This window comes from Pseudomonas amygdali (genome assembly GCF_002699855.1).
GTDB lineage: Bacteria > Pseudomonadota > Gammaproteobacteria > Pseudomonadales > Pseudomonadaceae > Aquipseudomonas > Aquipseudomonas amygdali.
The window spans coordinates 1-43,527 of the sequence record NZ_LKBW01000261.1; the positions used below are offsets into that span (position 1 = coordinate 1).

The following is a 43,527-nucleotide window of genomic DNA, read 5'->3' on the forward strand; positions in this document are numbered from 1 at the left end:
TTTGGTCGGCATACATGCACCTCTAGCTACATGTTATGCCCGAACACAAAATTTCTGACAGTCTCTTGGCAGCCGCGCGAATGTCGTAGCATTTGCCACCCACTTCTATTTGACCGTGTGCTTTGAGTTCCTGTACATCCACCTCTGAATGTCTAAGCGCTTCGACGTTAGAGAAACGTGTTTGTATCGGGTTCATGACTCATCCTCTTTCAATGCGCGTCGCGCCACGTTTTTATCCACTCTACAAGTTCAGCGATCGCCTGCTTCAGCGTCACCACACTCACCTTCTCTCTGGGAATTGCCTTAAAGCCGATATACAGCTCGCTGCCTGCATGCCACCCCAGCCCGGGTCCATCATTGAACAGAGGGTTAAGTGCGCCACTCAACAAACGCTTCAAGGGAAGATCAGGGGAAATGTCCATCAGCCCGATCAGCAGCAGGCGCTGGAATACGTGGTCCACGACCACTTTCAGCGCAATCTCTTCATCGACCACCAGATCACAAGCGCCTGTGTCGTCGAATACCAAGGGTTGCATCGTCAATGACGTTGATAAGTCGGCAAGAACAGTTTTGTATAATCGGTCAGTCATTAATACACCTCGGCGTGCTGAAAAATGTACGAATTGACGAGGTCGATAAATCACTTCCCCAGGCAGGGTATTAATCATCGAAGCCTGCAAAACAATGCATTCACGGACCAGGACGGAAGATAAGGCCGCCGCCCTGCTCCATTGCATCAATGCGCCCGGTCAATCCCGAACTGATCCAGCACCGGGTCAACGTTATGATCGAACGCCTTCTGCGCCTTGTGCTTCTTGACCGCATCAATGATCGCCGAGATACCAAAGCCCAAGGCCATGGCACCGTCGATGGCCCAGCCGATAACCGGGATTGCAGCACCCAGTGCCGCGCCTGCGGCAAGCCCTGTGGCTTCGCCGGCGACCAGGCCGACAGCGCGGCCGATCATCTGCCCGCCCAGACGCCCGAGACCGGCGGAGGCCTCGCGGCCCATCATCTTCGCCCCGGCGTCGACCCCTCCCTTGATCGCCTCGGCGCCCAGCTTCGTGCTGTCGTAAATGGCCTGCGTCGCGCCAAGCTTGTCGCCGTTGGCGAGCATGGTGGATACCGATGCAAAGCCCATGACTGAGTTCAGCACCTTGCCGCCCGCCCCGGCATCAGCAAGCTGAGCCAACAGCGAGGGGCCGCCCTCTTCATCACTTTTGCCTTCCAGCAACTTGCGGCCTTTTTTGGAGTTCTGCAGCTCATTCAATGTGCTGGTCGTGTAGTTTTCATGCTCGCCTTCAACGAAATCAGCGGGCAGCACACTTTCATAGGCCGCTTTCTGGTTGTCTGCGGTTTGCAGGGCTTCGCTGGCATCGGCCTTTTTCTGGCCAAGCAATTGCTTCAGTGCGCCACCTTCGCTGAAGTTGCGAACGTAGGAATCGGCAATCTTCGTTTGCACTTCATCAGGCTGGTTGTTGAATACTTGCTGGGCAGTGGGCACTTGGGCATCGGGAAACAGGTCTTTTTGCAGTTGCAGTTGAGCCGACAGGCCGGTGATGGCGCAGCTGTAATCGGGGTCGGGGTTGTGTTTGCCGACGGCCTTGTCTGCGGTTGCCAGGTCGGTTTGCAAGGCCTTTCCGCTGTTGACGTTTTGAACCTGCTCAGTCACGGCCTTTTGCAGCGCCGAATCGCTGCTGACCAGGCTGCGCTCCTGTTCGGGAATGCTTTTGTTGAGGTACTCCTGAACATCGGGATCGGCTTGCAACTGAGCGATTCGCTCATTAAGGCCCGCCTCGGTCTTCTCGGTATTGCGCAAATCCCGCCCGGCTATCACGCTCTGCTGAGTCTGCTGCAACTTGATCATCACAGCGGCCTTCTGCGCGCCGGTGTAAGCCTTGGGCTTCTCGAAAACCTGAGCGTTGAGTTTGCTGATATCGATACCGGCTACCGAATTCAACGTCGCGGCGTCGCTGAGCATGCTGGCGAACTGGCCACCATTTTTGGGGGCGCTCTTCCTGATCCACTCGCTCATATTGGACGCATCGAACACCTGGTCGGGGCTATGCGCAGCCTTCTTGCGCCCGGTCAGACCGGCTTCATCCACCTGGCTGAGGAAGCCCGCCTGCGACCACATGTTGGACGACTGTTTGAGCGTACCTGACAACCCGGGGTTACTTTTAATCAGCGCTTTCAGACCCTCGGCGCTGACATTACCATCGACATCGGTTTTGTCAGGCGCCCCATCGGCATGATGAGGGTCGGCTGCCGTCGCCAACGGCATATTGGCGCGCATCACCGCTGCGCTGCGCACCATTTCAAGGGATTGAGGATCAGCGCCGGGGTTATCTTCCATGTACTTGGCCAAGTCCTTGTCGGCATTGTCGGCCGCCTTCTCCGAATTTTTGGCGAACGCCTTGAGGTCTTTGTTGGTGATTTTCCCATCCGCATTACCGCCATCCTTGCCGACGTCCACAGCCGTCTTCAACGCAGGGTTGGCGTTGATGAACGCCATCGCCTTGTCAGCATTGGGGCCGTGCTCTCTGGCCATCCAGGCGGCCGCAATCGGCCGGTTGAGTTCTTTTGCCGCCTGCTCGCGTTCTTCGGGCGGCAGATGGGCGACCATCGGATCCCAGCGCTTGAGGGCCTCGGGCGAAGAGTATTCGGAGTTATCGAGAAACGCGGCATCGGTAGCGCTGGGAGCATTTGCCGGGTCGGAGGCAGCCGCCGCAGGTGACGCGCTGGCTGTTGAGACCGATGTCATTGGGGACACCTGAACACTGTCCTGATCAACGCTGGAGGTGCTCTCGCTACTACTGCTGCGAGTCAGCAGACTCATCAGCGATGAGCCGCTTTGCTCGGCATCAGAAAAGAAAGATGTATTGTCGTTGGCCTGGCCGAACTGCACAAAGGCCTGATCACCACCTGCGCTGCTCTGCGTGAGCGAGTCTTTGGCTAATGGCGTCTCAGCAGCCAGTTCGCCAGAGGTGGGTTGATTCACGATGCCGCCGAGGGCAGGACTGGGAGAACTGGATATACGCATGGTTGCCATCCAAGTGGTGAAGGATGGCAACTGTGTGGTTTTGCGTGCGAGTTGGTTCCAGACAGATATCCACTCAGGCGAACGGGTCAATCTGCTGCTTCAATTGCACCCGTGCCCGGGACAGTCGCGAGCGCACAGTGCCAATCGGAACGCCGAGCGTGTTCGCCGTATCCTGATAATTGCCATCCATCTCCAGCGACACTTCCAGGACCTTTTGCATGTTCGACGGCAAGCAATCAATGGCTGCGATGACGCGTGCCAATTGCCTGTGCCCGTCTACCTGATGAGTGATATCGCCATTCCATTCCAGCTCTGAATGAACGTCGTCTTCCCAGCTTTCCTGATAGGGCTGGCGATACATTTTGCGGAAGTGATTACGGATCAGGTTCAACGCAATACCACACAACCAGGTCTGCGGCTTGCTGGCATGTTGAAACTTGTGCTCGTTGCGCAGGGCCTCCAGAAATACGCATTGCAAGATGTCATCGACATCATCCGGGTTCATTACGCGCTTCTGAATGAACGCTCTGAGCATCTGTATCTGATCAGCCGTCAGTTGACGGATACCGGCAGACGAAGAGTCCTGGCGTGGCTGGGTTGCATCAAGGATCACTAGGTTCGGAAACATGGGCTTACCTTAATTTAATGGTGTGCAAGCCCTATAGCGATAACCGTGCCAGCCAAAATAATTATTTAAGTTACTGATTTATATAATTATTTTAAAATTTGTAATTCTTTGTAATACATTTTTTTGCGCAACGCCGTTTTTATCACTACAGCTTTTGGCACAAACGCGTCAGCCCCTTTTACAAGGGAACCGAATCCTGGCCAGGCCCCACTCAGCGGTCATGACCAGGCTCAGAACCGTCCTATGAAAATCGTCGCCCCGCCTATATTGCCAACCCACACGGTCACGCCGATTCGCGCCGTCACGCCCGCTGCGCGAGCGATTCCCGGGACCCTGTCGTCGGAAAAAGGCACGTCATCGCAACAGGTCTCGCGCTTCGCCGCAGCACTGGTGCAAAACAGCCGGATACTGCGCCAGCGCGAACTGATCGCAAGCAGAAATGCACTGCAATCACGGGCCGTCAAACTGGGTGAGCTCTATCAGTTGTTGATGAGCGCCAACGATACCGGTCTGGATAACGCCGCGAGGCTGCTGCGCAAAAAACTGCTGCAAGAGAACGACACAGAACTGGAACAGGTTCTGGAATTTGCCGATGGCGATGCGGCCAAGGCCCACGTGGTGCTGCAAGCGGCACGCAAACAGGCTGAGGAAGATGGCGCTGAAGGCGAGTACGTGGCGCTCACCCAAACGCTGAAACAGTTGCGACGCAAGTTCGGACCACACGCCCGGGCAGGCATTAATACTGCCAGGGCGTTCGGGCGGCAGAACGTCGACAACAAACGCCGTGCCGCGTTGCGCAACCTTTATGGCGTAGCGGTTTCCGGACAGCCAAACGTGACCGGCCTGATCGAAGCCTTGATCAACGAGCAGGAAGAGACCGGAGACTTCGACCTCAATCTGCGCGACATGCGCAGAGCCATTGCCGACGATCTCTCGGCGATTACCCCTTCGGCATCTCATGAACAGCTGCGCACATTGATGCACGGGCTGACCACGGCACGCCACGTGACGACGTTGTTGCGCGGTTGTGAACACCTGCTTGGGCGCATGCGCAACAAGAACCCTGACCTGAAGGTGGATCCGCCAGCCTTTCTCAAACACTTGCTGACCCTGACGGCCAATGGAATGAACGTGAACCAGACCCTGCAACTGACTCAACACATCGGCGGTACCAGGCTCAAGAACCAGCTGGCATTTCTCAATGGCTTGCGGCCGATGCTGATGCAATTGCCCATCCTGCTCTGGAAGGACATGAAAAGCCGCCAGGCTGCGCTGAATAACCTGCTCACCCTGATGGCAGAACTGACTCAACAGGAACAGAAGCAGCTTTTTGAGGGGCTTGCCGGATGAATCAAGTCATCAACTTTCTGAACATGATTGCCCTGTCGGCCATGCGCCGGTCAGAGCTGGTCGGCGCATTCTTCGTCATCGCCATTGTCTTCATGATGATCACCCCCCTGCCCACCGGGCTGGTTGATGTGTTGATCGCGGTGAACATCTGTATATCGTGCCTGCTGATCATGCTGGCGATGCATTTGCCAAGACCGCTGGCATTCTCGACCTTTCCGGCCGTGCTGTTGCTGACCACCATGTTTCGTCTGGCGCTGTCGATTTCCACAACACGATTGATCCTGCTCAATCAAGACGCCGGGCACATTGTCGAAGCCTTCGGCCAATTCGTGGTGGGTGGCAACCTGGCGGTGGGCCTGGTGATCTTTCTGATCCTGACAGTGGTCAACTTTCTGGTTATCACCAAAGGTTCGGAACGGGTCGCCGAGGTCGGCGCGCGGTTTACGCTGGACGCTATGCCCGGCAAGCAGATGTCCATCGACAGTGACCTGCGTGCCAACCTGATAACCGTTCAGGAGGCGCGCAATCGCCGCGCTGAGCTGAACAAGGAAAGTCAGTTGTTCGGTGCTATGGACGGCGCGATGAAGTTCGTCAACGGTGATGCCATTGCCAGCCTGATCATCGTTGCCATCAACATGATCGGCGGTATTTCCATCGGCGTGTTGCAGCACAATATGAGCGCGGGCGATGCGTTGCAGCTGTACACCGTGCTGACCATCGGTGACGGCCTGATTGCACAGATCCCGGCGCTACTGATCTCCGTAACCTGCGGCATGATCATCACCCGCGTACCCAATACCGAGGCTGGCGCGGAGGCCAACATTGGCCGTGAAATCGCCGAACAGATTACCAGCCAGCCCAAGGCATGGATCATCGCCGCAGTGGCCATGCTCGGCTTCGCGGCTCTGCCGGGTATGCCCACGGGAGTATTCATCACCATCGCGATCATCTGCGGTGCCGGTGGCATGCTGCAGTTGCAACGGGCAAGACCCAAGCCCGACGAACAACGCGCCACTGCCGTCGCCCCGGAAATGAACGGCAAGGAAGACCTGCGTACCTTCTCACCCAGCCGGCAGTTCGTCCTGCAATTTCACCCAGGCCAGGACAGCGCACAGATCGAGGCACTGATCAGCGAAATACGTCGGCGACGCAATAGACTGGTGGTGCAATACGGTCTGACCCTGCCGTCGTTCATCATTGAACATGCCGATCATCTTCCTCCGGACGAGTTTCGCTTCACCGTCTACGACGTACCCATGCTCAAGGCGACATTTACCCAGTCCCATGTCGCCGTGGACGCCCGCCAACTGGGTGGTGAAAACCTCCCGGCGGCGATTCCGGGCAATACCGACCGCCAGGAAGATCAATGGGTGTGGTTGCCCGCCGAGCAGTGCGGTGAGCTGAACCCGGTCAGCGCCATGACCCTGATCGTCGAACGCATGGAACGCGCATTGCAGTCCTGCGCGCCTCAGTTCATCGGCTTGCAGGAGACCAAAGCCATCCTCAGCTGGCTGGAATCCGAGCAGCCGGAGCTTTCACAAGAGATACAGCGAGTGCTCACGCTGACGCGCTTCTCGGCGGTTCTGCAACGTCTCGCGTCGGAGCGCGTACCGCTCAGAGCCATACGGCTGATCGCCGAGACCCTGATCGAGCATTGCCAGCATGAACGCGATACCAACGTGCTGACCGACTACGTGCGCATCGCGCTCAAATCGCAGATCTACCACCAGTATTGCGGTGCCGAAGGCCTGCAGGTGTGGCTGCTCACGCCGGAAAGCGAGGGCTTGCTGCGCGACGGTCTGCGCCAGACACAGACCGAAACGTTCTTCGCACTGAGTAACGAGATCAGCCAGATGCTCGTGCAACAAATGAATATCGCATTTCCGGTGCGCGCGCCCGAACAGGCGGTACTGCTGGTCGCGCAGGACCTGCGCAGCCCACTGCGGACCTTGTTGAGGGAGGAGTTCTATCACGTTCCCGTACTGTCTTTCGCAGAAATCAGCAACGCGGCCAAGGTCAAGGTAATGGGTCGCTTCGACCTTGAAGACGATCTTGAGCCAATGGACAACGAGCACGCAGCTTGAGCCTTTCAGGCTTGAGCAAAGGGAGACTTTCAGATGTTTGAATTACGCGTACTGAACGGTCAGCACCAAGGCGCAGCCTTGCCACTGGTGGGCGAGCAATGGTCGATTGGCTCTGCCGCGCAACACGATCTGGCACTGGACGAAGCAGGAGTGGAAAGCCTGCATTGCCGCCTGCAACGCCTGGACGACAGCTGGACACTGAACGCTGAAGAAGGCGCGGTGTGCGACGAAGAGGGTAACGCCCGGCCCGGTATTGATCTGACACTCAACACTGCATTCTTGTTGGGCTCAGTGTGGCTGTGCGTTTCGCCCGCAGGCGATGAGTGGCCTTCAGTGCCAGCGGTCATCCCGAAACAGCCACAGGCCGACCCCGAGCCTGTGCGCAATGATGTGCCGCTGAAAAAGGTCAAGTCGCGCTCGCAATTGCTCATCCGTACCACAGGGATCATCGCCGGCTTGCTGGTGGGCGTCATCGGCAGCGCCTGGAGCCTGACCCGCCCGCCCGCCATTGCAATGGACCAAAGCCCCGGCCACATGTCCTCGGTCACAGCAGAGGCACCGGTAGAGACATCTCCTACACCGGCAAAGATCATCAAACCCGCAGCCGATAAACGCATACGCCTGACCAGCGCGGATGCGGTACGCCATCAGTTGGGCACTATGCTCAGCGACCGGCTGCTGACCGATGTCAGCGTGGAAGAAACAGCCGAAGGGCTGGTGCTCAACGGCGATCTCAAAGAGGAATCCCTGCTGGTCTATCAACGCATGCTGCAGCGTTTCAAGGACCGCTATGAGTCGCCGGTGACGGTGTTCGACAACGTCGCCAGCACACGCAGCGCCCTGCCCTTCGTGGTGGTTCAAATCATGACCGGCCCGCATGCGCATCTGGTGACTGCAGACGGCCGCCGTATTTATGTGGGTGACGAGGTGGATGGCTTGCGCCTGACGCGAATCGACAATCAGCGCCTGCAATTCGACGGCAATCGGCACATTGAGGTGAACTGGTGAATGCTGCACTGAGCCAGTGGAAAGACGCCCACGCAGCACGCTTGCGTGACTACAGCGCCGTGCGCGTCAGTGGCCGGGTCAGTGCAGTGCGCGGGATTCTGCTGGAATGCAAGATTCCTGCGGCCAAGGTGGGCGATCTTTGCGAGGTGAGCAAAGCCGACGGCAGTTTTCTGCTGGCTGAAATCGTCGGTTTCACTCAGGAATGTACGCTGCTCAGCGCCTTGGGCGCACCCGACGGAATCCAGGTCGGTGCTCCGATCCGCCCGCTGGGCATCGCCCACAGGATTGGCGTTGACGACAGTTTGCTGGGCTGCGTCCTGGATGGCTTCGGACGTCCACTGCTCGGTGATTGCCTCGGTGCTTTTGCCGGGTCGGATGATCGTCGCGAAACACTGCCGGTGATCGCCGACGCCTTGCCGCCCACCCAGCGCCCGCGCATTACCAACGCCCTGCCCACCGGGGTACGCGCCATCGACAGCGCCATTCTTCTGGGCGAGGGTCAACGTGTGGGGCTGTTCGCCGGTGCTGGCTGTGGCAAGACCACACTGATGGCCGAACTGGCCCGCAACATGGGCTGCGATGTCATCGTCTTCGGGCTGATCGGCGAACGGGGCCGCGAGCTGCGCGAGTTTCTCGACCATGAACTGGACGAAACCCTACGCGCCCGCTCGGTGCTGGTCTGTGCCACCTCTGATCGCTCAAGCATGGAGCGCGCACGCGCAGCGTTCACCGCGACCGCTATCGCCGAAGCATTCCGCGCACGAGGCCAGAAAGTGCTGTTGCTGCTCGACTCCCTGACCCGGTTTGCCCGTGCGCAGCGGGAGATAGGGATTGCCTCGGGCGAACCGTTGGGGCGTGGCGGCCTGCCACCCTCGGTTTACACCTTGCTGCCACGCCTGGTCGAGCGCGCCGGCATGAGCGAGAACGGCTCGATCACCGCACTCTACACCGTGCTGATCGAGCAGGACTCGATGAACGATCCGGTGGCGGATGAAGTGCGTTCACTGCTCGACGGGCACATCGTGCTGTCCCGCAAGCTGGCCGAGCGCGGGCATTACCCCGCCATTGACGTATCCGCCAGCATCAGCCGGATCCTCAGCAATGTCACCGGCCGCGAACACCAGCGAGCGAACAATCGTCTGCGCCAGCTACTGGCTGCCTACAAACAAGTGGAAATGCTCCTGCGGCTGGGCGAATACCAGGCCGGTGCAGACCCGGTGACCGATTGCGCGGTGCAACTGAATGACGACATCAACGAATTTCTGCGCCAGGACCTGCGTGAGCCGGTGCCCTTGCAGGAAACCCTGGACGGGTTGCTGCGGCTCACTTCCAGACTGCCGGAGTAACGATGGAAGACACACTGGAAGACGATCCGCAGCGAGCAGCACTGGAACAGGTGATCAGCTTGCTGACCCCGCTGCGCCAGCATCGTCAGGCGAGCGCTGAACGGGCTCATCGCCACGCGCAGGTGGAACTGAAATCGATGCTCGACCACTTATCAAAAACACGGGCATCGCTGGATCAGGAACGTGACAACCACAAGCGGCGTCGCGAGGGCCTGTCTCAGGAACACCTGGAAAAGACCATCAGCCCGAACGATATCGACCGATGGCATGAGAAAGAAAAACACATGCTCGACCGCCTGGCCTGTATTCGGCAGGACGTGCAGCAACAGCAATTGCGGGTAGCCGAACAGCAGGCGTTGCTTGAGCAGAAGCGCCTGCAAGCCAAAGCGTCTCAGCGCGCGGTCGAGAAACTCGCCTGCATGGAGGAGACGCTCAACGAAGAAGGTTAAGTGACGATGACCGCACCGATCAAACACCCGGCCAAAGCGCCAACGGCACCACCCGTAGTGCATGCCACACCGCCTTCTGCGCCCGCGCAGCGCGCACCGGACAAGGCTGATGACAAGCCACCGGCTTTTGGCAGCAAAACGCGTACCGACATGCCGAAGGTCCGCTTCGCACAAAACCGTTCGGCGACAGAGACACCGGAGAGCGCCGACGGCCTGTTCTTTTCCCAACTACTGATACCTCAGGTCGGTGAAGAGCCTGATCATCAAGGTTTCGGCGGCAGCAGCATCGCCCTCCCCGCACACGCCGAAAATGTACCGACCCAATTGATCGACGAGCTGGCGCAGCGCTTGCCCGAACAGCCGGCCGGCCCGCTGGCGTTTACCCTGCTGATGCCCAGCCTGGGGACAGTACGCGTCAATGCCGAAAAAACCGAACACCGTTGGAGCATCCAGCTGGGCTTCGCCCGTCGCGACGTTCTGAAACGTTTGCAGGGTCATACCGGCGCATGCCGTGACTCACTGTCGCGGGCACTCGGTCATGACGTTGAGCTGGACCTGCATGAAGATCTTGCAGCATGAGCGCGCTGCGTCTGCGCAAGGTCGATGCCCTGCTGGCTCAGGCCACGCGTGAGCTGGGTGCCGGTCAGAGCCTGGGCTTCAGCGCCGCAGGTCAGGACGCCGAACTGACCCTGTTGCCACTGCTTGCCGACACAGGCGAACCGGCAGGTGCTGTCTGGCTGAGCACAGCCATCGGGCCCCTGTTGCTGAGCGACGCCGAAGCGCTGCTCAGCCTGCTGGGCGATATCCCCTTTACGCTCGGGGGCGAGCAACAAGCCTGGTACTGGCAGCTGTTCAATCAACGTCTGAGCCCGACCATTGCCCGACTGCTGGCACCGGTCGAACCCCGGCACAACAAACCGCAAGCACCCACCCTGGGCTGCCGGGTTCAGATACGGCGTGGTGGTGAGCAGCTTCACGCGCACTTGCATGCAACGCCCGACACACTGCTCAGGCTGCTGCGATCAGCGTCCTGGCAAGCCCGCACGCGCACTGTGGACGAGTCCTGGTCAGTGGCCAGCCCCCTGATCATCGGTGAAATGTCGCTGACCCGGGAACAAATCGCCTCGCTGCGCCCCGGTGACGTGGTACTGCCCGCCCACTGCCAGTTCGACAGCGCCGGTCAAGGGTTCCTGAGCCTGGCAGGACGGCAATGGGCGGCGCAGACCGACCAGCACGCGCAGCGTCTTTTTTTGCGGCTCAGTCATGAGGAGCACCGCCACCATGAGTACTGAAGATCTGTATCAGGAAGATGTCGAGATGCTCGACGACTATGAAGACCCATCGACTGAACAGCACTGGTCCGAAGAAGAAGACGGCGAGCCATCCGGGTATGCGACGGCCGAACCGGACGATCACGCAGCGCAGGAAGAACAGGACGAGCCCCCGGCACTCGATTCGCTGGCACTGGACCTGACCCTGCGTTGCGGCGAGCTCAGGCTGACGCTCGCCGAACTGCGCCGGCTGGATGCCGGGACTATCCTTGAAGTCACCGGCATTTCGCCGGGGCACGCGACGTTGTGCCATGGCGAACAGGTGGTGGCCGAGGGTGAGCTGGTGGATGTCGAGGGTCGCCTGGGTCTGCAGATTACCCGCCTGGTGACCCGCTCATGATCATGGAGGGCGTAAACCCGATCATGCTGGCGCTGTTTCTTGGCTCGCTGTCACTGATCCCCTTTCTGTTGATTGTCTGCACCGCCTTTCTGAAAATCGCCATGACCCTGCTGATCACCCGCAACGCAATTGGCGTTCAGCAGGTGCCGCCGAACATGGCCCTGTACGGCATCGCCCTGGCCGCAACCATGTTCGTCATGGCCCCGGTGGCGCATGAGATCCAGCAGCGGGTCCATGAACACCCGCTGGAACTGGGCAGCGCCGACAAGCTGCAGAGCAGTCTGAAAACAGTGATCGAGCCACTGCAACGCTTCATGACGCGCAATACCGACCCGGATGTGGTCGCCCATCTGCTGGAAAATACCCAGCGTATGTGGCCAAAGGAAATGGCCGATCAGGCCAACAAAAACGACCTGTTGCTGGCGATTCCGGCCTTTGTGCTGTCGGAACTGCAGGCCGGTTTCGAGATCGGTTTTCTGATCTATATCCCTTTCATCGTCATCGACCTGATTGTCTCCAACCTGCTACTGGCCCTGGGCATGCAGATGGTCTCGCCGATGACCCTGTCGTTGCCGCTCAAGCTGCTGCTGTTCGTGCTGGTGTCGGGCTGGTCCCGCCTGCTCGACAGCCTCTTCTATTCGTATATGTGAGGCGGCCATGGAAGCGTTGGCGTTGTTCAAGCAAGGCATGTTTCTGGTCGTCATCCTGACCGCTCCGCCGCTGGGTGTCGCTGTGCTGGTCGGGGTGCTCACCTCGCTGCTGCAGGCACTCATGCAGATTCAGGATCAGACGCTGCCCTTCGGCATCAAGCTCGGGGCGGTCGGGCTGACCCTGGCCATGACCGGCCGCTGGATCGGCGTCGAGCTGATTCAGTTCATCAATATGGCTTTCGACCTGATTGCACGGTCCGGGGTCAATCACTAAATGCCCTTCGACGCCCACGAAGCGTTTCAATTCATGCTGGGCATGGGTCTGGCGATGGCGCGCCTGCTGCCGTGCATGCTTCTGGTGCCAGCCTTCTGTTTCAAATACCTGAAAGGCCCGCTGCGCTATGCGGTAGTGGCCGTGCTGGCGATGGTCCCGGCCCCCGCAATCAGCCGCGCGCTGGGTTCTCTTGACGATAACTGGTTTGCCATCGGCGGCCTGATGATCAAAGAGGCGGTACTGGGCACGCTATTGGGGCTGTTGCTGTATGCGCCGTTCTGGATGTTTGCCTCGGTCGGCGCCCTGCTCGACAGTCAGCGCGGGGCGCTCAGCGGTGGCCAGTTGAACCCGGCCCTCGGTCCGGACGCCACACCGCTGGGCGATTTGTTTCAGGAAACCCTGATCATGCTGGTGATTCTCACTGGCGGTCTTTCACTCATCACTCAGGTCATCTGGGACAGCTACAGCGTCTGGCCACCGACTGCCTGGCTGCCGGGCATGACCGCAGGCGGTCTGGATGTCTTTCTGGAACAGCTCAACCAGACCATGCAACACATGCTGTTGTATGCCGCGCCCTTCATTGCCCTGCTACTGTTGATCGAAGCCGCGTTTGCGATCATCGGCCTGTATGCACAGCAACTGAACGTATCGATTCTGGCCATGCCAGCCAAAAGCATGGCCGGCCTGGCCTTTCTGTTGATCTACCTGCCAACGCTGCTGGAGCTGGGCACCGGTCAACTGTTGAAGCTGGTTGATCTGAAGTCGCTGCTGGCGCTTCTGGTGCAAGTGCCGTGAGTGAAAAAACCGAAAAGGCTACCCCCAAACAGATACGTGACGCTCGCGAAAAAGGTCAGGTGGGGCAGAGTCAGGACCTTGGCAAACTGCTGGTACTGATGGTCGTCAGTGAAATCACCCTGGGCCTGGCCGATGACAGCGTCGACCGGTTGCAGGCCTTGCTCGCACTGTCTTTCAAAGGTATTGACCGGAGCTTCGCTGCATCCGTCGAGCTGATCGCCAGCGAAGGCCTTTCCGTGTTGCTCAGCTTCACGTTGTGCAGCGTCGGCATGGCCATGTTGATGCGCCTGGTCAGCAGCTGGATGCAGATCGGCTTTCTGTTCGCGCCCAAGGCCTTGAAGCTGGACATCAACAAGATCAACCCCTTCTCGCATGCCAAGCAGATGTTTTCCGGGCAGAACATCCTCAACCTGCTGCTCAGTATCCTCAAGGCTGTTGCCATTGGCGCGACCTTGTACATGCAGGTCAAGCCCGCGCTGGGCGCTCTTATCCTGCTGGCCAACAGCGATCTGACGACGTACTGGCACGCATTGGTCGAACTCTTTCGTCATATTTTGCGCGTGATTCTGGGGTTGCTGCTGGTCGTCGCCATGGTCGACTTCGCCATGCAGAAATACTTTCACGCCAAGAAGCTGCGCATGAGCCACGAGGACATCAAAAAAGAATACAAACAGTCCGAAGGCGATCCTCATGTCAAAGGCCATCGTCGACAACTGTCCCATGAAATCCTCAACCAGGAGCCCAGCGCCGCCCCCAATCCGGTGGAGGAAGCAGACATGCTGCTGGTCAACCCGACGCACTACGCGGTGGCGCTGTATTACCGGCCAGGCGAGACGCCTCTGCCGCTGATTCATTGCAAGGGTGAGGACGAGGAAGCGCTGGCGCTGATTGCTCGTGCCAAAAAGGCCGGTATCCCGGTGCTGCAGAGCATCTGGCTGACAAGAACGCTGTACCGCGCCAAGGTGGGCAAATACATCCCTCGCCCCACGCTGCAAGCTGTCGGGCACATCTACAAAGTGGTTCGCCAGCTGGATGAAATCACCGATGAAGTGATTCAGGTTGAGGTGGAGCTTTAAGCTGGGAGCTGCAAGCCGGAGCCTCCATCGCCAGCGCTGCACTCAACGTAGCTCAATCGGCATGATCCGTACACTTATCTGAAGGATGTCCTCACATACCTACCGACGCCGCAGCCGAGTGAAGTTGATCAACTGCTGCCGCATAAGCGGATGCCGTTTCAGTCATGCAAGACGGAGTTGCTGAACGCTTGCGGTTCAGGGAATGGCGTGAGGCGAAGAACGAGCGACGGCTCCCATTATCGGCTTCACCCTGGGCAGCTCAACTGTTCAGGGTGAAGTTCAATGGAAAAGAGCGTGCTGTCCCTGGCCAGGTAGCTATGCTCCTGGTGAAACTTGAACCTGCGCATCATAGCCAGCAACTGCGGTTCCTTGCAGGCCAGTTGGTCCAGACCAAGACGTATTCTCGCCTCCATGCTGGCCTTGCGTTCCTCGGAGAGGCTGCTAGCTGGCAAGTCGATCCTGTAGCGGTAGAAGATCGTGTCACCGTACCTCAAACCCACGTACTCAAGGGTGGTAATTGCATCCAGTTGCTTTGGCAGGGTCGCGTCCAACTGGGCGAGGCGCTCGACAAGCAGAGCCTGTTGGGCCACCTTCTCCTGCTCTGCCTTGAGCGAGAAATAGCGCCCAATCCCGGCAACCAGGAGCACCGCAGCGATACCTAGGTAGAAATTACGCGGGTTGCGCCGCTTCTTCGGCGCCAGCTTCATCAACATCTTGAATGACTCGTCCTGAGCATGAAAAAGCCCCTAACGAAACAAGGAGCTACGGGTAAAAACGACATAGTTTGACACAGTACCTCAGGGGGAGCACTCGGCTAATCCCCGGGCGGGGGGGTTATCAGGCGAGCACTGCGTGAGCTATCTGCCCAAGCCTGAACTGACTTTGACGCGCTGCGGCTCCGAATCGAGAAACCAGGAAAAACCTCTAAGTGCCAACCGGTTTCATCACGCAAGGTGTGATGCCCGGACGCTTAACGCTTACCTTGTAGCTTGCCTCTTTCAATTGCCCCAAAAAAAGACCGCCTCCTCTGCAGGGGCGGTCTTCTTTCATGCTGGCAGAATTGCCTAAGCCAGGTGTTCCAGGCCTGCCAGCATCAACTCATGTCGCCGTATGTCATCCAGGTTGGTGACGGCATCCGGCGCGTCGCTTACGGCATGCCACACTACAAAATCACGCTGTACATCCAGAAACAGAAAGTAGTTACGGAACCGCTCGGCCTCTGAGAACCTCATTTGCAGCGCCTCTCTCAGTTGCTCGGGACGCAGCGCACGCCCTTCGATGTGCAGCGCGATGCCCCAGTCATGATGCTCGCGCCGACTGACGAAGGACACTCCGTTTGCCACCGGCCAGACAGCAGGACTCTGGGCAGCGACGTTGTAGTAGAACGCCGCTTTTTCCTTTACCTCAATCATTTCTAATCCTTTAACTTCACGACTGTGTAATCCCGCTCGTGGTCCTGGTCGTCCAGACCGTCGCGCATGTCCGGCGGCCACCAGATGACCAGTTCGCGGTTTGTGGAGTCCGGACGTTTGCAGGCAACTCCCGTACATCCATGGGTGGCACACCCCGACAGGGTAGCGAACAGCACCAGCACAACTGCAATGCTACTGATCTTCATGGTTTCGCTCCCTTGAGCAGTGATGGCCGACTCTCTTTCGCCATTTTCGATATCTGTGGCTGGCGCACAGCGATATACACCTCGCTCTCTTCACCCGGTTGCAGCCAGGCGTGAGGCCAGGCGGCAACACCGATGACCCAGCGACCGCCGCAGCGGCTCTCGTCGATACGTACCGGTTTGTCGGTATTGTTGTGCGCCACGACAACCGCAACACCCCAATCCTTTCTGGCGTACCACTGCGAACGTTGAGCGTCGAGCGTCAGCCCCGCGCCCGGATCACAAAGGCTATCAGTTTCAAATGGCAGTGTTTCGCCGGTGCGCATACCCACGGGGGCAGTTCCATCGACCATCTGGGTGAAGACCTTCTGGACATCGCCGCGGGTCGGCAACTCTCCACCGTCGCGTCGCTCCTTGATCCTTTTCATCTGATCATCGACGTCATGCGGGTTACCGTTTTGCACATAGCGAGCCGGGTTGACCTGATCACCAATCAGCCGCGGCGTCAGAATGAACAGACGTTCGCGCTGGCTCAGTTCACGGCTGCGGGACTGGAACAACAGCTTGCCGATGTAGGGAATGTCGCCCAGCAAGGGAATCTTGTGGACCTTGTCATTGGCTTCCAGCCCGTGGAAACCGCCGATCACCAGCGAACCATGTTCGGCGATGACGGCCTGGGTGCTGACGTTGCCTTTGCGCACACTGGGTTGCGTATCGTTGATATCGGAGATATCGATCTGGCCGTCTTCAATGTCGACAATCAGTTGCACCTGAGGCTTGCCATCGTGGTCCAGTGAACGCGGGATCACCTGCAGACTGGTCCCGGCGGTGATGGGCTCGATATTGGCGACGCGTTCTGACGTCGCCGTGATGTATTCAGTCCGGCTGAAGTCAATGACAGCCGGCTGATTTTCCAGGGTAAGAATGGATGGGTTGCCGATCACGGACGCTGAACCGTTGCCTTCCAGCGCATGCAACTCTGCAGAAAACTTGCCCGCGTTCTGAATGAACATCGTCGAACTGGTGCCCGCGTCGAACAGGTTGACGCCTCCGCCGACGCTGCCTGCGTTGAAATTCCAGCGACTGGAGAGCTCCGCCAGCTCGTTGCGATCAATGTCGAGGATCACCGCATCGATTTCGATCAGGTTGCGTGAGACGTCCAGTTCCTTGATGAGTTTCTCGTACATCGGCTTGCGCGACGGCAAGTCATAAATCAGTACCGCGTTGTTGCGCACATCGGCTGTTACACGAATGTTCGCGCGGCCACCGGAACGGCTTTTCCCGGATTTCTTGCTGCCGCTGCCATAGCTCAACACCCGATCAAGGCCCTGTTGCAAGGCGCCGGTATCGATGCCGCTGGAATCCAGAGGCAGGCTTTGAGTGTCCGCGTCGCCACCCGCGAGTCCGGCATTTGCGCCACCGTGCCCCAACAGGTTGATGCCATTGATGGCTTCGCCGCGAGAACGCGTGTCGAGCAAATCCTGAAGAATGCTGGCGACACCCGCTACCGTCAGTTGTTGATCACGATAACGAATGGTCCGGTCCGACGCGTTGGCGTATTTGAGCGGAAACACAACAATGTCTTGCTTGTCGCCCTTTTCCGGCGTCTCGACTTTTTTGCTGTAGTCACGAACCAGTTCCACGTATTTTGCCGGGCCGCGAACCAGCACCACACCCTCGTTAGGCAGGACGCCCCAGCCAAAGCGTTTATCCAGCAGGCCTACATCGGTCAACGCCGTCTGCAAGTCATCTACCGCATCGGATGAGACTTCTACGCGCGCCGAGGTGTGTTCGCTGGACGGGCTGACGTAGAGCGTGTCGTTATAGACAAACCACTGGAAGTGGTATTCCTGACCAAGCCGGTCGAGAAACTCTTCCGGGCTCTGGGCACGAATCCGGCCATCGAGCGTTCCTGGAATGGACGGCATGTCCAGCGCCATGCCGAACTCTTTGGCAAAGTCAGCCAGCGCCGTGGTCAGTTCAGTCTGCCGGGCGTCGTAGGCGTAAGCCGTGTGTTTCCAGGCTTCGGGGGTGACCGCCCATGTAACAGGGGTCAACCCGATCAACAATAAAGGCAACCACATCAAGGCCTTGCGCATTTCAAACTCCCGGTTGCCGGTGATTGAGGGTCGTGCGCCCGGATATCGCGGGCGTCATGTCGCCAATGGTGGTCTGCATCAGGCTGAGCAAGGCCGCACGCTGATTGGCCAGGCTTTCAAGGCGATCGAGTAGATCGGCGAGGTTGCAGGGGTTGGGTATCCAGGTGACCAGGACTATGCAGCGGGTCTGCGGATCAATGGCGAAGGCGCCATCACAGGCACACGCAAGGCTGGCACCCCCGTGGCTGAGCAACGCCTCGATGCGTTGGGAGTCATTGGCATCGTAGGGATCGAGCAGCTCAATGCTGCAACGTATTCCATGACCAACCACTTCCAGGCGGACGTTGGCGTCGTCGACCCAGCAGTCCAGCGCAGTCGCTGGACGCTGATCACACCACTGGCCGACGACCTCAGCGAACTCACTGAAATCCATCGATGACATTTTTGGTCATTTTGTAGCCGGCTTGCTGGCACTGATCAGCGATGTTGGAACTGACAGCGGCTTGCTGACTTGCCTCACCGAAGGCATCAATGTCATCGGCAGTGAAATGTCCGTTGCCACCCTCAAGCACGTCATCCACGTCGGACAAGGCGCGATTCAGCGTGCTGTCGAGGTTATTTTGCAGAGATTTGAAACTTATCATGTCCTTTTACTCCAGCAGGAAGGTTCAAACCTTGAGTGGAGCAAACGGCTGGAGCGGTTCCATTTTCGGCGCAAGAGCCTGTTTCAGGCAGACGAGTCACGGCCTGCCAGCCCGTTGCGCAGCGTCGCCCAATCGATGTCGAACGCGCCATTGGCATCGCTCAGACGCAGGCGTTCGGTGGTCAGCGATGCGTCGCGCTTAAGCTGCCAGTATTGGGCAAACCGGCTGTCAGCCAGCCACTCGGCGACCGGCTCGGCCATGTCGGGATGAACGCTGAGGGTCGCCACCGCTTCGTTGAGCTGACTGGCCGCGAGATTTTTCACCAGTGCCCTGGCGCGCTCGGCCAGCGTCGTGTCGTCAAGCAGGTGCCGAAGCGACTCGCTGAGCAATTCCTCTACGGCAGCCATTGCTTGCTGCTGTAACACTTCACGCTGCACCTGCAGTTCAGCGAGGAACGCATTGGCGTTTTCCCAGAAGCTGGCCAGCGCCTGCTGATGCACAAGGTCGGCCTTCTGTTGTTCGAGAACCAGCATTTGCTCTGCCTGGCGCTGCGCGTCGGCTAGAACATCACGAGCCAGCAGGCTGTTGGCAATGTCTTCACGACGCAGCACAGGTTCAGGCAGAAGCGCAGTGGCAGTCAGCGTAATACTGCGTTTGGCGAGCATGGGGAATTCCTGATACAGAGCGAACCGGATCGAATTCAAACCGCCGTGACACGCCATAAAATGGCCTGCCACATCGTCTGAAGTTTATTCTCGGGTGCCTCGCACGGGGTGTCGGGAAGCTCATCTGGCGCCCAGGCCAGACGCAATCGCGACCAATACTCAGGCCCCAGCCAGGCCCCCAACAGCAAGCGAGGGTCTTCGTTGGCAAGTTCCAGCCAGACGCCGGGACGCAGCGCTTTGGTCAGCGCCCAGCACCATTGCCCGTCAGCGCCATCGCTTTCATTTCGGCAAAAGCAGATGCGCCGGGCCAGATCCAGCGCCTGCTCACGCTGTAAAGGTGTCAGCGCCAGCCAGCGCAACACCGGCTCAGCAGGCATCGGCGGTTGATCGGGTTCAATGCCGACACTCTGCAAAAATAAGCTGTGACGACTGGCTATCAGCCCATCACAGTCACTGAGTGTCAGGCCGCAGTTCAAGGCAAAACGGCTTTGCCAGTCCGGATGCGCAAACTGCCAGGGGTTGCACCACCATTGAACCCAGTGGTCCTCGGCAATCAGCTCCATCAGGCACGCGCCGGTACGGTTGAGCGACTCCGCGCGCCGAACCCGATCCGACGAAGCAGCGCGGCACGCCAGTCACTGCGCAGCAGCAGCGCAATAATCAGCAGCAATACGACAACACCGGCCGGTACCAGCCAAAGCATCAGGTGCCAGAACGGCAACTCTTCGCTGTCGAGCTTGAACGGTCCGAAGCTGGCCCATTGCGTCGTTTCCTGAAACTCGGTGGCCGGTACAAAAACGATGGAAAATTTCTTCGATTCTGCCGATTGCGCAGACATGCCGGGGATGCTGCTGGCGACCATCTGCTGAATACGCCCACGCACACTGTCCGGGTCCAGCGCAGCCGAGTGCTTGATGAATACGGCCGCGGAAGCAGGTTGCACCGGCTCGCCCGGAGCGATGCGCTCCGGCAGCACCACATGCACTCTGGCCACGATGACACCGTCTATCTGCGACAACGTGGCTTCAAGCTCCTGAGACAGGGCATAGATGTAGCGGGCACGCTCTTCGAGAGGAGTCGAGATGACCCCTTCTTTCTTGAAGATGTCGCCCAGACTGGCTCGCGACTGGCGTGGCAGGCCGGCAGCGTTAAGCACACGTACGGCGCGGTTCATGTCGCTGGTTGCGACCGTAACCACGACACCGGTCTTTTCAAGGCGCTTGCGCGCATCGATGTGCTTATCCGCAAGGCGTGCAACCACCTCGTTGGAGTCCTGCTCGGACAAGCCAGTGAAAAGATCGGTTTCATCACTGCACCCGCCAAGCAACAACATGCAAAACAACAGCAGCCCTGCGCTCAGAAATTTCACGAGAACCTCTACTGCAGGTTGGTCAGCTTGTCGATTGCCTGCGCAGTCTTGCTGACGACTTTGGTCGTGAGCGCTGTCTGCAGCGAGCATTGCGACAATGTGCGAGTCATCGCCGCGATATCCAGTGCCTCTCCGCTGCCCGAGGCCTTTTTCATGGAGCGCATGGCTTGCTGGGACATTTTTTCGGTTTCGCCCAGACCGCCGGAAATCGCGCTGGCGATATGCTCGGAAAGCGGTGCACCGCTTGAAACATTATCCGGGCGCGTTGCGGCGGTGAAGATATCGACATCCGCCTGGGGAGGTTCTGAAACGAGCCCTTGTGGCACATCCTGCCCAAGTTCCGGCGAGATGTTTTTAACATTACCAAGGTGGGAAACGGTCACTTGAGTTCTCCGTCAGGCGGGTATCAGTCAGGCAGCAGCCTGGTTTTTAGTGCTTTGCAGCAGCATGTTGACCAGCAGCAAGGCAACTTGAGCAGCGCTGGACTGCACGCCGGTCCCGGTCTGGCCAGCATCCTGAAGCGTCGCTTCCAGACCTTTCTGCAACAAGCCACCGAGTAACTGACCCAGGTCCTGATTCGGCTGTTCGCCGCCAGGCACAAGGGCAGTATTGGCGGTGCTCACAGGTGTTCCCAAGCCGCCACCGGCCAATACCGATTGCAGTCCCCGGTCTATCAGCTCACCGATCAACTGGCCAACATCACCATTGGAATTGCTGTTGCTGGCGGGGCCGGTGTTAGCGTCGATAAGCGGATCACCCAGTGAACCAGGCGAATTTTCCGTATTGCTCACAGGGCTGCCCAGGCCACCACCGCTGCTATCGCCATCGCCCGCCAGACCGCCGGCTGCATTCTGTTGACTGCCCAATTGCTGGCCGATGATGTCGAGTGCCGAGCGGAACTGCGCTGTTTCGTCGCCGTCGAGGAAGTTATCTTCCTTGAGTTCGTTCACCCACGAACCCGAGTCCGGTTTGGGAAACTGTGCGGGGTTGTCGTCCATGAACTCCGCGATCTTTTTCAGCATCGGCATGTCGTCCTCGGAAAAACGAGTTCCGTCATCCTGCTTGGTCAGAAGATCATTCAGCATCGACTTGGCCAGGCCATTGAGCACCTGTGTCATCAAGTCGGGTTGTCCGGTATCCGAGGCGTTGTCGGCAGAAGCGCCAAAATTGTCGCCCAGCTTTTCGTGGATAAGCGCGTCAAGCGCAGCCTTGATGTCCTCGAGGCCGCCGCCAGCCTTGCCACTTGCGGCCATCGCTTTGCCGAGCAACTTGCCCAATGGCGAACTCTCGTCCAGTTGACCATTGTGAGTCAGCTCCTGGGCAAGCTGCGCAATCACTTCCTGAAGCGCCCGGCTGGATGTACTCGGCCCGGTTGTCTCGGTTTCAGGACGGATCACAACGAGCGCCATCGCCGGGCTTTGCAGCGTGCTGCTGTTAAGACTGAGACTCTGCATCACAACCTCCTCAAAGTAGCAGCCCCCTCTGTGTGAAGGGGGCATTCAAGAAATCAGAACTGGACGACCGAGTTCCGGATCTTGCTCGCAACGATTTGGTTGGAAAGGGCTTCTTTCTTGTCTTCGAAGCCCGCCAGCATGCTCGTCTCACGCAGCAGGCCGTTCTCTTCGTTCGCAGTGCCGTCAAGCTCGGAGCTTTTTGCATCACCTTTACTGATGCTCGAGCGGGTAGCGTCGATACTGTCAGTGCTGCCCGTGTTTTTGGTCAGTGCAATGTTGCGGTCGGCGCTGCTCTTGACGCTGTTGATACCCTGCGCAGCGCCACCCACTGTGTTAACGACACCGCGACCCGCGTTAGTCAGAGAACTTATGATGCTCATAACGTGATACCCCTTGGTCTGTACCAGCGTAATTGCTTGGTACAGATAGGTGGTAACGACCCTTAAATCGGTTCCAGCGCTCTGCAAAAAATCAGATCTGCAACTCCTTGATACGTCGATAGAGCGTGCGGCGTGGCATGTCCAGCTCCAGGCCTGCCGCATCAATGCAGTTACGGTGGCGCTTGAGTGACTGTTGAATCAGGGCCTTTTCAATCGCCCTCAGCTGGGATTTGAGCCCACAGGCCAAGTGTTCTTCACTCTGCGGGGCGACACCCAACACCGGGAAACCCAATGCATGGCGCTTTGCAGCAGCCTTGAGTTCACGGATATTGCCGGGCCACTCATGCCCCAACAGCACCTGCTGAAGCAGCGGACAGACATCGGCAAAGGCGACGTCCAGTTCTTTGGCAGCCGCGGCCATAAAGCGCTTGAACAAGGGCAGAATGCGCTCAGGCTGTGTGCGCAAGGGTGGCAGCTGGAGTGTCAACACGTTAAGGCGAAAGTACAGATCCCGACGAAATTTCCCCTCCTCGACGGCATCATCCAGAGACGACTGGGCCGAAGCGATCACGCAGACATCCAGCTTGATCGTCGATGTCGAACCCAGTCGTTCCAGTGCTCGGGTTTCCAGCACCCTCAGCAGCTTGGCCTGCAGGCTGAGCGGCATGCTGTCGATCTCATCCAGATACAGCGTTCCGCCTTGTGCCGCTTCGATGTAGCCGACTCTGGAGCGGTCAGCACCGGTGTACGCACCGCTGACCACTCCAAACAGCTCACTCTCTGCCAGCGACTCCGGAATCGCAGCGCAATTCATCGCAACCAGGCGACCTTTACGGCCAGACATTGTGTGAATGCGCTGGGCAATAGTGTCTTTGCCAGTCCCGGTCTCGCCTGACAGCAACACATCGATACCGAGTTGCGAAATGCTTTCAGCGACGATCCCCAGATTTGGAACACGCTCCTCGTCCAGGTCGTCATCAAACCCCTCATCAAGATCCATCACATGCCCCCCGAGACATCAGCTTTTTGGACTCCAGCCGTTGCTGCGATCTATGCAGCAACTCCCAACTCCTTCATGCGGTGGTAAAGCGTACGTCTCGGCAGTTCGAGCTCCTGAAGCACGGCGTCGACATTGTGTCGATGCCGTTTCAACGCATCCTGAATAAGCATCTTTTCGATCACGCGCATCTGCATGCGCAGACCTGTCACCGGATCGCGCGCATCCATTGGCTCGGCCCCCAGCAGCGGGAACCCCAATACAAACCGCTTGGCTGCGGATTTCAGTTCGCGCACGTTGCCCGGCCAGTCATGGGTGAGCAGGATCTGCACACGACCGTTGTCCATTACAGGAACGGGACGTTGGAACTCAGCGGCAATCTCCTGGGTGAACAGGTCGAACAATGGCAGGATCTGTTCGCGACGTTTGCGCAAGGCTGGCAAGTGAAGCGTCAGCACGTTGAGCCGAAAAAACAGGTCGCGACGAAAAAGTCCTTGTTCCACCAGTTCATCCAGAGGGCGCTGGGCGGAAGCAATCACGCGCAGATCCAGTGGAATGAATTCGGTTGAGCCCAGCCGCTCGACCCCCCGGCTCTCCAGAACGCGAAGTAACTTGGCCTGGAGGCTAAGCGGCATACTGTCGATTTCATCGAGGTAAAGCGTACCGCCGCTGGACGCTTCGATGTAGCCCTCGCGAGCGCGGCAGACACCGGTAAATGCGCCATTGACGACACCGAATAACTGGCTTTCTGCCAACGATTCGGGGATGGCGGCGCAGTTCATGCCGACAAAGGGCCCGGACCTGCTGGACAGCTCATGAATGCGATTGGCCAGGGTGTCTTTACCCGTCCCGGTTTCCCCGCACAGCAGTAAGTCCATATCAAGAAACGCGCTGTTCATTACAATTTGATGACCAGCGGATAATGCAGTTACGTCCCAATACTCTCGGACGCCCTTATCAATGTCTGTGCTCATCGATCACTCTCACTGTGGGTGGCAAGCGGACTATTAATACCACCTCTTACAAGGCACACATATAGTAATTTAGTTCCCCATGAAATGAGAAAAAGCTCACAAAGTTGAGAATTATTATCATAGTAATATCGTCATATGACGAGCAGCACCCGCATAGAGCCAGACTGTTGGGATGATTAGTTTAATCTATCGATACTCTATTCCGATCAAGCGCTTACCGCTCAAAAAACGCTAAAACCCCCGGCTTCCGGGGAGTTAACCGCACTGCCCCGTCCTGGACCCTGGCAAAAAACTATATAACCACACGGTTTATTATTAAAAAAACTTCACAGAAAAGTCACTCGACTCATAAAAATAAATTTAACGTTATAGGCCGTTTTACAAGGGCTCACTTAATAACGGGCTGAAAGAAATTAAAACGGGAAACCCATACTCAAGCAGTCCCCTTTCAAGGAAAATAAACTTAACAAACTACCCGACCAAAACGAAAAGTTCGACATTGAAACTTAACTTACTGATGGGGAACGGAAGACGTTACACGTAACGCTCGACAGGGTGACTCATGGGTTTTTATACATTCGGTTTTCCGAACGCCGCTCACCCTTGGCATGGAGGGTTACAAAATCCTCCCGGTTTTTGGGCTCGAAACTAGATAGCTTTTTGCCACCCACCCATTCGGCTATCCGAACGGGTGGGTTTCAAGGCATGCGGGCTCAAAATTTGATCGAAGAGATAGTTAACTGAAAGGATTCAGTGTAGGACAATCCGTCAATCGCAAGCTGTCACCACGCCAAAGGCGGTGACCATAACGAACGGTGATACCTCGTCATCACGGAAGAATGTTTCTAAATGTGTGTAAGCACTAGCTTACAAAACTTTAAAAAAGTTCAGCAAAAATAGTCTGCGAGCGTAAAAAGTTCATGGCTACCTGCCACGAACGAGAACAAAAACAAGGACGTATCAGCGTTGAAATATAGCGTCTTAACGGCGAGTCACACCGAAACGCCAACAAGAAAAAGCACCAAAAAAGGGCATTTTTCAGGTGATTTTGCTATACATCCGGCTTTAAAACCGCAGGTTATTAGCGTGACCCGCTGGCATAGACCACGATACGCGGGCCGCTTGGCAGCTCGCGCGGGCCCGTACGATCCTCGATATCATCACGCCTGCGAGGCGACGAGCGGTCATCCACGTAGCGCCCGACTTGTACCACGCTAGGCACCGATAATGCCTCCCTTGCCGGTGTCCGCGGGGTCATCGGCGGCTCTTTATGCTCGACAGCCGGTACCAAGGGTGGTGTTTGCGGCGCAGAAGACTGCTCTGCTACCCGCATGGGTTCCACTGGGTTGGGCACAGGTGCCCGTTCAGCTACCTCAACCGGCTGCGCTGGCCTGGGCACCGGCGTTCGCTCGACCACCCTCACCGGCTGTGCCGTCTGGGGTAATGCCAAGTGTTCGACCACAGGCTTATCAATGCGCTGAGGGGTGCCCGTAGTCACAGGAGATTCCCCGGTTATTCGCGCGATACCGGCTGTCAGCACTTGCTTCTGAGTCTTGGGCAACAGCAACCGCCCTGGTCCATCTGGCGTTTTTTTGCGCAGAAACGCCGAGTTGAGTCTCAGCAACTGGCCCTCATCCACACCCGCAGTGGCCGCAAGCTGGGTCAGGTCTACCGCATGGTTGAGTTCGACCACATCAAAATATGGCGTATTGGCGACCGGGGTGAGTTTTACACCATAGGTAGCGGCGTTGCGCACGATCAGCGAGAGCGCCAGCAGCCTGGGCACGTAATCCAGGGTTTCCCTGGGCAAATTCAGGTGCCAGTAATCAACAGGTAGTCCGCGCCGCCGATTGGCCTCAATCGCCCGGCCGACTGTGCCTTCGCCCGAGTTGTAGGCCGCCAGTGCCAGCAGCCAGTCATTATTGAACTGATCATGCAGGCGGGTCAGGTAATCCATCGCTGCCTTGCTTGAGGCCACCACGTCACGGCGAGCGTCGTACGTAGCGCTTTGATAAAGATTGAAGCTGCGCCCGGTAGAAGGCATGAATTGCCACAGGCCAGCCGCCGCAGCCGGTGAATTGGCCATCGGGTTGTAGGAGCTTTCGATCATTGGCAACAGCGCCAGCTCCAACGGCATGTTGCGCTCGTCCAGGCGCTCGACAATAAAATGCAGATAGGGGCTGGCCCGGACACTTGCCCCACTGATAAACCCACGATTGCTCAGCAGCCAATCGCGCTGGCGAGCGATACGCTCATTCATACCCTGGCCATCGGCCAGCCTGCTGCGTTGCGCAACTCGCTGCCACACGTCCTCGCCGTTATAGACGGGCAAATCGGAAATTTTCTCTGCCGCCCGCGCACCTTCCTGATCATCTCCTCCCCAGTAGACCAGGCCCGTAACCAGCCGCGGATTGCGTTCCTGCCGGGGTGCTGAGTAGTCCACAGACTGACAACCCACACACAGCGAGCCCAGGGCGAGGACAGCGATTTGAATAGCGCGAGCCAGCAAGCGGGGGCTCGATACGATGGAGGCAACGGCGGGCATGGGAGGAATGTCCTGAACGTGTCCATCCTACGTGGCACGTTCACTGTTACGGTTCCCTTTGAAACCGATATCAGCCGCGCCAGGCATCTTGCTGAATCATTTCAGCCATAAGTATTTGCGATGGAACCCTCCATTATCAGGTGCCACTCAGCCAATGAATGAATTTCCAAGCTTTGCATCAGGCTGTCATCAGTGGCACATGGAGAGGGAGATTCACCGTGCATTCATCATCGATCCACCGCAACACCGGGAGCATCATTCAGCCGCCAGTCCCGGCAAACACGAACGCTGCAACGGATCTACAGCAAAAAATCGAACAACCCAAACAACGCTCCTCGCACTCACTGAGCAGTGTCGGCAAGCGAGCGCTGAAGAACGTCAGCAAACTGTTCCAGAAATCCAAGGCACCGCAGCAGAAAGCGGCCACGCCTCCCACCGTAAAAGACGTCAAGCCTTCACAGCCCACTTCAAATTCGAAGACAGCCAAAGACAAAGCGCCTGTATCTCAGTTATCGAGCAATAGTCTTGATGACCTGGAGGATACGCGCCAGCCAGTGACGCGTGCGGGGCATAGCGGCGCCAGCACTTCCGGCACCAAAGCCCAAGACCCGGACGAGCCGGCGACGCTCCAGAGTTCTCGGCAATCGATGATGACGCGCAGCAACGGAGGCCGTTTCGAGCTGAAAGACGAAAAACTGGTTCGCAACTCAGAGCCACAAGGCAGCATTCAACTGGACGCCAAGGGAAAGCCTGACTTCTCCACGTTCAATACTCCCGGCCTGGCCCCATTGCTGGATTCCATTCTCGCCACCCCCATGCAAACCTACCTGGCTCATCAAAGCAAAGACGGCGTGCACGGCCATCAGTTGCTACAGGCCAACGGGCACCTGCTGCACCTGGCGCAGGACGACAGTTCGCTGGCCTTGATCCGCAGCAGCAAAGAAGCACTGCATATAGAAGGAAAGAAACCGCCAGCGGTGAAACTGGAGCGTGAAGACGGCAACATTCACATCGACACCGCCAGCGGACGCAAGACTCAAGAGTTGCCCGGCAAGGCGCACATCGCTCACATCACCGGCGTGCTTCTCAGGCACGACGGCGAGCGTATGCGTGTGCATGAAGACCGGCTCTATCAGTTCGACCCGCTCAGTGCTCGCTGGAAAGCGCCTGAAGGCACGGAGGACATTGCTTTCAATAGTCTGGCCACAGGCGGCAACGGCTCGGTCTATGCGAAAAGCGACGATGTGGTAGTCGACCTCACGAGCCCTTTCATGCCGCACATCGAAGTCAAGGATCTGCAGTCATTTTCGGTGGCACCGGACAACAGAGCGGCATTGCTCAGCGGCAAGGAGACTCAGGCGATCCTGCTCACAGACATGAGCCCGGTGATTGGCGATCTGACCGAGAAGAAAACAAAAGCGCTCGAACTCGACGGCGGCAAGGCGCAAGCGGCTGCGGTCGGCCTGAGCGACAACAAGCTGTTCATAGCAGACACCCAAGGCAGACTTTACAGCGCGGACCGTAGTGCATTTGAAAGCAATGACCCGCAATTGAAGCTGACGCCCGATCAGGCAAACTTTCAACTGGCAGGCCTGCCGCTGGGTGGCCACGACAGCGTCACCGGATTCATCAACGGGGATGACGGCCGTGTGCATGCATTGATCAAAAACCGCCAGGGCGAGATTCACTCCCACGCACTCAATGAGCAGGATTCAAAACTGGAAAGCGGCTGGAACCTGACCAATGCTCTGGTACTGAGCAACAATCGCGGGCTGACCATGCCCCAGGCCCCCACCGCCGCTGACCGGCTCAACCTTGATCGTGCGGGTCTGGTTGGCCTGAGCGAAGGACGCATTCAGCGCTGGGATGCGACGCCCGAATGCTGGAAAGACGCCGGTATAAAAGATATTGACCGCCTGCAACGCGGTGCCGACAGTAACGCCTATGTGCTCAAGGGCGGCAAACTGCACGCGCTCAAGGTGACTCCTGAACACCCCAACATGGCCTTTGACCACAACACAGCGCTGGCCCAGACCGCGCGCTCGACAACAGTCGAGATGGGCAAGGAAATCGAAGGCCTCGACGACCGGGTGATCACAGCCTTTGCAATGGTCAGCAACAAAAGCTTCGTCGCCCTTGATGACCAGAACAAGCTGACCGCCCACAGCAAGGATCACAAACCCGTCACTCTCGATATCCCCGGCCTGGAAGGCGATATCAAGAGCCTTGCTCTGGATGAAAAACAGAACCTTCATGCGCTCACCAGTACCGGCGGGCTTTATTGCCTGCCCAAGGAAGCTTGGCAATCGACAAAGCTGGGGGATCAGATGCGCGCCCGCTGGACGCCGGTTGCCCTACCTGGGGGTCAGCCGGTCAAGGCACTTTTCGCCAATGACGACAACGTGCTCAGCGCCCAGGTCGAAGACGCCGAGGGCCAGGGTCTGATGCGGCTCAGTGCAGGCAAATGGCAAGCTTTCGAGCAGCGCCCGGTAGAAGAAAACGGTTTGAATGATGTGCACTCGCGAATCACGGGATCGAACAAGACCTGGCGAATTCCAAAAACCGGGCTGACGCTCAGAATGGACATCAATGCATTCGGGCGCAGCGGTGTGGAGAAATCCAAAAAAGCCAGCACCCGCGAATTCATGCGCGCCAACGTCTACAAAAACACCGCAGAAGTGCCCCGCTGGATGAAGAACGTTGGCAACAGTATTCAACATCGCCACCACGGTCGTCTGGGTCTGAATGAGGTTTATGAAACCGAGTCCATGCTGTTCAAGCAGTTGGAGCTGATCAATGAGTCCGGCGGCTGGCCGCCAGCCCCGGGCAAGGATTTGAAAGCGCGCATTGCCGCACTGGAATCAAAACTGGGGCCTCAAGGCGCTACGTTGGTCAAGGAACTGGAAACCCTGCGCGAAGAGCTGGAAAATCACAGCTATACGGCGCTGATGTCTATCGGCCAAAGCTATGGCAAGGTGAAAAACCTCAGGCAACAAGATGGCATTCTTAACCAGCACGGTGAGTTGGCCAAGCCGTCGGTGCGCACCCAGTTCGGCAAGAAACTTGCTGAGCTGGGCACAAAGCTCAACTTCAAAAGCTCTGGACATGACCTGGTCAAGGAGCTTCAGGACGCCTTGACTCAAGTTGCTCCGTCTGCTGAAAACCCCACCAAAAAGTTACTCGGCACGCTGAAGTATCAAGGGCTGAAACTCAGCCACCAGAAAGCCGATGTACCCTTGGGGCAGCGCCGCGATGCCAGTGAGGAGCATGGCCTGAGTAAAGCGCGTCTGGCGCTGGATCTGGTCACGCTGAAAAGCCTCGGCGCGCTGCTCGACGAGGTCGAACAGCTACCGCCGCAAGCCGACATAGATCCGTTACAAAACAAACTGGCGACGCTGCGTGATGTGACTTACGGCGAAAACCCAGTCAAGGTGGTTACAGACATGGGCTTTACCGATAACAAAGCGCTGGAAAGCGGTTATGAAGCGGTCAAGACATTCCTCAAGTCATTCAAAAAAGCTGATCATGCGGTGAGCGTCAACATGCGCGCAGCCACAGGCAGCAAGGACCAGGCGGAACTGGCCGGGAAATTCAAAAGCATGCTCAAGCAACTGGAGCATGGCGACGATGAAATCGGGCTGCAACGCAGTTACGGACTGAACCTTACCACCTCGTTCATCATTGTTGCCGACAAGGCCACAGGAATATGGCCAACGGCAGGTACCACCGGCAACCGTAACTACATACTCAATGCCGAGCGTTGCGAGGGCGGCGTTACCCTGTACCTGATCAGCGAAGGTGCGGGAAACGTAAGCGGTGGCTTCGGTGCCGGCAAAGACTACTGGCCGGGCTTTTTTGACGAAAACCATCCTGCTCGTAGTGTCGACGTCGGTAACAACCGCACATTGACCCCCAACTTTCGCCTGGGCGTGGACGTGACAGCCACCGTCGCTGCCAGCCAACGTGCCGGCGTGGTCTTCAATGTTCCGGATGAAGACATCGACGCATTCGTCGACGACCTGTTTGAAGGCAAGCTGAATCCATTGCAGGTGCTTAAAAAAGCAGTAGACCATGAGACCTACCAGGCTCGGCGATTCAACTTCGACCTTACGGCGGGCGGAACTGCCGATCTACGCTCTGGGATAAACCTGACCGAAGACAGAGACCCGGATGCCGATCCCAATAGCAATTCGTTCTCTGCGGTGGTACGCGGCGGATTCGCGGCGAACATCACCGTTAACCTGATGACCTACACCGATTACTCGTTGACCCAGAAAAACGACAAGACCGAGTTGCGCGAAGGCGGCAAGAACCGCCCGCGTTTTCTCAACAACGCAACGCTTGGCGGGCAGCTTCGCGGGCAGATCGGCGGCACCTACACGGCCCCCACAGGCACACCGGCCTCCGCCCCGGGACCGACGCCCGCGTCACAGTCAGCCGCCAACAATCTGGGAGTAGCGGTAAATTTCAGCGTAGAGAACAGGACTGTCAAACGGGTCAAGTTTCGCTATAACGTCGCCAAGCCGATAACCACCGAAGGTTTGGGCAAGCTGTCTAAAAGCCTCGGCGAGGCATTCAAGGACAGCACGACCAAAGCAAAACTGGCCGAACTGGCCGACCCGCTGAATGCGCGTTACGCAGGCAAGAAACCGGATGAGGTTATTCAGGCGCACCTCGACGGCCTTGAAGAACTGTTTGCCGACACTCAATGGCAGAACGACAAGCAGTACAAAGCGCTTCGTGGTCTGAAACGCGGGGCGGTCGAGCATCGGGCATCAGTCAATAAGCACAGCGTGATGGATAACGCACGTTTTGAGACCAGCAAAACCAACCTCTCCGGCCTGAGCAGTGAAAGCATACTCACCAAAATCATGGGCTCAGTGCGTGAAGCGAGCGCCCCCGGCAATGCGGCCAGGGTTGCCGAGTTCATGCGCCAGGACCCGAAACTCCGCGCCATGCTCAAGGACATGGAGGGCAGCATAGGGACACTGGCGCGCGTACGGCTGGAACCGAAGGACTCGCTGGTCGATAAAATCGACGAAGGTAGCCTGGACGGCACCATGACCCAAAGCGACTTCTCCGCCCTTCTGGGAGACCGCAACCAGATGCGCATCAAGCGCCTGGTGGTATTCCACACCGCGACTCAGGCTGAAAACTTCACCTCACCCACCCCCTTGGTCAGCTATAACAGCGGAGCGAATATGAGCGTCACTAAAACGCTGGGGCGCATCAACTTCATTTATGGCGCAGACCAGGACAAACCGATTGGTTACACCTTTGACGGCGAGTTGTCGCGGCCATCGGCGTCGCTCAAGGAAGCGGCGAGCAAGTTGAAGCAAGAAGGGTTTGAACTGAAAAGCTGAAAACGCAAACAGTGAAAAAAGCGCCGCTTTTACGCGGCGCTTTTTTATTCAAGCCTGTAGAAATGCGCGAGCCTCACGAGCCTGGGAAATGAAGCCGCGAGTCACGTCGCAGAACGCCGGCTCATCGAGCGATGCCAGTTCACGCTGGGCGCATAGACGTACATCGCCCTGATCGACAGCAAACCAGCAACCGTGCAAACGGGCGACGTCGAAGTTCAGGCTCAACAGGCGCTGTAGATCAGTGGAACGCTCCGGACAACGGCCTACTCGGCAATGAAAGACGACCATTTCGCTGTGCTCGGGCAATTCGATGACCGCCGCTTCGTTGTTCTGGCCGTCGTAAAGGGCGCATACGCCATTCTGCAAGGCCAGTGATGTACCGAGTTGGACGCCCAGAGCGTTGATGAAGCGGGCAAAATCGGGTGTCGGGTTTCTCATCGTTATAGTCCTTTAAAGTTAAAGCAGTCTGAATCAGCCGGACAGCAGACAGGTACGGACTGTGCCCGGCGTTGGAATCAACGCGGAGCGAGCAAGCCTTCTTCGAGCGCCCGCAACTGCTCGTCGTCAAACGGAACGGAGGGTGCCGGCCGCTGCACTGTGGGGCTGGATGGCGGCGTTGGGGCCGTGTTCCGGAGCTCGTCGACGGACCCGCGAGCTTCAGGCGGTTTTGCTGGCGTAAGCGCAGCGCGTGCTGACGACACGCCGTTCAGCGCACCGTCTGCCAACACTCGAACCGTGTCCACGGCGATCTGGGTTGGCAGCTGCAACGCGCCTCGGCCCATGTGATAAGCGCTTTCCATAGCCCTTGGAATACCGCTCAACGTGCTCGGCTGGAAGGTATGTGGCAGCGATGCCCTGTTCGGGTGGCGGATGTTGTTCAAGGCTGTTTCGGTACGATCCAGCATCGGCGTTGCGCCTCCCATCCCCGCATCCTTCAACGCCTTGGCTTCGGCGGTGACAGACTGGTTGGCGTAACGCGTGGACAGATAGGAAATCGAGCCCTTTGCGGCCAGAGCCATATTGCGCAGGATATTCCCCGCACTGAGCGTACCCCGCGCGCCTTCCGGCTGGGCTGTCACGGGCGGCAGTGCCGAGGTCAGCGCCGAGCTCTGAATACCCGATATTGCCTTGCTGTAGAACGTGGTACGTACCGAGGCTTCGCGCAGGTCCATACCTTTGGCCAGGTCCTTTTTCAGCTCTGTCTCGGCTCGGTCTGGCGTGACTACCGGAATTTTGCGCTCTGCGGGATCGACATACGTCGACTTCAACTGCAAAAGCGTTTGCGAACTGGCAGACACCGCCCCGCCAAAGCCGGATGCCAAGGCTCTTGCACTCAGCGTCTGACCATTGATCTGGTGTAAATCGTTGAGCATCTGGCGCACGGCCTGTGAACCACCAAAGGCACTGTAAGCCATCAGTTCACCCACCGGATGGGTGGACGAACCCTGGACCTTCTTCTGGTTCAGCACCGCGCGTTCGCCCTTGACGAAAGCCTTGTCCTGAGCGATTTCCTCGGGCGTTTTTCTGATCAGCTCACCGTGCTCGCTTTTCAGTTCGAAGGGGTCAGGAATCACCGAATTGGTATCGATAGCCTTGAGTGGCACCATGTTCAAGCGCTCGTTCAGGCCAGTCTTCTGCAAGGCAGCCTGAAACACCGGTTTCACTACGCTGTTGACTGTCTCGTGGGCAATGCCCGCGACCATTCCGGTTATCGCCGCCTTGAGCATGCTGGCGTCGCTGCTGGTCTCAGGCACCTCCTCTCGCAGCTTGTCACTGGTAGACAAACGCACATAACCCAGGTGCGTCATTGACGACATGAACTGCGGAACCGCAGCCGCAACAACCGGCCCGGCACCTTTCCAGCCGCCAACCGAGTTGCGGGCAGTGACAAGATCACTGACGACGGTGTCCAGTTGTGTATGTGCGGCGACCGAAGCAAGGCGTTTGGCCTCTGGCGACTTGACGAAATCGGCGTGCAGGCCGACCAGAGTGGTTTTCGCATCAACCAGCGCCTGTCTGTTAGCGTGCAAAGCGTCCTTGGCGCCCTCTTCGGCACTTTGCAGGCTCACATCCAGTGCAGCGATGTGATCATCCAGCGACACGATGCCTTTGCTCAGCCCTTCGCCGATTGCCTTGCTCGCACGACCGGCGTACTCGCCAACGGCTGTCTGACTGACGGCAAGAGTCGCCCGATCCTCGTTGGCATGCGGGCCTGTCTTGGTGGGCGTAGCGTCATGCATCAACTGAAAGTGCTCCAGTTGATCGGCGACCGATTGCGCGAAGCCCTTGATCAGTTGACCGACTTCGGCTTTGTCGGGGGCCTGACCCGGCTGGGTAAACTTGTCCAGCAGTTGTTGCAAGTCCGAACCATGAAACTGCTTCAGTTGATAGCGCTCAGGGGAGAGACGCTCGGCCATGACTTCAAAAGGCAGCTTTTCAGCTTGCAGCAAGCTGCCAATCAATAACGCGGCACGCGAGCTGATCATCGGCGCGCCGCTGACCGGAGCCGTCGCAGGCTCAGCCTTGAAGGCCTGCAAAAGCTGCGTGTGTCGCGCCGCAACATTCAGCCGCGCGGCACCGGTAGCCGAGCTTTCTGCTGCGTGCGGCCTTGCCTGATGGGAGTCAGCGGCGGATTCATGCCTGGCGTCACTGCATTCGGGTGAGCGGTCTGGGCGGAAATAGCATCGTGCTGCTGGTTTATCCGGGCCAGCTCGATGCCGCCCGATCCACCGATTCGCGGAGTGTTCATTGAAACCTCCCTGAGGCCGACAGGCTCTCGCGTTTGGCTGCCGTGGCAACAGGCTGCTCAACCGGGGCACCTGCTGTTTTGACCCGCCCGATGAACCCATGCTCGCGCCACTCGTTCGCCAAATCAGCGAACGACTTCATCAACAGCAGCACGCCTTCGGCAGAGGCTCGCTCCAGGCTCACGGAACCCATAAGCAATACCCGACTGGTCTGAGCATTCCAGGAGAAAACCGGGCTATGGGCACCCGAGAACATATGAAAATTAATGTCCATCAACGCCAGCAATGCAGCGTCACGATTGCGTGTCGGCAACGCTCCCATGTCGCCGTAAATCAAAACAGCACGGCCCTCATCGCGATCCTGATACTGAAGTGTGAAGTCCACTTCGCTGATTTTGAAATTGGCAGACTCGTAAAAACGTTCAGGCGTGGAAATAAGGCTGAGCGCGCAGATTTCATTTATCAGGGTGTGGTACGAGTCATTATTGTTCATTTCACGGCCTCTGAGTGCGATATGAGACCACACCGTTTTTCTGTCGGTGTGTTCCGCACTGAGTCGAATGTAAAGGCGTTTTGGTTCCGTGTGCTCGTCAAGCGCACCAGGGATGGCGTATTGAAAACATCGCCATCAATAGCGGCGAAACGGGAACCGCTCACCTCGCTTTGCCACTCACTTCGAGCGACATCTGGCGAATTCCTCGTCGACCTATAGAACTGACAGGGACACGGCGACCGACGCTGGTAAATCCGGAAGACGACGCTGGTTCATATGTCCACCCCATCGAGGTAAAACATCATGAGCATCGGTATCACCCCCACACCCTACCAACCCACGTCAGCCGCGCTGGACTTCTCGGCGCTGAGTGAAAAAAGCCCGCAGACAAACACCTTCCACGATGAGAACGCCCCACAGGCCGTAGACGCTGGTGCCATGCTGTTCAACAGCGCCGCACCGAAAAACGTCAGTTTCGGGCAACCTGACAACAGCGTGCAGAGCCCGCAGGATGCCAACAACACAGCAAACCCCGAGTCCAACCTCATCAAGCTGTTCAGTGCATTGATTGTTTCACTGCTGCAGATGCTCATGAACCTTAATAAAAAACAGGACACAGATCAGGACTCGAGCGAGTGGCAGGACCCTTTTCAGAACAATGGCGGGCTCGGTGCGCCTTCAACCGATAGCGGGGACAGCGGTGACGGCAGTACGCTAGCCGCAACGGGCGATGGCGGTGGCGATACGCCGACTGCAACAGGCGGTGACGGCGGCGATAGCCCTGCACCCACTGCAACAGGTGGCAACACGCCTTCTGTCGAAGGCAGCAGCGAGAACGATGGTGGCGTAACACCGCAAATCACACCGCAACTGGCCAACCCCAACCATACCTCAGGCACGGGTCCGGTTTCGGATACAGCGGGCGCCAACGACCAGGCAGGCAAGGTCATTGTGGTGAAAGACACCATCAAAGTCGCTGCCAACACAGTCTATGACGCACACGGCGCAACCTTCACCGCCGACAAGTCGATGGGTAACGGAGACCAGAGCGAAAACCAGAAGCCTTTGTTCGAACTGGCAGAAGGCGCCACCTTGAAAAACGCTAACCTGGGTGAGAACGAAGTGGATGGCATACACGTGAAAGCCAAGGACGCCCAGCAAGTCACCATCGATAACGTGCACGCCGAAAACGTCGGGGAGGACATGATCACCGTCAAGGGCGAGGGAGGCGCAAAGGTGACCAATCTGCAAATCAAAAACAGCTGTGCTGAAAACGCAGACGATAAGGTTGTCCAACTTAACGCGAACACTCATTTGAACATCACTGGTTTCGAAGCCAACAATTTCGGAACGCTGGTTCGCACCAATGGTGAAAAGCAGTTTGATGACATGAATATCAAGCTGGACGGTGTAGACGCTAATCACGGCAAGTTCGCACTGGTAAAAAGCGACAGCGAAGACCTGCAGCTGGAGACCAGCAACATCGCCATGACCGATGTCAAACATGCCTATGATAAAACCAAGGCCTCGACCCAACACACAGAGCTTTGAATCCCAACCGGACAGCTGGAAAAAAGGGGTGGCCTCACTCGTTGAGCCCACCCCTTTTTACCGTCTAATTGCAACTTACAGTTTGCTTACGACCGCCCAGGCTGAAACGGTGTTTCACTTGGAGAAGCCGCAATACCACCCTCTTCGATATCCGCTTCACGAGCGGGACGATGACGCAGGTTATTGACCGTGTTGCGCAAGCTGGCACCGGTATTGACGAGCGCTTCCCCGCCTTTGTCTTTGACGGTTTTCGCCAGTTTTACGGTCTGGTCGGCGACATAACCTGTCGTACTGGACGCAGTCGACTTCACCGTGTCCTGTATGAACGACTCGGCTTTTTTAACCGCAGGGTCAGTCGCCAGTGCAGCGGTGGTCCAGCCTGCGAAAACGCCTGCCGAACCCGCCAGGTTGGTCAACTGACTGACCGCAGCACTGGTCGCCGGATGGGTAATGTTTTTCGTCGCCATCTCCTGCAACTTGCCTACCCCTGCGAAACCGCCCGCCAAGGCAACACCGTTTTGTACCAGACCGGTTGCCGAGACCAGACTTCTCACCGCCTTGAGCCCGTCAGTCGCGATGTCCAGTGGCAGGCCGGCCATCCGCTTGCCAGCGTTAAGCGCCGCACCTGAGTAGCTGGCCGACTTGATCGCGTTGTAAGCATCGAGCCAGTCGGTTTCTTCATTCAGGTCAGCCTTGGGCTCTTTATCCTTCAGGCCGAGCACGAATGCACCACCACGCAGGTGATCGCGCGACTGCACACTGAGCATGCGGTTGCCAAAGCCTGCGTTGGCAGCCAGACCACCCGCCGCCGACACGCTGATGTCAACAGCACTCTGGACTGCTGGTCTGGACGCCAGTGCCGGCGCCAATACCGTGCGTACTGCGTTGCGCGCCGAGTACGTTTGCACCGCAATCCCCATGTCCACAACCTGCCTGCCAAGCCCTGGCGAGTGGCGTTTCACGGAAGTAGCCATCGCATCATGGATGCCTGTCCGGCGAGGTGCTCAGATAATGCAGATCACCCGTCGCGCGATCCATCATCTTGGTGCCCACCTGGTCCATCGCTCCCGACAGCGCCCCGGAAATAAACGGGGTTAGCGGCTTGAGTGGAGCAGGTAGCCAATCGCCCTTGTTAATCGCCGGTTGCATGTACTGAAGCACCGAAGCCGCGGCAAATGGCGTGGCCCGTAACGCGCTTGATGCCGTAGTCGCCAATCGGTCGAACTTTTCCGCCTTGGCAAATGTTTCTCCGATGCTTGCACGGGTTTCGCCCTGCTCGCTCAAACGCCTGGCGCGCGCATCGATCAGCGCATCGATCTGCTCGTTATGAGCATGAATGGCAGCGTGGTCCTCCAATGAGTCGGTCAACGGCAATTTGTGTGCAGCGAACACATGATCCTTCAGGTAATCAGTAATCGCATGCAGATTGTCCTGCGCACCGGAGCTGACGGACCGCACAGAACTGGAAGCAAGAGGCGCGTCAGACGCGATTCGAAAGCTCTCCATCTCGATACCGGGCGGTTGTGGGGCGGATCGGTTGATGTGCATGGAAATTCCCTCTCGGTCTACGGAGTTTGAACAGCAAAACGCTGAGGCGGGCTTGTCCGGAACGAGTAGTTGCGCGAAAGCAATGCAGCGAAGTGTCGATCAAACAACGCCAGAAACAGCGAAACGTCCGGCTACCCGCCAATTGAACAGGATCGACAAAGGCTGTGTGGTCCCGGATCCGTTGACGGTTCCAGTGCATGACCTGTGCATGCCGAACTCAAAGGCTCCAGCCGAAACAGCACAGCAAACCGTGTTGAAGATTACGCACCTGGAAATTAAGCGGGCTTTAAGGCAAGCGGCGTAAGTTCGCGGCATAGCGTGTTCAATGAACATGCACAGCCTTTTCCAACCCAGCAAGGGAGTGCCGTAATGACGGGTCTTTTCGAAAAAAAATGGCGGTGCATCAGTAGAACAGTGACCTATGTTGGCTGGTCGCTGTTCTGGCTTCTGCTCTGGGACCTGGCTGTGACGATGGATGTCATGCTGATCGAAGGCAAGGGCATCGATTTCCCGCTGATGCCTCTCACGCTGCTTTGCTCGGCATTGATCGTGCTGATCAGCTTTCGCAACACAAGTGCCTACAACCGCTGGTGGGAAGCGCGTACGTTGTGGGGCGCGATGGTCAATAGCTCACGCAGCTATGGCCGCCAGGTGATTACACTGATTGAAGGTAATACCGATGATCGCAACAACCCGGTGAAAGAAGGGCTGTTTCATCGCCACGTGGCCTACCTGCGGGCACTGCGGGCCCATCTCAAAGGCGATGTCGGCACCGCAAAACTCGACGGACTGTTGTCGGACGCCGAAATTCGTCGGGCCTCTGATAGCAATAACTTTCCCAATGACATTCTGAACGGCTCGGCAGCCATCATCTCCGAAGAGTTTGCAGCGGGACGCATCGACAGCATTCGTCTGGCACGACTGGAGTCGACCATGGTCGAACTGTCCAACTGCCAGGGCGGCATGGAACGCATCGCCAACACACCTCTGCCCTACCCGTACGTCTATTTTCCGAAGCTGTTCAGCACCTTGTTCTGCGTCATCATGCCACTGAGCATGGTAACCACCCTGGGCTGGTTCACCCCGGCGATATCCACAGTAGTCGGCTGCCTCCTACTGGCAATGGACCGTATCGGCACCGACCTGCAAGCGCCCTTCGGCAGCAGTCAGCACCAGATTCGCATGGAAGACTTGTGCAACACCATCGAAAAAAACCTGCGTTCGATGTTTAGTGCGCCGGAAAAGCAGCTGCTGTGGACAGGCTCGCAAAGCGAGGACGGTGATGCTTGGAAAGCGCATCGGCTGGCCGTTTGAGGGGCGGATATAAGCGCTAGCGGCCAACCCTGCAAATTTTCACAGCCCAAGGAGGTTTAGAGGCGTAGCGTCGATGATCATCCCGTCGGCAGGTGCGAGGCCGTAGCCTGGGATGAGCGGCACATCATTGACTGCCAAAGCCGAGCTGACAGGAACGACGGCCTTCACCCCGTACTCTGGCGAAGGTCAGGGTGCCAAGCCATAAGCTTCTGACGCGGGGCCGCCGCCCTTGCCGTGAAGCGGGGCAAGGCATGCTGCAAGTTCGCTTTTGCGAAACGGCTTTGTGAGCCGCGGAAGATCCGGATCAAGGCCCTCACGTTCGGCATACCCGGAGACCAGAAGGACCGCGGTTCCAGGCCTTGAGGAGCGGACCACCCGGGCCAGATCGGTCCCGTTGATACCCGGCATGAGGTGGTCAGTGATCAGCAGATCAAATGCCTGCCCGTTGGCTATCAGTTGCATGGCCTCTTCACCTGACCCGGCCTCGATCACGCGGTAACCCAGCTCGGCCAGCATGTAACAGGTGCTTGCCCGTACCAGTTCCTCATCGTCGACCAGCAGCGCGATCCCGCGCGTCAATTGCGGCTCTGACGCCTCGACAATGTGCAAAGCCGCTGCTGGCACGGTCATGCTGCGCGGCAACCACAGCTCCACTTTCGTCCCGAAACCTGGCGAACTCTGAATCGTGAGAGCACCGTTCAATTGTGATGCCAGCCCATGCACCATCGAAAGACCCAGACCAGTCCCTTTGCCGACACCCTTTGTGGAGAAGAATGGCTCCACCGCTCGGCCAAGCGTGGCAGCGTCCATGCCAGTGCCCGTATCTGCGACGGTTAAACAGAGGTATTCGCCTTTCGGCAGCTTCGAACGATGCCCATCGCCTACCAGCACCGTACCGGCAGATATGCACAGGGTGCCGCCCCCGATCATCGCGTCACGCGCGTTCACAGAAAGGTTGAGAACAGCCATCTCCAGCTGGTTTTGATCGGCAATGGCAGCGGGCAGATTCTCTGGAGCGTCGACGACCACTTTGATTTTCGGCCCGGCCGTTCTGGCCACCAGATCGCCCATATCGCTCAGCAATTTGGCCACATCGACCGGAACCGTCTGCAAGGGCTGACGGCGCGCGAAGGCTAGCAGTCTCTGTACCAGCGTCTTGGCACGCTCCGCCGATTGCATTGCGCCCGAGATGAGACGTTGCTCTCGATCGCCACCCACGCCACGTCGCAGAAGCAGATCGAGCGTGCCCACAATGGGCGTGAGCAGGTTATTGAAGTCATGCGCAACGCCGCCGGTAAGCTGCCCCATTGCTTCCATCTTCTGGCTCTGGCGCAGCGTCTGCTGGACCTCCTCGCGCTCGGCGATGGCCTGGACAATTCGCCTTTCAAGGGTGTCGTTAAGCTCCCTCAACTCCTCCTCGGCAGCCTTGCGAGCAGTGATTTCGATTGCGGTGCCGGTGACGCGCAAACAGACACCGGCTGCATTGAACACCCCGCGCCCCTTTGCCGCGATCCAGCGAACGATGCCGTCCTCTCGGCCAACCGTGCGGTAGTCGACCTCGTAGAGCGCGCGACGCTCTGGATCTGCGGCCGCCAGGAAGGCGTCGATCGTCGCATCACGATCCTCGGGGTGCAAACCATCATAGAAATCTTGCAACGTGACCTTCACGTTAGCCGAGATGCCGAACATCGCCTTGGTTTGTGAAGGCCAAACCAGCGTGTCATGAACCAGATCCACGTCCCAGAAACCCACATCGGCGTGGTCGACGGCAAGACGCAATCTCGACTCGCTGATACGGATCGCGGAATCCGTTCGTGCACGGTGAACAATCAGTCCGACCGTATGAGCCACGAAGTTGATGATCTCAATATCCGCTGGCAATGGCTCACGCAGCTCACGGTGGTACAGGACGAACGCACCGAGCAGTGCGCCCTGCGCCGAACGGATAGGAACCGACCAGCAGACGAGCAGCCCATGTCCGACGGCCAGATCGCGGAACTCGCTCCAGCGTGGGTCGATCATGATGTCGGCCACTGCCATTAATGCGCTCTGGTAGCCCTGGAACGGGGCGACAGCAATGGCTTTGAGAGCGTCAGTGTAAGCGTCAGGCAGACTCGGGCCGGCACAATGCTCCACGTGATACATGTCTTCATCCAGGAGCACGATGCTCCCCACGAATCCCGACGTTGACAGCGCTTCCACTTCGCGGACGATTGCATCCAGGGTAACGTTCAGGGTTGTTACTTCTACAGCCAGCTCCAGGATTCGATTCTGAGTGGTCCTTAGTGCCGCCCCGCGATTGCGTGCCTGGGTCAGGCGCGCATTCTCGATTGCGATGGTTGCCAGTCGCGCCAGACTTTCCAACAGTTTGATCGTATCGGGATCATGATCGCGAACATCGGACCAGTAAGCGCCAAGCGCCGAGAACGGAACAGGTCTACCGATGGGCACCATCACGAGGCTTCGGACAAAGGTCGGCGCGTAAGCGTCCTGCGGGATGCGTGGATCGAGCCAAACGTCACGGATCGCAACCGTCTCACCATGGCGCATCGTCCAACCAGATACACAATGGTCAATCAGGAAGCTCTGTCCTTGCCAAAGGGGAGAGACCGCATCTTCGGCTACATAAGAACAGCGGCCTTCATTTTCTATGACGACCGCAATGCCCTCCGCGCCTACCGCAGCGCGCGCCGTGTCCCTCAACACAGCGACGACCTCCTCCACCGAGGCCGCACAGGTCAGTCTCTCGCTGGCACTCAGCACATGAGACAGGCGGTCATCACCGATCAGATCCTTGGGGACATTAAGCAAACGGATCTCCCAACGGCCGCAGAATCCTGTTCCGCGGCGTGGTTCAAATTGAAGGAGGAAAAGAGATACTGAAGCGCGACTCTCTTTTCACAGTTGTCGAATTTCAGTCTCTCAGAAAAACGATTATCAAGCATCACCGCTGCGGTATTTTGCGACCGGTAGCACTTGGCCATGATTTTTTCCCCGCGAAGGGCAGCTTTGGGCCGGCTGTGTTGAAAAAACTGGTTTTCTCAAACGGGCTGATCATTGGTCGACGACTTATTCAACAGAATCGGTAAAAAACTCTCTTTCGCAGGCGCGATCTTAATGTCCCAGGTTTAGCTGTCATTCAGGACTGCCGGAGTAGCAGCCGTCCCAGCCAACAGACCACCATCAATGTTGAACTCACTGCCCGTGATGTAGGTGGCGTCATCCGACGCGAGCAGCAAGGCCAGAGCGGCCACTTCTTCAGGCATTCCGAATCTCCTGAGCGGAGTGTCTTGAACCAGCGTGGTATGACCCCCGAAGGTTGGACGCAACCTTTGGAGGCGTCATGGGTAAATATACAGTGCAGGCAAAACTCGCAGCCGTGAAAGAATATTGTG

At 57.8% G+C, this 43,527-nt stretch carries 36 protein-coding genes and 4 pseudogenes; 16 read left to right on the forward strand and 24 right to left on the reverse strand.

The annotated features are described in order from the left end of the window. Positions 1-209: 209 nt before the first annotated feature. The 3 genes from AO277_RS16075 to AO277_RS16085 form a co-directional block, all read right to left on the reverse strand. Positions 210-590: a type III secretion system chaperone gene (locus AO277_RS16075; protein WP_032074428.1), complete on the reverse strand. Its 381-nt coding sequence runs from the start codon at positions 588-590 to the stop codon at positions 210-212. Positions 591-736: 146 nt separating this feature from the next. Beyond that, positions 737-3,043, reverse strand: coding sequence for a type III effector HrpK domain-containing protein (locus tag AO277_RS16080; RefSeq protein WP_044318317.1), 2,307 nt, complete (start codon positions 3,041-3,043; stop codon positions 737-739). A gap of 73 nt (positions 3,044-3,116) precedes the next feature. Next, positions 3,117-3,671, reverse strand: a complete 555-nt coding sequence (locus AO277_RS16085; protein WP_005735147.1) for an RNA polymerase sigma factor — start codon at positions 3,669-3,671, stop codon at positions 3,117-3,119. 243 nt (positions 3,672-3,914) lie between these two features. On the opposite strand from AO277_RS16085, the gene sctW reads away from it, so the two are divergent. The 13 genes and pseudogenes from sctW to AO277_RS16150 all read left to right on the forward strand — a co-directional run. After that, on the forward strand, positions 3,915-5,021 hold the full coding sequence (sctW, locus tag AO277_RS16090; protein ID WP_044318318.1) for a type III secretion system gatekeeper subunit SctW: 1,107 nt from the start codon (positions 3,915-3,917) through the stop codon (positions 5,019-5,021). Further along, positions 5,018-7,105 carry a type III secretion system export apparatus subunit SctV gene (gene sctV, locus AO277_RS16095; protein WP_005735148.1) on the forward strand — a complete coding sequence of 696 codons (2,088 nt, stop codon included), beginning with the start codon at positions 5,018-5,020 and terminating at the stop codon, positions 7,103-7,105. Before sctW ends, sctV begins: the two co-directional genes overlap by 4 nt. Before the next feature lie 33 nt (positions 7,106-7,138). After that, positions 7,139-8,113 (forward strand): type III secretion system inner membrane ring subunit SctD, encoded by a 975-nt coding sequence (gene sctD / locus AO277_RS16100; RefSeq protein ID WP_044318319.1) that lies wholly within the window; start codon positions 7,139-7,141, stop codon positions 8,111-8,113. After that, a complete protein-coding gene (locus AO277_RS16105; protein WP_002552419.1) occupies positions 8,110-9,459 on the forward strand; it encodes a FliI/YscN family ATPase in 1,350 nt (449 codons plus the stop codon). Before sctD ends, AO277_RS16105 begins: the two co-directional genes overlap by 4 nt. Positions 9,460-9,461: 2 nt before the next feature. Next, positions 9,462-9,908 (forward strand): YscO family type III secretion system apparatus protein, encoded by a 447-nt coding sequence (locus tag AO277_RS16110; protein WP_002552418.1) that lies wholly within the window; start codon positions 9,462-9,464, stop codon positions 9,906-9,908. Between the two features lie 6 nt (positions 9,909-9,914). Continuing rightward, the gene (locus AO277_RS16115) at positions 9,915-10,487 is read left to right on the forward strand and encodes a type III secretion system HrpP C-terminal domain-containing protein (RefSeq protein WP_044318320.1); all 573 of its coding nucleotides are present in this window, start codon (positions 9,915-9,917) and stop codon (positions 10,485-10,487) included. Next, complete coding sequence (locus AO277_RS16120; protein WP_044318321.1) at positions 10,484-11,200, forward strand: hypothetical protein; 717 nt, start codon at positions 10,484-10,486, stop codon at positions 11,198-11,200. Before AO277_RS16115 ends, AO277_RS16120 begins: the two co-directional genes overlap by 4 nt. Further along, the gene (locus AO277_RS16125) at positions 11,190-11,579 is read left to right on the forward strand and encodes a FliM/FliN family flagellar motor switch protein (protein WP_002552415.1); all 390 of its coding nucleotides are present in this window, start codon (positions 11,190-11,192) and stop codon (positions 11,577-11,579) included. The genes AO277_RS16120 and AO277_RS16125 overlap by 11 nt, the downstream gene beginning before the upstream one ends. Then, the gene (gene sctR, locus AO277_RS16130) at positions 11,576-12,229 is read left to right on the forward strand and encodes a type III secretion system export apparatus subunit SctR (RefSeq protein ID WP_002552414.1); all 654 of its coding nucleotides are present in this window, start codon (positions 11,576-11,578) and stop codon (positions 12,227-12,229) included. The genes AO277_RS16125 and sctR overlap by 4 nt, the downstream gene beginning before the upstream one ends. 7 nt (positions 12,230-12,236) lie before the next feature. Then, positions 12,237-12,503, forward strand: a complete 267-nt coding sequence (gene sctS, locus AO277_RS16135) for a type III secretion system export apparatus subunit SctS (RefSeq protein WP_002552413.1) — start codon at positions 12,237-12,239, stop codon at positions 12,501-12,503. Then, on the forward strand, positions 12,504-13,298 hold the full coding sequence (gene sctT / locus AO277_RS16140; RefSeq protein WP_002552412.1) for a type III secretion system export apparatus subunit SctT: 795 nt from the start codon (positions 12,504-12,506) through the stop codon (positions 13,296-13,298). It begins immediately after the preceding gene. After that, on the forward strand, positions 13,295-14,374 hold the full coding sequence (sctU, locus tag AO277_RS16145) for a type III secretion system export apparatus subunit SctU (protein ID WP_044318322.1): 1,080 nt from the start codon (positions 13,295-13,297) through the stop codon (positions 14,372-14,374). Before sctT ends, sctU begins: the two co-directional genes overlap by 4 nt. Positions 14,375-14,425: 51 nt before the next feature. After that, positions 14,426-14,530 (forward strand): annotated as a pseudogene (locus tag AO277_RS16150) (transposase domain-containing protein); the annotation flags it as partial. 89 nt (positions 14,531-14,619) lie between these two features. Here the strand turns inward: AO277_RS16150 and AO277_RS16155 are convergent. The 15 genes from AO277_RS16155 to AO277_RS16225 form a co-directional block, all read right to left on the reverse strand. After that, a complete protein-coding gene (locus AO277_RS16155; RefSeq protein ID WP_002552411.1) occupies positions 14,620-15,087 on the reverse strand; it encodes a hypothetical protein in 468 nt (155 codons plus the stop codon). Between the two features lie 351 nt (positions 15,088-15,438). Continuing rightward, positions 15,439-15,786, reverse strand: a complete 348-nt coding sequence (locus AO277_RS16160; protein WP_002552410.1) for a hypothetical protein — start codon at positions 15,784-15,786, stop codon at positions 15,439-15,441. Between the two features lie 2 nt (positions 15,787-15,788). Then, positions 15,789-15,992: an HrpT family type III secretion system protein gene (hrpT, locus tag AO277_RS16165; protein WP_002552409.1), complete on the reverse strand. Its 204-nt coding sequence runs from the start codon at positions 15,990-15,992 to the stop codon at positions 15,789-15,791. Next, a complete protein-coding gene (sctC, locus tag AO277_RS16170) occupies positions 15,989-18,088 on the reverse strand; it encodes a type III secretion system outer membrane ring subunit SctC (RefSeq protein ID WP_002552408.1) in 2,100 nt (699 codons plus the stop codon). The genes hrpT and sctC overlap by 4 nt, the downstream gene beginning before the upstream one ends. A gap of 1 nt (position 18,089) precedes the next feature. After that, positions 18,090-18,521: a type III secretion system protein HrpG gene (locus AO277_RS16175; protein WP_002552407.1), complete on the reverse strand. Its 432-nt coding sequence runs from the start codon at positions 18,519-18,521 to the stop codon at positions 18,090-18,092. Beyond that, a complete protein-coding gene (locus AO277_RS16180) occupies positions 18,508-18,732 on the reverse strand; it encodes a type III secretion protein (protein ID WP_002552406.1) in 225 nt (74 codons plus the stop codon). Before AO277_RS16180 ends, AO277_RS16175 begins: the two co-directional genes overlap by 14 nt. A gap of 83 nt (positions 18,733-18,815) precedes the next feature. Continuing rightward, complete coding sequence (gene sctL, locus AO277_RS16185; protein WP_002552405.1) at positions 18,816-19,397, reverse strand: type III secretion system stator protein SctL; 582 nt, start codon at positions 19,395-19,397, stop codon at positions 18,816-18,818. A gap of 35 nt (positions 19,398-19,432) precedes the next feature. Then, a complete protein-coding gene (locus AO277_RS16190) occupies positions 19,433-19,960 on the reverse strand; it encodes a hypothetical protein (protein WP_044318323.1) in 528 nt (175 codons plus the stop codon). Further along, a complete protein-coding gene (gene sctJ, locus AO277_RS16195) occupies positions 19,960-20,766 on the reverse strand; it encodes a type III secretion system inner membrane ring lipoprotein SctJ (protein WP_044318324.1) in 807 nt (268 codons plus the stop codon). The genes AO277_RS16190 and sctJ overlap by 1 nt, the downstream gene beginning before the upstream one ends. Positions 20,767-20,774: 8 nt before the next feature. Further along, a complete protein-coding gene (gene sctI / locus AO277_RS16200) occupies positions 20,775-21,149 on the reverse strand; it encodes a type III secretion system inner rod subunit SctI (protein ID WP_002552402.1) in 375 nt (124 codons plus the stop codon). 27 nt (positions 21,150-21,176) lie between these two features. After that, complete coding sequence (gene hrpZ, locus AO277_RS16205; protein WP_044318325.1) at positions 21,177-22,220, reverse strand: type III secretion system effector HrpZ; 1,044 nt, start codon at positions 22,218-22,220, stop codon at positions 21,177-21,179. Between the two features lie 53 nt (positions 22,221-22,273). Beyond that, on the reverse strand, positions 22,274-22,600 hold the full coding sequence (locus AO277_RS16210) for a type III secretion system major pilin HrpA (protein WP_002552400.1): 327 nt from the start codon (positions 22,598-22,600) through the stop codon (positions 22,274-22,276). A 91-nt stretch (positions 22,601-22,691) separates the two neighbouring features. Beyond that, a complete protein-coding gene (locus AO277_RS16215; protein WP_044318326.1) occupies positions 22,692-23,600 on the reverse strand; it encodes a sigma 54-interacting transcriptional regulator in 909 nt (302 codons plus the stop codon). 50 nt (positions 23,601-23,650) lie between these two features. Next, on the reverse strand, positions 23,651-24,571 hold the full coding sequence (locus AO277_RS16220) for a sigma 54-interacting transcriptional regulator (RefSeq protein WP_052834980.1): 921 nt from the start codon (positions 24,569-24,571) through the stop codon (positions 23,651-23,653). 1,081 nt (positions 24,572-25,652) lie between these two features. Then, positions 25,653-27,116: a transglycosylase SLT domain-containing protein gene (locus tag AO277_RS16225; RefSeq protein WP_002552397.1), complete on the reverse strand. Its 1,464-nt coding sequence runs from the start codon at positions 27,114-27,116 to the stop codon at positions 25,653-25,655. Between the two features lie 218 nt (positions 27,117-27,334). Here AO277_RS16225 and AO277_RS16230 point away from each other — a divergent pair, with 218 nt between their 5' ends. Then, the gene (locus AO277_RS16230) at positions 27,335-32,479 is read left to right on the forward strand and encodes an AvrE-family type 3 secretion system effector (protein ID WP_044318328.1); all 5,145 of its coding nucleotides are present in this window, start codon (positions 27,335-27,337) and stop codon (positions 32,477-32,479) included. A gap of 48 nt (positions 32,480-32,527) precedes the next feature. Here the strand turns inward: AO277_RS16230 and AO277_RS16235 are convergent, their stop codons facing one another. The 3 genes and pseudogenes from AO277_RS16235 to AO277_RS16245 all read right to left on the reverse strand — a co-directional run bounded on the left by AO277_RS16235 (position 32,528) and on the right by AO277_RS16245 (position 35,719). After that, positions 32,528-32,917: a type III secretion system chaperone gene (locus tag AO277_RS16235; protein WP_002552395.1), complete on the reverse strand. Its 390-nt coding sequence runs from the start codon at positions 32,915-32,917 to the stop codon at positions 32,528-32,530. A 77-nt stretch (positions 32,918-32,994) separates the two neighbouring features. Continuing rightward, positions 32,995-35,228 (reverse strand): annotated as a pseudogene (locus tag AO277_RS16240) (restriction endonuclease). Further along, complete coding sequence (locus AO277_RS16245; RefSeq protein WP_002552394.1) at positions 35,225-35,719, reverse strand: CesT family type III secretion system chaperone; 495 nt, start codon at positions 35,717-35,719, stop codon at positions 35,225-35,227. Before AO277_RS16245 ends, AO277_RS16240 begins: the two are co-directional and overlap by 4 nt. 303 nt (positions 35,720-36,022) lie before the next feature. On the opposite strand from AO277_RS16245, the gene AO277_RS16250 reads away from it, so the two are divergent. Then, positions 36,023-37,270: a pectate lyase gene (locus tag AO277_RS16250; RefSeq protein WP_044318329.1), complete on the forward strand. Its 1,248-nt coding sequence runs from the start codon at positions 36,023-36,025 to the stop codon at positions 37,268-37,270. 86 nt (positions 37,271-37,356) lie between these two features. Here AO277_RS16250 and AO277_RS16255 read toward each other — a convergent pair. After that, positions 37,357-38,728, reverse strand: a pseudogene (locus AO277_RS16255) (type III effector). A gap of 459 nt (positions 38,729-39,187) precedes the next feature. Between AO277_RS16255 and AO277_RS16265 the strand changes: the two are divergent. Continuing rightward, on the forward strand, positions 39,188-40,132 hold the full coding sequence (locus AO277_RS16265) for a bestrophin family protein (protein WP_044318330.1): 945 nt from the start codon (positions 39,188-39,190) through the stop codon (positions 40,130-40,132). Positions 40,133-40,318: 186 nt separating this feature from the next. Here the strand turns inward: AO277_RS16265 and AO277_RS16270 are convergent, their stop codons facing one another. Further along, the gene (locus AO277_RS16270; protein WP_330218094.1) at positions 40,319-42,838 is read right to left on the reverse strand and encodes a GAF domain-containing hybrid sensor histidine kinase/response regulator; all 2,520 of its coding nucleotides are present in this window, start codon (positions 42,836-42,838) and stop codon (positions 40,319-40,321) included. Positions 42,839-43,260: 422 nt separating this feature from the next. Continuing rightward, positions 43,261-43,431, reverse strand: a pseudogene (locus tag AO277_RS16280) (SDR family oxidoreductase); the annotation flags it as partial. Between the last annotated feature and the right edge of the window lie 96 nt (positions 43,432-43,527).

Excerpts from the sequence above, each read along its gene's own strand:
- AO277_RS16245 (WP_002552394.1), bottom strand. The coding sequence starts at position 35,719 with ATGAACAATAATGACTCGTACCACACCCTGATAAATGAAATCTGCGCG.
- AO277_RS16075 (WP_032074428.1), bottom strand. The coding sequence starts at position 590 with ATGACTGACCGATTATACAAAACTGTTCTTGCCGACTTATCAACGTCA.
- AO277_RS16265 (WP_044318330.1), top strand. The coding sequence starts at position 39,188 with ATGACGGGTCTTTTCGAAAAAAAATGGCGGTGCATCAGTAGAACAGTG.
- AO277_RS16180 (WP_002552406.1), bottom strand. The coding sequence starts at position 18,732 with ATGATAAGTTTCAAATCTCTGCAAAATAACCTCGACAGCACGCTGAAT.
- sctS (WP_002552413.1), top strand. The coding sequence starts at position 12,237 with ATGGAAGCGTTGGCGTTGTTCAAGCAAGGCATGTTTCTGGTCGTCATC.
- AO277_RS16115 (WP_044318320.1), top strand. The coding sequence starts at position 9,915 with ATGACCGCACCGATCAAACACCCGGCCAAAGCGCCAACGGCACCACCC.
- AO277_RS16120 (WP_044318321.1), top strand. The coding sequence starts at position 10,484 with ATGAGCGCGCTGCGTCTGCGCAAGGTCGATGCCCTGCTGGCTCAGGCC.
- sctR (WP_002552414.1), top strand. The coding sequence starts at position 11,576 with ATGATCATGGAGGGCGTAAACCCGATCATGCTGGCGCTGTTTCTTGGC.
- sctD (WP_044318319.1), top strand. The coding sequence starts at position 7,139 with ATGTTTGAATTACGCGTACTGAACGGTCAGCACCAAGGCGCAGCCTTG.
- AO277_RS16225 (WP_002552397.1), bottom strand. The coding sequence starts at position 27,116 with ATGCCCGCCGTTGCCTCCATCGTATCGAGCCCCCGCTTGCTGGCTCGC.
- AO277_RS16155 (WP_002552411.1), bottom strand. The coding sequence starts at position 15,087 with ATGTTGATGAAGCTGGCGCCGAAGAAGCGGCGCAACCCGCGTAATTTC.
- AO277_RS16235 (WP_002552395.1), bottom strand. The coding sequence starts at position 32,917 with ATGAGAAACCCGACACCCGATTTTGCCCGCTTCATCAACGCTCTGGGC.
- AO277_RS16250 (WP_044318329.1), top strand. The coding sequence starts at position 36,023 with ATGAGCATCGGTATCACCCCCACACCCTACCAACCCACGTCAGCCGCG.
- AO277_RS16210 (WP_002552400.1), bottom strand. The coding sequence starts at position 22,600 with ATGAGCATCATAAGTTCTCTGACTAACGCGGGTCGCGGTGTCGTTAAC.
- sctL (WP_002552405.1), bottom strand. The coding sequence starts at position 19,397 with ATGCTCGCCAAACGCAGTATTACGCTGACTGCCACTGCGCTTCTGCCT.
- AO277_RS16220 (WP_052834980.1), bottom strand. The coding sequence starts at position 24,571 with ATGAGCACAGACATTGATAAGGGCGTCCGAGAGTATTGGGACGTAACT.
- AO277_RS16110 (WP_002552418.1), top strand. The coding sequence starts at position 9,462 with ATGGAAGACACACTGGAAGACGATCCGCAGCGAGCAGCACTGGAACAG.
- AO277_RS16175 (WP_002552407.1), bottom strand. The coding sequence starts at position 18,521 with ATGGATTTCAGTGAGTTCGCTGAGGTCGTCGGCCAGTGGTGTGATCAG.
- sctC (WP_002552408.1), bottom strand. The coding sequence starts at position 18,088 with ATGCGCAAGGCCTTGATGTGGTTGCCTTTATTGTTGATCGGGTTGACC.
- AO277_RS16085 (WP_005735147.1), bottom strand. The coding sequence starts at position 3,671 with ATGTTTCCGAACCTAGTGATCCTTGATGCAACCCAGCCACGCCAGGAC.
- AO277_RS16160 (WP_002552410.1), bottom strand. The coding sequence starts at position 15,786 with ATGATTGAGGTAAAGGAAAAAGCGGCGTTCTACTACAACGTCGCTGCC.
- AO277_RS16125 (WP_002552415.1), top strand. The coding sequence starts at position 11,190 with ATGAGTACTGAAGATCTGTATCAGGAAGATGTCGAGATGCTCGACGAC.
- sctW (WP_044318318.1), top strand. The coding sequence starts at position 3,915 with ATGAAAATCGTCGCCCCGCCTATATTGCCAACCCACACGGTCACGCCG.
- AO277_RS16190 (WP_044318323.1), bottom strand. The coding sequence starts at position 19,960 with ATGGAGCTGATTGCCGAGGACCACTGGGTTCAATGGTGGTGCAACCCC.
- sctV (WP_005735148.1), top strand. The coding sequence starts at position 5,018 with ATGAATCAAGTCATCAACTTTCTGAACATGATTGCCCTGTCGGCCATG.
- AO277_RS16215 (WP_044318326.1), bottom strand. The coding sequence starts at position 23,600 with ATGGATCTTGATGAGGGGTTTGATGACGACCTGGACGAGGAGCGTGTT.
- sctT (WP_002552412.1), top strand. The coding sequence starts at position 12,504 with ATGCCCTTCGACGCCCACGAAGCGTTTCAATTCATGCTGGGCATGGGT.
- hrpZ (WP_044318325.1), bottom strand. The coding sequence starts at position 22,220 with ATGCAGAGTCTCAGTCTTAACAGCAGCACGCTGCAAAGCCCGGCGATG.
- hrpT (WP_002552409.1), bottom strand. The coding sequence starts at position 15,992 with ATGAAGATCAGTAGCATTGCAGTTGTGCTGGTGCTGTTCGCTACCCTG.
- AO277_RS16080 (WP_044318317.1), bottom strand. The coding sequence starts at position 3,043 with ATGCGTATATCCAGTTCTCCCAGTCCTGCCCTCGGCGGCATCGTGAAT.